This window comes from Coleofasciculus sp., from assembly GCF_046565525.1.
Lineage (GTDB): Bacteria > Cyanobacteriota > Cyanobacteriia > Cyanobacteriales > Coleofasciculaceae > Coleofasciculus.
The window spans coordinates 1-57,671 of record NZ_JBKHUP010000041.1 but is presented as its reverse complement, the minus strand read 5'-3'; the positions used below and the strand labels follow the sequence as shown (position 1 = coordinate 57,671).

General features: G+C 45.2%; 49 protein-coding genes and 1 pseudogene (1 of these 50 running past the window's edge). 21 read left to right on the top strand and 29 right to left on the bottom strand.

The annotated features are described in order from the left end of the window. On the bottom strand, positions 1-423 hold the 5' portion of the coding sequence (locus ACLGGO_RS16245; RefSeq protein WP_446420078.1) for a thioredoxin family protein. It extends 180 nt beyond the left edge of the window; only the first 423 of its 603 coding nucleotides appear in the window; its start codon is at positions 421-423; its stop codon lies off the left edge, out of view. A 71-nt stretch (positions 424-494) separates the two neighbouring features. Between ACLGGO_RS16245 and ACLGGO_RS16240 the strand changes: the two genes are divergently transcribed. Then, positions 495-899, top strand: a complete 405-nt coding sequence (locus ACLGGO_RS16240) for an NIL domain-containing protein (protein ID WP_446338485.1) — start codon at positions 495-497, stop codon at positions 897-899. Positions 900-949: 50 nt separating this feature from the next. Here the strand turns inward: ACLGGO_RS16240 and ACLGGO_RS16235 are convergent, their stop codons facing one another. The 4 genes from ACLGGO_RS16235 to ACLGGO_RS16220 form a co-directional block, all read right to left on the bottom strand. After that, positions 950-1,537: a hypothetical protein gene (locus ACLGGO_RS16235; RefSeq protein WP_446420077.1), complete on the bottom strand. Its 588-nt coding sequence runs from the start codon at positions 1,535-1,537 to the stop codon at positions 950-952. 191 nt (positions 1,538-1,728) lie between these two features. Next, entirely contained in the window at positions 1,729-2,532 is an 804-nt protein-coding gene (gene thiD, locus ACLGGO_RS16230) for a bifunctional hydroxymethylpyrimidine kinase/phosphomethylpyrimidine kinase (protein ID WP_446420076.1), read from the bottom strand. Between the two features lie 115 nt (positions 2,533-2,647). Further along, positions 2,648-3,916, bottom strand: a complete 1,269-nt coding sequence (ftsZ, locus tag ACLGGO_RS16225; RefSeq protein ID WP_446338488.1) for a cell division protein FtsZ — start codon at positions 3,914-3,916, stop codon at positions 2,648-2,650. Positions 3,917-4,106: 190 nt separating this feature from the next. Next, positions 4,107-4,949, bottom strand: a complete 843-nt coding sequence (locus ACLGGO_RS16220; protein WP_446338489.1) for a cell division protein FtsQ/DivIB — start codon at positions 4,947-4,949, stop codon at positions 4,107-4,109. 439 nt (positions 4,950-5,388) lie between these two features. On the opposite strand from ACLGGO_RS16220, the gene ACLGGO_RS16215 reads away from it, so the two are divergent. From ACLGGO_RS16215 to ctpC, 3 genes are all read left to right on the top strand, one after another. Beyond that, the gene (locus ACLGGO_RS16215; protein WP_446338490.1) at positions 5,389-6,723 is read left to right on the top strand and encodes a P-loop NTPase fold protein; all 1,335 of its coding nucleotides are present in this window, start codon (positions 5,389-5,391) and stop codon (positions 6,721-6,723) included. 449 nt (positions 6,724-7,172) lie between these two features. Further along, the gene (locus tag ACLGGO_RS16210) at positions 7,173-12,038 is read left to right on the top strand and encodes a WD40 domain-containing protein (RefSeq protein WP_446420075.1); all 4,866 of its coding nucleotides are present in this window, start codon (positions 7,173-7,175) and stop codon (positions 12,036-12,038) included. A gap of 232 nt (positions 12,039-12,270) precedes the next feature. Further along, complete coding sequence (gene ctpC / locus ACLGGO_RS16205) at positions 12,271-13,560, top strand: carboxyl-terminal processing protease CtpC (RefSeq protein WP_446420074.1); 1,290 nt, start codon at positions 12,271-12,273, stop codon at positions 13,558-13,560. Between the two features lie 3 nt (positions 13,561-13,563). Here the strand turns inward: ctpC and ACLGGO_RS16200 are convergent, their stop codons facing one another. From ACLGGO_RS16200 to ACLGGO_RS16185, 4 genes are all read right to left on the bottom strand, one after another. Then, the gene (locus ACLGGO_RS16200) at positions 13,564-13,743 is read right to left on the bottom strand and encodes a hypothetical protein (RefSeq protein ID WP_446420073.1); all 180 of its coding nucleotides are present in this window, start codon (positions 13,741-13,743) and stop codon (positions 13,564-13,566) included. A gap of 51 nt (positions 13,744-13,794) precedes the next feature. Then, entirely contained in the window at positions 13,795-14,688 is an 894-nt protein-coding gene (locus ACLGGO_RS16195; RefSeq protein ID WP_446420072.1) for a prohibitin family protein, read from the bottom strand. A 295-nt stretch (positions 14,689-14,983) separates the two neighbouring features. Next, positions 14,984-18,379: a GAF domain-containing protein gene (locus ACLGGO_RS16190; RefSeq protein WP_446420071.1), complete on the bottom strand. Its 3,396-nt coding sequence runs from the start codon at positions 18,377-18,379 to the stop codon at positions 14,984-14,986. 272 nt (positions 18,380-18,651) lie between these two features. Then, the gene (locus ACLGGO_RS16185; RefSeq protein ID WP_446420070.1) at positions 18,652-20,712 is read right to left on the bottom strand and encodes an elongation factor G; all 2,061 of its coding nucleotides are present in this window, start codon (positions 20,710-20,712) and stop codon (positions 18,652-18,654) included. Positions 20,713-21,021: 309 nt separating this feature from the next. On the opposite strand from ACLGGO_RS16185, the pseudogene ACLGGO_RS16180 reads away from it, so the two are divergent. The 4 genes and pseudogenes from ACLGGO_RS16180 to ACLGGO_RS16165 all read left to right on the top strand — a co-directional run. Continuing rightward, a pseudogene (locus tag ACLGGO_RS16180) lies at positions 21,022-22,012 on the top strand (zinc ribbon domain-containing protein); the annotation flags it as partial. A 344-nt stretch (positions 22,013-22,356) separates the two neighbouring features. Next, entirely contained in the window at positions 22,357-23,178 is an 822-nt protein-coding gene (locus tag ACLGGO_RS16175) for a tetratricopeptide repeat protein (RefSeq protein ID WP_446338498.1), read from the top strand. A 200-nt stretch (positions 23,179-23,378) separates the two neighbouring features. Beyond that, positions 23,379-25,097 carry a lamin tail domain-containing protein gene (locus ACLGGO_RS16170; protein WP_446420069.1) on the top strand — a complete coding sequence of 573 codons (1,719 nt, stop codon included), beginning with the start codon at positions 23,379-23,381 and terminating at the stop codon, positions 25,095-25,097. 173 nt (positions 25,098-25,270) lie between these two features. Continuing rightward, on the top strand, positions 25,271-26,743 hold the full coding sequence (locus ACLGGO_RS16165; protein ID WP_446420068.1) for an alpha-amylase: 1,473 nt from the start codon (positions 25,271-25,273) through the stop codon (positions 26,741-26,743). 107 nt (positions 26,744-26,850) lie between these two features. Here ACLGGO_RS16165 and ACLGGO_RS16160 read toward each other — a convergent pair whose 3' ends face one another. After that, positions 26,851-27,348 carry a hypothetical protein gene (locus ACLGGO_RS16160; RefSeq protein WP_446420067.1) on the bottom strand — a complete coding sequence of 166 codons (498 nt, stop codon included), beginning with the start codon at positions 27,346-27,348 and terminating at the stop codon, positions 26,851-26,853. Positions 27,349-28,133: 785 nt separating this feature from the next. On the opposite strand from ACLGGO_RS16160, the gene ACLGGO_RS16155 reads away from it, so the two are divergent. From ACLGGO_RS16155 to ACLGGO_RS16140, 4 genes are all read left to right on the top strand, one after another. Continuing rightward, positions 28,134-28,505, top strand: a complete 372-nt coding sequence (locus ACLGGO_RS16155; protein WP_446420066.1) for a hypothetical protein — start codon at positions 28,134-28,136, stop codon at positions 28,503-28,505. An 18-nt stretch (positions 28,506-28,523) separates the two neighbouring features. Next, entirely contained in the window at positions 28,524-28,691 is a 168-nt protein-coding gene (locus tag ACLGGO_RS16150) for a hypothetical protein (RefSeq protein WP_446420065.1), read from the top strand. 54 nt (positions 28,692-28,745) lie between these two features. Further along, complete coding sequence (locus tag ACLGGO_RS16145) at positions 28,746-29,345, top strand: DJ-1/PfpI family protein (RefSeq protein ID WP_446420064.1); 600 nt, start codon at positions 28,746-28,748, stop codon at positions 29,343-29,345. Positions 29,346-29,643: 298 nt separating this feature from the next. Further along, positions 29,644-29,790 (top strand): hypothetical protein, encoded by a 147-nt coding sequence (locus ACLGGO_RS16140; protein WP_446420063.1) that lies wholly within the window; start codon positions 29,644-29,646, stop codon positions 29,788-29,790. Position 29,791: 1 nt separating this feature from the next. Here the strand turns inward: ACLGGO_RS16140 and ACLGGO_RS16135 are convergent, their stop codons facing one another. Next, positions 29,792-30,781 (bottom strand): AEC family transporter, encoded by a 990-nt coding sequence (locus ACLGGO_RS16135; protein WP_446420062.1) that lies wholly within the window; start codon positions 30,779-30,781, stop codon positions 29,792-29,794. A gap of 48 nt (positions 30,782-30,829) precedes the next feature. On the opposite strand from ACLGGO_RS16135, the gene ACLGGO_RS16130 reads away from it, so the two are divergent. From ACLGGO_RS16130 to ACLGGO_RS16120, 3 genes are all read left to right on the top strand, one after another. Beyond that, complete coding sequence (locus tag ACLGGO_RS16130; RefSeq protein WP_446420061.1) at positions 30,830-31,729, top strand: M15 family metallopeptidase; 900 nt, start codon at positions 30,830-30,832, stop codon at positions 31,727-31,729. A 62-nt stretch (positions 31,730-31,791) separates the two neighbouring features. After that, positions 31,792-32,475, top strand: coding sequence for an ATP-dependent Zn protease (locus ACLGGO_RS16125; RefSeq protein WP_446420060.1), 684 nt, complete (start codon positions 31,792-31,794; stop codon positions 32,473-32,475). Continuing rightward, on the top strand, positions 32,427-32,603 hold the full coding sequence (locus ACLGGO_RS16120) for a hypothetical protein (protein WP_446420059.1): 177 nt from the start codon (positions 32,427-32,429) through the stop codon (positions 32,601-32,603). Before ACLGGO_RS16125 ends, ACLGGO_RS16120 begins: the two co-directional genes overlap by 49 nt. A 219-nt stretch (positions 32,604-32,822) precedes the next feature. On the opposite strand, the gene ACLGGO_RS16115 is transcribed toward ACLGGO_RS16120, so the two are convergent. The 3 genes from ACLGGO_RS16115 to ACLGGO_RS16105 form a co-directional block, all read right to left on the bottom strand. Next, positions 32,823-33,812 (bottom strand): GGDEF domain-containing protein, encoded by a 990-nt coding sequence (locus tag ACLGGO_RS16115; RefSeq protein WP_446336658.1) that lies wholly within the window; start codon positions 33,810-33,812, stop codon positions 32,823-32,825. A 526-nt stretch (positions 33,813-34,338) separates the two neighbouring features. After that, a complete protein-coding gene (locus ACLGGO_RS16110) occupies positions 34,339-35,058 on the bottom strand; it encodes a PEP-CTERM sorting domain-containing protein (protein WP_446420058.1) in 720 nt (239 codons plus the stop codon). A 58-nt stretch (positions 35,059-35,116) separates the two neighbouring features. Further along, positions 35,117-35,800: a PEP-CTERM sorting domain-containing protein gene (locus ACLGGO_RS16105; protein ID WP_446420057.1), complete on the bottom strand. Its 684-nt coding sequence runs from the start codon at positions 35,798-35,800 to the stop codon at positions 35,117-35,119. Between the two features lie 639 nt (positions 35,801-36,439). On the opposite strand from ACLGGO_RS16105, the gene ACLGGO_RS16100 reads away from it, so the two are divergent. After that, on the top strand, positions 36,440-37,096 hold the full coding sequence (locus ACLGGO_RS16100; protein WP_446420056.1) for a PEP-CTERM sorting domain-containing protein: 657 nt from the start codon (positions 36,440-36,442) through the stop codon (positions 37,094-37,096). 335 nt (positions 37,097-37,431) lie between these two features. Here the strand turns inward: ACLGGO_RS16100 and ACLGGO_RS16095 are convergent, their stop codons facing one another. After that, positions 37,432-38,787, bottom strand: a complete 1,356-nt coding sequence (locus tag ACLGGO_RS16095; protein WP_446420055.1) for an AAA-like domain-containing protein — start codon at positions 38,785-38,787, stop codon at positions 37,432-37,434. A gap of 702 nt (positions 38,788-39,489) precedes the next feature. Here ACLGGO_RS16095 and ACLGGO_RS16090 point away from each other — a divergent pair. Both ACLGGO_RS16090 and ACLGGO_RS16085 read left to right on the top strand, forming a co-directional pair. Further along, positions 39,490-39,867 (top strand): response regulator transcription factor, encoded by a 378-nt coding sequence (locus ACLGGO_RS16090; RefSeq protein ID WP_446420054.1) that lies wholly within the window; start codon positions 39,490-39,492, stop codon positions 39,865-39,867. A gap of 130 nt (positions 39,868-39,997) precedes the next feature. After that, on the top strand, positions 39,998-40,861 hold the full coding sequence (locus ACLGGO_RS16085) for a DUF4388 domain-containing protein (RefSeq protein ID WP_446420053.1): 864 nt from the start codon (positions 39,998-40,000) through the stop codon (positions 40,859-40,861). A 100-nt stretch (positions 40,862-40,961) separates the two neighbouring features. Here the strand turns inward: ACLGGO_RS16085 and ACLGGO_RS16080 are convergent, their stop codons facing one another. The 4 genes from ACLGGO_RS16080 to ACLGGO_RS16065 all read right to left on the bottom strand — a co-directional run bounded on the left by ACLGGO_RS16080 (position 40,962) and on the right by ACLGGO_RS16065 (position 44,585). Next, on the bottom strand, positions 40,962-41,522 hold the full coding sequence (locus ACLGGO_RS16080) for a DUF2062 domain-containing protein (protein ID WP_446336652.1): 561 nt from the start codon (positions 41,520-41,522) through the stop codon (positions 40,962-40,964). A gap of 277 nt (positions 41,523-41,799) precedes the next feature. Further along, on the bottom strand, positions 41,800-42,912 hold the full coding sequence (locus ACLGGO_RS16075) for a mechanosensitive ion channel family protein (RefSeq protein ID WP_446420052.1): 1,113 nt from the start codon (positions 42,910-42,912) through the stop codon (positions 41,800-41,802). Between the two features lie 187 nt (positions 42,913-43,099). Continuing rightward, complete coding sequence (locus ACLGGO_RS16070; RefSeq protein ID WP_446420051.1) at positions 43,100-44,182, bottom strand: mechanosensitive ion channel family protein; 1,083 nt, start codon at positions 44,180-44,182, stop codon at positions 43,100-43,102. Between the two features lie 262 nt (positions 44,183-44,444). Then, a complete protein-coding gene (locus tag ACLGGO_RS16065) occupies positions 44,445-44,585 on the bottom strand; it encodes a ribbon-helix-helix protein, CopG family (protein ID WP_446420050.1) in 141 nt (46 codons plus the stop codon). 36 nt (positions 44,586-44,621) lie between these two features. On the opposite strand from ACLGGO_RS16065, the gene ACLGGO_RS16060 reads away from it, so the two are divergent. Then, a complete protein-coding gene (locus ACLGGO_RS16060) occupies positions 44,622-45,842 on the top strand; it encodes an RNA-guided endonuclease InsQ/TnpB family protein (protein WP_446420049.1) in 1,221 nt (406 codons plus the stop codon). On the opposite strand, the gene ACLGGO_RS16055 is transcribed toward ACLGGO_RS16060, so the two are convergent. The 6 genes from ACLGGO_RS16055 to ACLGGO_RS16030 form a co-directional block, all read right to left on the bottom strand. Next, a complete protein-coding gene (locus ACLGGO_RS16055) occupies positions 45,822-45,977 on the bottom strand; it encodes a hypothetical protein (protein ID WP_446337441.1) in 156 nt (51 codons plus the stop codon). The genes ACLGGO_RS16060 and ACLGGO_RS16055 overlap by 21 nt on opposite strands. Next, positions 45,974-46,258, bottom strand: coding sequence for a hypothetical protein (locus ACLGGO_RS16050; protein ID WP_446420048.1), 285 nt, complete (start codon positions 46,256-46,258; stop codon positions 45,974-45,976). Before ACLGGO_RS16050 ends, ACLGGO_RS16055 begins: the two co-directional genes overlap by 4 nt. Further along, positions 46,221-46,598: a hypothetical protein gene (locus ACLGGO_RS16045; protein ID WP_446420047.1), complete on the bottom strand. Its 378-nt coding sequence runs from the start codon at positions 46,596-46,598 to the stop codon at positions 46,221-46,223. Before ACLGGO_RS16045 ends, ACLGGO_RS16050 begins: the two co-directional genes overlap by 38 nt. 248 nt (positions 46,599-46,846) lie before the next feature. Beyond that, positions 46,847-47,809: a tetratricopeptide repeat protein gene (locus ACLGGO_RS16040; protein WP_446420046.1), complete on the bottom strand. Its 963-nt coding sequence runs from the start codon at positions 47,807-47,809 to the stop codon at positions 46,847-46,849. A gap of 125 nt (positions 47,810-47,934) precedes the next feature. After that, positions 47,935-48,165, bottom strand: coding sequence for a thioredoxin family protein (locus ACLGGO_RS16035; protein WP_446420045.1), 231 nt, complete (start codon positions 48,163-48,165; stop codon positions 47,935-47,937). 274 nt (positions 48,166-48,439) lie between these two features. Beyond that, on the bottom strand, positions 48,440-50,083 hold the full coding sequence (locus tag ACLGGO_RS16030) for an adenylate/guanylate cyclase domain-containing protein (RefSeq protein ID WP_446420044.1): 1,644 nt from the start codon (positions 50,081-50,083) through the stop codon (positions 48,440-48,442). Between the two features lie 155 nt (positions 50,084-50,238). Between ACLGGO_RS16030 and mnmH the strand changes: the two genes are divergently transcribed. Both mnmH and ACLGGO_RS16020 read left to right on the top strand, forming a co-directional pair. After that, positions 50,239-51,285, top strand: a complete 1,047-nt coding sequence (mnmH, locus tag ACLGGO_RS16025) for a tRNA 2-selenouridine(34) synthase MnmH (protein WP_446420043.1) — start codon at positions 50,239-50,241, stop codon at positions 51,283-51,285. A gap of 76 nt (positions 51,286-51,361) precedes the next feature. Beyond that, the gene (locus ACLGGO_RS16020; RefSeq protein WP_446420042.1) at positions 51,362-52,258 is read left to right on the top strand and encodes an Rpn family recombination-promoting nuclease/putative transposase; all 897 of its coding nucleotides are present in this window, start codon (positions 51,362-51,364) and stop codon (positions 52,256-52,258) included. A 169-nt stretch (positions 52,259-52,427) separates the two neighbouring features. On the opposite strand, the gene ACLGGO_RS16015 is transcribed toward ACLGGO_RS16020, so the two are convergent. From ACLGGO_RS16015 to miaA, 4 genes are all read right to left on the bottom strand, one after another. Continuing rightward, positions 52,428-53,246 (bottom strand): hypothetical protein, encoded by an 819-nt coding sequence (locus tag ACLGGO_RS16015; RefSeq protein ID WP_446420041.1) that lies wholly within the window; start codon positions 53,244-53,246, stop codon positions 52,428-52,430. Between the two features lie 516 nt (positions 53,247-53,762). After that, positions 53,763-55,232 carry a glycolate oxidase subunit GlcD gene (gene glcD / locus ACLGGO_RS16010; RefSeq protein ID WP_446420040.1) on the bottom strand — a complete coding sequence of 490 codons (1,470 nt, stop codon included), beginning with the start codon at positions 55,230-55,232 and terminating at the stop codon, positions 53,763-53,765. A gap of 266 nt (positions 55,233-55,498) precedes the next feature. Continuing rightward, on the bottom strand, positions 55,499-56,182 hold the full coding sequence (locus ACLGGO_RS16005; protein ID WP_446420039.1) for a carbonic anhydrase: 684 nt from the start codon (positions 56,180-56,182) through the stop codon (positions 55,499-55,501). A gap of 420 nt (positions 56,183-56,602) precedes the next feature. Continuing rightward, positions 56,603-57,532, bottom strand: coding sequence for a tRNA (adenosine(37)-N6)-dimethylallyltransferase MiaA (gene miaA, locus ACLGGO_RS16000; protein ID WP_446420038.1), 930 nt, complete (start codon positions 57,530-57,532; stop codon positions 56,603-56,605). Positions 57,533-57,671 lie beyond the last annotated feature (139 nt).

Here is a 57,671-nt window from a genome sequence, read left to right as displayed (position 1 = left end):
GGCAATTGCTTCGCCTTGAGTGTCTAAAAAAACAAAATGGGGGATACCATCGACTCGATAGTTAAGGATTTCGGGTAACCACTTGCTGTTATCCACATTCAGCATCACAAAATTAACCGAGTCGGTGTAGTGTTGTTTCAATTCCCCTAAGTCCTGCGCCATGGCTTGACAAGTGGTACACCAGTTAGCATAGAACTCCATGAAGGTGGGCTTGCCATTGCTCAGTGCGACTTCTAGGGGCGTAGATTCCTCAGCTTGGGCGTCAAGAGAAGCCGAACCCGTCTGTGTTTGTAATCCTAAGAATAGAGCAACGCCGAGAATGATGGCGACTAAGGCAATTATAAAATTTCTCAGTCGAGAGCTGAGATTTGCTTTAGGTGTTTGGGGAGATGGAGATCCGGAGTCGGGGGAATTCGCGGTCATATTTAAGGGCAATTTAACCTACAACTGATCAATTTTTATCAAAACGATCCTTTCCATAGGCTAACAAGACCATGAAAAAACGGCTAACTCTAACCTTTCCCAAACGCACCGTCCAAATGCCAGTAACCTACCGACTGGCAAAGGATTTCAATGTCGCCGCCAATATTATCCGCGCCCAAGTCGCACCCAATCAAATCGGTAAACTGGTGGTGGAACTCTCAGGAGATATTGATCAGCTCGATGCTGCCATTGAGTGGATGCGATCGCACGATATTAATGTATCCCTGGTTGACCGTGAAATTATGATTGATGAAACGAGCTGTGTTGATTGTGGGTTGTGTACAGGTGTGTGTCCCACAGAAGCCTTAACCCTCAATCCTGATACCTTTCGACTTAACTTTACGCGATCGCGTTGTATTGTCTGTGAGCAGTGTATCCCTACTTGTCCGGTTCAGGCAATTTCTACTAATCTGTAGTTATTGATTCATGGTTCATTGGTAATTCAAGGACATAAGACCCATGATAATCAGCGATTGTTCTTTAACAAAGGTCGCACAATCAGAAAACCTGTACCAAATGCGGTGAGTACAATCAGCATGATGGCTACAATTAAAACCCAGCCATTGACCTCTCTATAGCTCTCAGAAGCGGATGTACGACGGGAACGAGACTCTTGCTGTTCAATCACCAACGTTTCTCTGTAAGGCGAGGAAGGGGCTTCCAAGTTATGAGGGGGTGGAACATCAACCCCTAGCCTAGAGGGGGCTGATTTAGGGATTGACGGGGCGGGACGAGGTTCTGAGGGAATCGACTGGCGTCGAGGCATTTGGGCGCCTGTGACGGGTGTCAATGAATCCACAACCTGCTGAAGCTGTTGGCTCGATTGCAGGACTTTTTCCACTTCTTGGCGCAGTTTTTGGTTTTGTTTGACCAACTGCTGATTTTGACCATTGAGGGAATCCAACATGGCTTGGGCGGCTTGTAACTCAGCCGCCAGTTCCCGGTATACAGAGATTGGCACCGAAGGGCAATAATTATTGGCAGAGGTTGAGGGGGTATAACGATCAGTTGGCGGATTTTGCATAGAAGGATTAATTGGGGAATTAGAATTCATGGGTCTTGCCAAGCCTCTGTAGAGTCATCAGAGTTTCGATTTTATCGAGGAATAGTCGTAACCTATTTCTGATAAACTCCTAGCTCCATAACTGTGGCATTAATTATACGACGCCTATCTTACAATATTCGCCTCTTTAGGCAATGAGTAAACGCTATTTAACATTAACCCTACTCCCTTGCCCTTTCCGGTCATAAACGGGGCAATACGGCGAAAAAATGCCCCACAGGTCCATATCCTTGACCAATATCGAGAGCGTATTGGAGTGCTGTGGTCACATACTCCTTTGCTAATTGCACGGCGGTGAGTGGGTTTTTCCCCATCGCCAAATTCGCCGCGATCGCACTACTGAGTGTACAGCCTGTACCGTGATTATTCTTTGTCTCAATCCAGGTTGTTTTCAGGGTGTACAACTCGGCTCCATCGAACCAGACATCGACCCCACATAGATTACCCGTCATCGCACCGCCCTTAACCAAGACAGCTTTTGCTCCCAGTTGATGAATACGTTGGGCAGCCCTTCCCATATCATCCAGGGTATGAATGTCCAAACCGCTGAGCAATTGAGCCTCATAACGGTTTGGTGTGACTATTGTTGCCAGAGGAATCAAACCCTCTCGCAAAGACGTTACCGCCTGATCATCAATCAATTGGTCTCCTGTGCGGGATACCATCACCGGATCAACCACCAACGGGTCAAGATTTAAACCCTGAACCTGGGAAACCACAGCATTAATAATCTCAGCGTTGAGTAACATTCCCGTTTTGGTCGCCTGAGTACCGATATCACGCACCACCGCCTCAATTTGGGCAACGACGGCGGCGACTGGCAAAGCATCCACGCGGTTGACCCCTTGAGTATTCTGGGCGGTGACACAAGTCAAGGCACTCGTTCCATGAACACAGTGAAAGGCAAAGGTTTTCAAATCTGCCTGGATTCCCGCCCCACCTCCGCTATCTGATCCGGCTATTGTCAGCGCTACTGGTACTTGCATGAGTTTTGTCAGTTAACAGTTAACAGTTAACAGTTAACAGTTAGTTAACCGTTAACAGGAAGTGTTTTGAGTTAACTCCTCATCTCTCCCATCTTCCTCTTCCTTCTACCGTCTCCTAACTTCTGGGAAAACGACGCCGTTGCAAAAATTCGGGAATATCTAGCCCCGGTCGGTTTTTCGGTTCGGGTTCAGGGGTTGGCGGATTAGGTTTCGGTGTGATCGGTCGCGTATAACGGGGAATTTCTTTGACAGGTGGGGGCGGTGGCGCTTCACCACTAAAGCCCGTGGCAATCACGGTAATTCTAATCTCACCTTGAAGCCTGTCATCAATCACAGCACCAAAAATAATATTGGCGTTAGGATCAACCACTTCGTAGATTGTTTCTGCCGCTGCATTAACTTCGTGTAACGTCAGATCACTACCACCTGTAATATTAAAGACCACCCCTCTAGCGCCTTCTACTGAAGACTCCAGTAGGGGCGAGGAAATCGCCGCCACAGCCGCTTCTCTAGCGCGGGATTTACCTGAACCCACACCAATTCCCATTAACGCCGAACCTGCGTCTGCCATAACAGCTCGCACGTCAGCAAAATCGACATTCACTAACCCCGGAACGGTGATAATGTCTGAGATTCCCTGCACACCCTGACGCAGGATATCATCAGCCACTCTAAAGGCATCTTGAACCGGTGTTTGTTCAGAAATCACCGACAAGAGCTTATTATTGGGAATCACGATTAGAGTATCGACGCGGCTTTGCAGTGCCGCAATTCCTTCCTCGGCTTGAGAAGTACGGCGGCGTCCCTCAAAGGTGAAGGGACGAGTCACAACGCCCACTGTTAAAGCGCCGAGTTCTTTCGCAATCTCTGCCACAATTGGCGCCGCCCCCGTTCCTGTACCACCGCCCATCCCGGCTGTGATGAAAACTAAATCGGACTCGGCTAAGGCTTGGGCAATTTCATCGCGAGATTCTTCCGCCGCTTTTTGACCAATGGCTGGATTTCCGCCTGCACCGAGTCCCCGGGTTAATTTTTGACCCACCTGCAAGCGTTTGGCGGCGGAGTTTTGGGAGAGGGCTTGAGAATCGGTATTAATCGACCAAAACTCGATCCCAGCCACTTCACTGGCAATCATTCGGTTGACCGCGTTTCCGCCTCCACCACCGACACCAACAACTTTAATTTTGGCAACACTACCTGGCAAAATGTTGTCACTCCTCGTGTCTTCCCTGGGAATCCCCTTGGAATCATAATCATGGGGTTGACCAAACTGCAACCCAGAGTTACTGAAGGGATGGGTATTTTCCACTCCAACTGAAAGATCGGTATTCAGCGTGATAGGAGAGCTTTGATGGACAAGCCCTAGTTTACTATTAAGCGTCATTGCAATAGGTCAGGGTTGATAATCAACTTTATCAGTTATATGTAGCAATCTGAGTCAACTATAGGGTAAGTCGATCGAAAAACCAACGAACACCCCTGTTTGTTGTTAAGACTCTTGAAGGGTACTCTCCTCAAGAGTTGCCAAAATTGGCATAGCTGAATTCTCTTTTATACCACTCTTCCCGCCACGGTTAGTCATGATCAGGTTTAGATGTCTCACTTGGCATCCTCATCTGAATCACCGGACGGTCTGGGTTTTTGAGATCAATATAGGCGATTTGGCTTTGTTGAAGATGAGTGGGTAACTGTCGCATACGATCCAAGACTGCCAGTTGCTCCGCCAACTGGGAACTATCCGATCCTAAGTGAACATTTCCTAACTCGGTTTTCAAGATTAAATTAGCTGGATTTCGCCAATCAATTTCCAGGACTTTGACGGGAGAGTGGTGGATGACCTGATACACTTGCGACCAGTAAGGACGATAGTATTCATTTTGACCCCTTACTTGCAGCGTGGGCAACTCCACATTGGCTTTGAGAGAATGATAGCTACTTTGGGGTATCCAGACACCCCGTTCATCCAAAAAGCCTGGTTCTGAGGTCACCTGAGTTTGCCCCTGTGCAGCTAAAGCTATCCCCTGTGCGATCGCAACGGGCTGGCGCTCTTGCACTTGAATGGTCAATCCTGGGGGTATGAGTTGACGGGTTACTGTCGCTCTGGCAATGGGTGCGGCGCCCTCAAGCACCTCCGCGATCGCTTGGGGTTCCACGCGCAATAGGGACTGAGGATAGGATAAGGGGAGCAGGGAACGAATTGCTTGAGTTGAGAGAAATTGATTGCCCTCAATGTCAATCTGTTCCGGTTGGCGAATCACCCAGTCGGGCAAGGTAATCGCCCAAATCAAACCACTAGCCATACCGCCAACCATGAGCGATCGCCACAGAGCCTGAAAAAATTTAATTCGGCGTGCGCGTCGTAACTGTTGTCGCCGATTGCTGATTTGTGCTTGGGAAACTGATGCAATGTTTGCCATCTACTACCGCTAGAGGTTCCAAATATATCAATGCCACCATCCTACTTTCCCTTGCCAGGAGATTGACATTCTGCCCCACTAACCTTAACGGATGAGGAAATTTTTTCTTCCCTGGTTTCCTTTTCTTGCCGTTGTCATCAAACCGGGCGATGGCTGACTAAGCTGGTTGTGCTGATGCTTGTCATGCCATTGATCTGATTACAATATCATGGTGCAATCGTTATTGCAAGCCAACTTGCTCAGGCGTTACCAAGGTATAAGGGAGACAGGGGGACAAGATTTTAGAGGGTCAGTTATTTTTGTGAGGTTTTCCTCACTACTCTAACTGGGGGATCACATCCGGGCTATTGATACTAAGGGGGGGTATTACCCCTACGCATAAGGGTTCAGTCAATGATTTACTCTCTACTTGAATCAGGTGACTCAAGAGTCTTGCTTTATGAAACTGCATCTACCTACTTTTTTCAAAGCCTGTAACCCAGCTAGAACTCTAGTTATGGGCAATCCAGAGGATCGTCAGTACTATATTAATTTTTCCTCCGTGCGGGGCGGCAAAATTATCGAAGCCTTAGGACGAACGATCGCGCGACTTTCACCGGATGAACCCACCTGCCAACTCTTTACTGGACATATTGGCTGTGGCAAGTCTACCGAATTGTTTCGATTAAAGGCTCAGTTAGAGGAGCAACAATTTCACGTTGTCTATTTCGAGTCGTCTCAAGACTTGGACATGGCAGATGTTGATATTAGCGATATTTTGCTCAGCATCGCTCGGTCGGTGAGTGAAAACCTAGAAGCGATCGGGATTCATCTCCAACCCCGGTACTTTAACAAACTCTTCAACGAGATTAACGACTTCTTACAGACGCCTATCGATGTGGATGTAGCCGCTGAACTTTCCGTGGGCATTGCCAAAATTACGGCTAAAACTAAAGATAGCCCTCAATTGCGCGAACAGCTTAGACAGCACCTAGAGCCTCGCACTCAAGGTATTTTACAGGCGATTAATACCGAAATCATTGAACCGGCGATAAAAAAGCTTAAACAACGCGGGAAACAAGGGTTAGTTGTCATTATAGACAATTTGGATCGGGTTGATCCCAGGCGGGTTCATGGGGATCGATTGCAGCCTGAATACCTGTTTATCGACCGAGGCTCTCAATTGCGACGTTTACGGTGTCATCTGGTTTATACCGTACCCTTAGCGTTGATGTTCTCTAACGAGTACGAAACCCTCAAGAATCGTTTGGGAGGGGGTGTCGCTCCCAAAGTGTTGCCCATGGTGCCGATCGGGTTTCGAGATGGTCGTGAGTTCCCCCAAGGTATGGCATTACTCCGACAACTCGTTTTAGCCCGTGCCTTTCCCACGGTTTCTCCGGAAGACCGCTTAAATTTAATCCCAGAGGTTTTTGACAGTCCCGAAACCCTAGACCGCCTCTGTCGGATTAGTGGGGGTCACATCCGCAACTTATTGGGACTGCTGTATAACTGCCTGCAACAAGAAGATCCACCCTTTTCTCGCGAATGCTTAGAAAGCGTAATTAAGGGATACCGTGACGATCTGGCGTTAGCGGTTGAGGATCCAGAATGGCAGTTACTCTTTCAGGTCGTTCAACAGCAGTTCATTCGAGGTGAAAAAGAATATCAAACCTTGCTACGCAGCATGTTTGTCTATGAATACCGCGATGACTTGGGTCGCTGGTTTGGAGTGAACCCAGCTTTAGCCGAGACTGCCCGGTTTAAATCTGTCGCCGCCGTGAGCCAGAGCGCGTAGTGTCGGGGGAGTAGAGACGTAAGGCGTGAAACGTCTAGGAGCGGGGGGAGCTGGGGGAGTTAACTCACGCACTATGCCCTATGCGCGAAGCGAAGGGTCAAAACTTCCCCAATCCCAAAGCAGTGATCTAAATCACATTTATCATAAAATTTTGTCACGATTTTTATCAGTTGATCTCACTGTTTAATTGAATCAGAACTTGTTAAATTATCTGCGTCTAAGTTTTAATTTTAGAAGTGGCTTGAGTGGCTAAATTAATAGTTTTTATATTATCAAAGATAGGATTTAATAAAAAGTAAATACTGAAAATAGTCAAGCCGACCCAATTAAGCCAATAGAGGTATTATTGGTTTGCTTTCTGTTTTTTTTTGCCGTCCGTAATTAATTTCCCTTGGTAAAACTTTTTTCCTCAACGAGAACCAACTAGGAGTAGTCACATTTTGATAGGAATGAAGGAGCAAGAGAGAGCCGAAGAAATAGTCTTAGCCAATGAGCGTTCATTATCCACCCTCGCTCGGGCAATCACCTTGTCTGAAGGACAATTTGCCCTGATTTTAGTTCGCTGCAACTATCAGTGCTGCAAGCAACCCCTATGGCAGAAACTCCAAGGGCTGACGGGAATTCCCTTGAAACAGTTAGTGCTTCAAGAATCTAGTCAAACCTTATATACCGTTATCCTAGACGCGATCGCGCCAGAGGAGGTATCTGCCTTGCTCGTATTTGGTCTAGAATCCGTAACGGCAATTGATCCGGTCTTAATTTCCACAAATCAGGTACGAGACGAATTTCCTAAAAGTTTTACCTTTCCCATCGTTTTATGGGTCACGGATGAATTACTCCACAAATTAGCTCGATTTGCGCCCGATTTTAAAAGTTGGGCTGCCACCTCGATTAAATTTGAACTAGCAACAGCCGAATTGTTGCACTTATGGGAGCAAACGACAGAGGAACTTTTCACCACCCTTTTAGATAAAAATGTCGGTGAATTTTTGTCCAATGAGGCGCTCAAGTTGGCGCCAGGATGCCAGGGTCGTCAAGAACTCGAATCCGCCTTACGGGATTTGCAGGCGCGTGATGTGAGTCTAGAACCTGCCCAATATGCGACATGGCAATTTATTTTGGCTAGAGATGCCTTTCGCCATGACCTGATTGAAGTTGCCCTTGAGCAGTATCAACGGAGTCTAGACGTTTGGCAACAGATTCAGTGTGCTGTATCCGATGACATCCCTAAACAATCCTTAGAACGGATTGGCATATTGCTATGTCATCTAGGCTGGTGTTATTGTCGTCAAGCTCAATTACACCCCAATCACAAATATAGAAGTTGGGAGAGAGCCAGAGAATTTTGGCAAGGGGGGATTGACATCTTTACGACGGCGGGACGCTTGGATTGGGTTGCCCATTTAACCATTCAACTGGGTGAAGTCTTGCAAAATCTGCAAAATTGGGCAGATTTACAAGCGCTGGCACTTCAGTCTTTGGCGCAGTCTCAAACCCAAGACAACGCCGCTCAATTACCACAAGCTTACGGTTTTTTAGCGGCTGTGGCATTAGAAGAATCCAACTGGGAGGATGCCAAAGTCTTCGCGCAAACGGCGTTAGACATTTTGGAGAATTCTCAATTATTTCAGCCTCAGCATCAGGGATGGTATTTACTCATCCGTGCCAAAGCCCAGCGTCAACTGGGTGAATCGACGGCTGCTATTGCGGATTTAGAGACAGCGTTAACGGTAGAGGGGTTACTCCCCAAAGCTCCCCATCAGTCTCCCCAGCTTTATCTCGACATTCTCCAACAACTGCGATCGCTCTACTTTGATCACCAGAAATACCTACGAGCCTTTGAACTCAAGCAAAAACAGCGCTCTTTAGAACAACAGTATGGCTTTTTTACCTTTCTCGGTGCAGCACCCTTACTCTCTGGACGAGCTGAGCAACAATTATCGCCCCTGGAAATAGCCGCCGCTGGGCGATTACCTGATGTGAATCGACTCTTGGAACGCCTAAGCCGCAACGATCACAAACTAACGGTGATTCATGGCTCCTCTGGGGTTGGTAAGAGTTCTCTCATTCATGCGGGATTAGTCCCCGCCTTAGCCAGTCGCACGATTAGCGCCAGAGAAGTTATCCCCGTAGTGCAAAAAGTCTATCGTGATTGGCGGGGAGAGTTTTCTCGACAACTCACCCAGGGGTTAGGCTGCACCACTTATCCCTCATCAGATACCGCCTTAGAACCCCAATCGCTGACCCAACTGCCAACCAGTCTAGACCAGTTGCAGCAGGCGGCTGATGGCAATGTCCTGATCGTTCTGATTTTTGATCAGTTTGAAGAATTTTTTTTCGTCTGTACTGACTTAGAACAACGACGCCAGTTTTATGGATTTTTGGAACATTGCCTCAATCTTCCCTTTGTCAAAGTTATTTTATCCCTGCGAGAAGATTACCTGCATTACCTGCTCGAATGCGAACGCTACACCAATTTGAGTGCCATCAACAACAATATTTTGGATCGGCAACTTCGTTATCACCTGGGTGATCTGTCCCCACAGGAAGCGAAAAATGTCATTTCTACCCTCGCTTCTGGGTCTCAGTTTAAGTTAGACGACGCCCTAATTGATGCCCTGGTTCAGGATTTAGCCTCACCGACACAAAGCGTGCGACTGATTGAATTACAAGTGGTGGGTATGCAACTACAAGCGGAAAAAATTACCACCCTGGCGCAATACCAAGCCCTAGGCACGAATCCCAAGGCAACCTTAGTCGAACGCTGGCTCATAAGTGCCATTGCCGATTGTGGATCTGAGAACGCAGATACGGTTTGGCATGTCTTATTTTCACTGACGGATGACCGAGGGACTCGTCCCCTGAAAACTCAAACCGAGTTGGAATCGGGGACAAAGGATTTGGATATGGGACAAACACCGTCCCCCTCTATTGCCAACTCGCTACCCCCACTTCCCCTAATTCTGGAGATTTTGGTCGGCGCCGGATTGTTATTTCGCCTGCCCGATGAACCAGAGGATCGATATCAGCTTGTTCATGATTACTTAGTCGCACCCATCCGCCACCATTACAAAAAACGCCGCAAGCTCACTCTTGTGACACGGCTACAGAATAGTCAGATGGAACTCTTACGAATTCGCAAACAGCGACTGGGTGCCATCGCCGTCGGTATGGCGATGGCAGTTCTGGCAGTTACGGCTGGGGGTTTAGGGTGGCGGGCTGAGGTGCAACGCCGACGTGCTGAGACTCTGACGTTTAATGCACAATTGGGTGCGATTAGTGCGTCCTCAGAAGCTCTATTTGCTTCCGGAAAGGAATTTGATGCTCTGCTGGAAGGGCTAAGAGCCGCTAGACAGCTTAAGCACGTTGCCGTAAAGGTTGAACCAGATACCCACCTGCAAGTGATTGCCGCCCTCTCCCAAGCCGTAGACTCGGTGACGGAGCGAAATCGTTTAGAAGGACATAGTGATATCGTCTGGGATGTGAGCTTTTCTCCTGATGGAGAACTGATTGCCTCAGCCAGCCGCGATGGTAGGGTGAAATTATGGCGTCCTGATGGCACTTTGGTCACTACCCTGCAAGGGCATCAAGATAGCGTCACCAGTGTTTCGTTTAGTCCAGATAGCCAGCTCATTGCATCGAGTAGTTGGGATGGTACGGTCAAGCTTTGGCGTCGTGATGGCACCCTCGTCCGCACTCTGAGCGGGCATAACGATTATATTTACAGCGTTACCTTTAGTCCCAACGGTAAACGCTTAGCCTCCACAGGTGCGGATGGTATGGTGCGACTGTGGCAAGTGGATGGTCAGTTAATCCGTACCATTTCGGCTCACAAAAACGGAGCGCAATGGGTTAGTTTTAGTCCCAATGGTGAGATCCTGGCTTCCGCCGGAAGCGATCAAACCATCAAATTGTGGACAGAAGATGGTCAACTGTGGAAAACCCTCACGGGACACAAGGGTAAGGTTAACAGCGTCGCGTTTAGTCCCGATGGTCAATTGATTGCCTCAGCTAGCGATGATCGCACCGTGAAACTGTGGAATACTCAGGGTCAGCTCATCAAAACCCTATCCCAGCCGGAACGCTGGGTGTTGAACGTGACATTTAGCGCCGACAGTCAGTTGATTGCAGCAGCAAGTGCCGATAATACGGTGAGACTGTGGAATCGCGACGGGATGTTACTGAAAACCTTTAAAGGACACAGCGATAGAGTAACTGCTGTAAGTTTTAGTCCCACAAAACAGGCACAAGAAACTCCAAACTCACCAGCAACTCCTGTCATCCTCGCGTCTGCTAGCTATGATAAAACCATCAAACTTTGGCAACTTCGTCAACAGTCTCAGTTAATTTTACGAGGGCATGACGATGATGTGGTAGATGTTACCTTTTCTCCTGATGGAGAAATGATTGCGACGGCGAGTAACGATAAAACTGTCAAAGTTTGGAATCGCCTGGGTCAACTGCTTTCTACTTTAAACGGACATACTGAACGGATTTATAGCGTTAGTTTTAGTCCTGACGGTGAACGCATTGCTTCAGCTAGTCGAGATGGTACGATTCGGCTTTGGAATCGACAGGGACAATTCCTTAAGGTGTTAAATGGTCATCAGGATTGGGTCTTGGATGTTAGTTTTAGTCCTGATTCTCAACAGCTTGCCTCAGCGAGTCGGGATAAAACGGTTAAACTTTGGACAAGGGATGGAGTTTTGATTAAAACATTAAAGGGACATCAATCCCGCGTCAATGGGGTGAGTTTTAGTCCCGATGGTCAGCTATTGGCGTCTGCTAGTGATGACCAAACCGTAAAGTTGTGGACGGTAAATGGAGAATTACTGAAAACCTTGAAGGGTCATAGTAACTGGGTTTTAGATGTCAGCTTCTCCGCAGACTCCGAGTTATTAGCGTCAGCTAGTTATGACAATACGGTAAAAGTCTGGAATCGCCAGGGTAAACTGCAAACCACGCTGAAAGGGTCTACTGATAGTGTGGCGCGGGTTCAGTTCAGTCCTAGGGGAAATATTCTAGCCACCACAAGTTGGGATAATCGGGTACAAATCTGGCGGCTGGATGATACTTTAGTGAAAACCTGGGAAGCTGAGGAGGGGCGCGTCACAAGTGTGAGTTGGAGCCAGGATGGTCAAGCCTTGGCTGTTGGCACTGAAGATAATATGGCAATTGTCTGGAATTTAGATTTAGAGAATCTGTTATCCAAAAGTTGTAATTGGCTGCGAGATTATCTCAATCATAATCCAGATGTGAAACAGAGTAATCGTGAGCTTTGTCAACCCATTGCGGGTGAGAAGGTCACCCCATAATTTACTGAGACGATAAACCTTGATGGGTATACAGTGTAGCGATTTAGTCAAGGCAACTAGGGAGGAATTTCCCAGCACCCATCAGCAGATAAAACTCAACAGCCATTACATCCGGACGGCAAGCAAGCTAGGATGGATAACAAAGATGTGCAACAGGAGCGTGCTGGCATAGCCTGTGTTAGAGTGAGCGTAATTCCTTTGCAGTCGTTTTCCTCCAGCTTGTGAAAGGATTATGGTAATTACAAAACGTAGCCTCGTCGTTGGGGCGACCGCAGTAGTCTTAACAACGGTTGCAGTTACAGGGGCTGGTCTGCATTTATCTCAAAGTCAGGCTTTTTTTCAGGACAGCCCCAAAGAGTTAGTCGATGAAGTCTGGCAAATTATTGATCGCCAGTATGTGGATGCTACCTTCAATCAGGTGGATTGGCGAGCCGTTCGCCTTGAGTACTTAGAGCGCCCCTATGCTGACAAGCAAGAAGCTTACGAAGCCATTCGGGAAATGCTCAAGGAGCTCGATGATCCCTATACCCGATTCATGGACCCCGAAGAGTTCAAAAACATGCAAATTGATACCTCTGGGGAATTAACGGGTGTGGGGATTCAAATCGCCCAGGATGAAGAGACGAAAAAGTTAATGGTCATTTCGCCAATTGAGGATACGCCAGCGTTTAAGGCAGGTATTCTCGCCAGGGATATAATCGTTAAGATTGATGGTCAGAGTACCGAAGGCATGGATGTTAATGACGCCGTGCAACTGATTCGCGGGAAACCGGGTACTGATGTGACGCTAACTATTCAACGGGATGAGGAGGAAATCGACTATCAAATCACACGGGCGCGGATTGAAATTCATCCAGTACGCTATAGCTATCGGAGTACACCCACGGGTGGGATTGGTTATATTCGCCTGAATCAGTTTAGCGCGATCGCAGCACAGGAAATGCGAGAGGCGATTAAGGAGTTAGAAGCCAAGGAGGTTAATGGCTACGTCTTGGATTTACGCTCTAATCCGGGCGGATTACTCTACTCCAGCATTGAGATTGCCCGCATGTGGCTGGATAAAGGGAAGATTGTTTCTACGGTGAATCGTCAGGGTAGCTCGAATGAAGAGGTTGCGAGAAATCGATCCCTGACGGATAAACCTTTAGTTGTCCTAGTTGATGGCGGTTCAGCGAGTGCTAGTGAAATTCTTTCGGGTGCTTTGCAGGATAACGAACGAGCAACCTTGGTCGGAACTCAGACCTTTGGCAAAGGCTTGGTACAATCAGTACGCGGACTCGGAGATGGTTCGGGTTTAGCGGTGACTATTGCTAAGTATCTGACACCCAGTGGTCGTGATATCAATAAGGAAGGGATTCCGCCGGATATTGTCATAGAACTGACTGAGGAACAGCGCAAGGAATTGCAGAAGGATCGGACTAAAATTGGGACGCCAGACGATCCCCAATATGTCAAAGCTCTAGATGTTCTTAACCAGGCAATTGCCGAGCAACCCAATAATGCATCGGTTCAGGCTCGATAGGTACTATCTAGGTTGACATTTTCCCGCCCGAATTAGTCCAACTCGGCGTGCGATCGCGTCTTGTTGAGATTCAAACGGTCCCCAGCGTTCTGAGGTTTCCTCACCTTCTACTTGAGTGCTCTTAACAATTTCGCATTGTCCATTTTTTTGCTTGACAATGTACCATTTTTGTGTTGCAGACATAGGGACTTAGAACAACAGAATGTGGAATAAAAAACAAATAACCAATAACGATCACGGACTTTGAGCCGAATCAAGCTGGAACATCACTGGCGCTTCCCCCGATCCACCGCCCATAATCACGACTTTAGCATTGTCGGAACTCGCCAGTTTTTCCATTGCTTCAATTTCCTTTAACCTGAGAAATTGCGGATTAAGAGCCTGAGAGATAAGCTTTTGAGCATCTGCTGTCCCTCTAGCTTCAATACGTTTGCGTTCTGCCTCTTGACGCTCTTTTTCTAAGGTAAATTTCATTTGCTGGCTTTCTTGCTCTGTAGCCAGCTTCTGCTGTACAGCCGCTTGCAGCGTTTCTGGCAATTTAACTTCTCTCAACAGAGCCTGATCAACCACAAAACCTAGGGGAGTCAACTGTTCACTTAGCCGTTGACGAAGCTGATTGGCAACCTCTTGTCGTTTCGACGAGTAAATGGCTTCGGCTGGATAGCTAGCGGTCGTTTCCCGCACCAGGGAACGAAATCGGGAAATGATAATGTCTGTTTCTTCCGTGCCAATCGTTTTATACACATCGGCTGCTTTGTTAGGCTCAAGTCTGTACTGAAGAGAGACATCGATATTAAACGCTAACCCCTCCTGGGATGTCGCTTCGATGGTTTCCTTGATATCTCGCAGTCGCGTGGAAAAATCTTCCACCTCAGCGAACGGGTTCACTAAATGGACACCTGGATTCAGGGGGCGTTGATCTACTTTTCCGAATAATTCGACTACACCAACATTCCCCGCCGGGATAATAATCAGAGTTCTAAAAACGGAGGCAATCACAGCAACGACGCCAACGAGCAATGCTACGGCTCGCACGGTTAAGCTTGTCCGTTTATCGGGAATTTTGGCACTCGTCAAAAAGACGAGGATTGCCACAAGGGTGGTTAAGAGTGAAGCAATGAATGACATAAGCGTTTTTAAGGAATGGTTTCGTCAGTTTCTCTGTATTGAACAGCCGTCACTGGCGAGTTTATACCGATCACTCTGGCTTCAGGTTTGAATTCTACGCAGAAGACCTATTTTTGTTATAAAACTTAATATATCAAGCCTTTTACGCGAAGTCTCTTGCGCCAACGAAAGTCGGGGCGGGTTTAGCCAGATTTGGGTGCAACCGAAAAGATAATCGTAAAACCCGCCCCTACAAACGTGCCCGGCTTCCAGACGTGCCATGGCACGTCTCTACATGCTTCCCCTGCTTCCCCTGCTACTCCAAGGGATTGGTTCTGATATGGATGTGACAGCGTTCGAGATAACTTTGGGCGGCGCGATCGCTAGAATGATAGTCTAGGCATTCTTGAAATAAACCTGCGGCTTCGGCAAAAGAACAGAAATGATACAACATCACGGCTTTTTCAAATGTATCTTTCGTGACAAGTTTGGCGTCTCGGAGTTCAGGAGGATCGGCGGAAAACACTTCAAATAAACCCACGGCTTTGGCTTTGCCTTTGGCTCTCACTTGTTCGATAAAGCGAAAGTCATAGTCTAAGGGATTATTTAACCGCCCCAAGGTTTGATGGGTGATTAAAAACGAAATCCCGTAGATTTTGGTTAACCCTTCTACCCGCGAGGAAAGGTTCACTGCATCGCCAATCGCCGTTCCATCCATGCGCCCCAATCCGCCAACGGTTCCTAACATTAGCAATCCCGTATGTAACCCGATACCAATCCGCAACGTTTTCAAATTCCTTTTTTGTCGAATTTGATTATAGTTGTTTAACGCTTCCAGCATGGCAATTCCTCCTTGAACCGCATCATCAGCCAAATTAGGAAACAATGCCATAATCGCATCACCAATATATTTATCGATAAATCCGCCATGGTTTTGAATTTGTGGTTCCATATAACTGAGATACTCGTTAATAAACGCAAAATTTTCCGCCGGAGTCATCTGTTCTGATAAGGTGGTAAAATCCCGAATATCGGCGAATAAAACCGTCATTTTCCGTTCAACTTGATCCCCCAGTTCAACATCAACAATGCTCGCTTTGTCTAAAAAGCTGAGAAACTGAGCCGGGATGAACCGTTCATAGGCGGCGTTTAAAGTGGTGATATTGTCATAGAGTTTGGCATTTTCTAAGGAAATAGCCGCTTGGGTGGCGAGGTTTCGCAACAGTGCCATGCGCTGTTCGGTAAAGGCTCCGGTTGTTAGGTTATTTTCCAGATAGATAATCCCTTGGAGTCTGCCTTGATTAATTAACGGCGTGCAGGCGATAGATAAACACTGATACTGTTGAATATAGGGATCGTTGGTGAAGTTATCTTCACGAGTCGCATCATTTAACACCACTGTTTTGCAAGTGCGGGCGACATAATGGACAATTTTTGAGGAGAGCCGTTCAAACTGCTCCAGAGGAATCGATTGCAGTACGGGAATGTCCTGGGAATCAGCGTCTTTTGTCGCTTCCACAAGCAACCCCTTGCTACTGGGTAAAATCAAGATACCCCGTTGCGCTCCAGCGTTTTCAACCAGAATATTCATTAAATTTGCCAGCAATTTATCTAAAACTATCTCGCTGGAAATCGCATTGGTTGATTTGACAGTTGTGGCTAAATCTAACAGTTCACCCTTCGTCGAGTCGCTGGTTGTGTAAGTATTCAATGTTTTTGAGATAGACAGTTGAGCTGTTGGCGATCGCAACAATTTCGGGTATTTGGCTTCTAACACCTCAATTTTCCGTTTCGCCCCCCAAATTGTATATCCATAATGAGCATTTTTGATATAAATTTGAGCAAATTCCGGCTTGTTTTCTCCTAGCCAAAATCGAGCAGCGAGTTCATTGGCTAAAGCTTCATTTTGAATAAACTTGTTGACTCGGGCAGACTCAATGGCACGATCGTACAACCGCATCGCCTCTAACTCATGTCCCGAAATCCGTGACATTTCGGCGGCGATTAACAGATATTTATGCTGAAAATTTTCGGGACAATTATCCGCCCAAATTTTCAGTTGCTGTTGATTTCGCTCTAATTGCTGCCAATACTGTTTCTTTGTGTCCTCAGTTGCCTCTGGATAAAGGGAGGTCAGAATTAAGGAATAGTGAAAATTATATTCAGCCCCTTGGAAATGACCTAACACAAAATCAATAAAATTGCCAGCCTCTAAAATCGCGGCGAAAGCCATTTCAAACTCCTCATAGAGATACAATAGTTGAGCTTTAAAAATACTAAACGTACACAGCCAAGCCCAACTATTGTTAGCGCGACAGGTTTCCAAATAGCCACATTCATTAAACTCGTCGTTGTGAAACTCTAGGTGACTCTGAGTCAGTCCCAACAAATTCAATAAAGCCAGGTGAAATCCCACCATGCCATCAATTGCCCACTGATTTTTGGTCTTTTGCAAAAACTGCAAATAATTGGGCAAAAGTTCCAGAATTTCTTCCAGATTTACCCCTTGATAAAACAAGTAACGCAACTGATGTTCTAAGGCATAGCCAGAGTGGCGTAATTCACCCGATGACAACCCCGATTGATAGGCATCATCAAAAATCTGTTTGGCTAAATTTAGTGGCTTCACCCAATGATTTAAATGACCCGCCAAAACCAAACAAGCGGCACATTTTTGAAAAGGACTGTTGAAGCGCTCACTCAACTTTACCGCCAAACAACCAAACTCATATCCTGATTGATAATCCCCTAAAACCGAACCCAAGATAATGCCATACGTCACATAACCCTTTGCCGATTCGGGAATATTGCCATAGCACAGAGAAATATTGACCATCTTAACCACAATAACAGGGTAGAGTTCCTGATTAGAAAAATAAGCAGGAGGGTCAATATTGATCAATAATTGCAATACCATTTTCTGTTCAGGACTCGTAATTTCCGGTTCTGATAACAATGAAGCAATCTCGCGATCGCCTAAGTTTTGTTTGGCTTGTTCAACTTCCACATCCAGCGCCGCTTTCAGCTTAGTTTTGGGTAAATCCACGCCAAACAACGCCAAGGCTTTTCGTCCGGTTTCAATCGCCTCTAAGTATCGAGCCATCAGCGTGTATTGAATGATCAGCAGTTTATAAATTTCTCCTTTGTCTAATATCGACTTCACCTGTTTCAAGGTAGACTTGAGCAGATCTTCTGATCTATCTAAATCTCCGTTTAAATATTCAACTAAACTTCGTTCTTTATATAACTCCAAAACCAAATCATACTGACTTGACCATGCTTCATCCGTTAACTCTTCCATTGCCACGACTAAATAGTCCCTAGCTGCCCCATAAGCCGTGGCATTTTTGGCTTGTTTCCCGGCTAACAGGTTTAACTTGACTAACTCTAACCGTTCGGCTACATCGGTGATCAGCGACCGACCTGCATTCAAGCGATCGACGATTTCAAAAAGTTTTTCAGTTCGTTCTTGGCTAGAGAGCTTTTCCAACAACAGCCGACCAATTCTCAGATTCAGTTCTTTTTTTTGATGGTCACTAATTAACGAATATGCAGCTTGTTGAATCCGATCATGTCCAAATTTATAAGAATGAATCAGCAAATTTCCATCGGCTTCGGATAAGGAAAAAATAAAGCCATGTTCTAGGGCAACTTTTAATAATTCAAAAATATCTTGAGGCGATTTTTTCTCAACCCAGGTCAGAATTTTCAAGTCAAACTCTGCACCACAACAATTTGCCTGAACTCTTCGTATCCAGCAAGAGAAACCATGCCATGTATGACTAGAGGGGAATTTTTAATATTCTGGTTTTAACATAAAAGTTTCGTCATTTGTCCTAATACCTAATACCTAATACCTAATACCTAATACCTACTCCTACCCAAAAACGTATTCAGCTTTCCCCTACTGATTCGGTTTGTAGTCAACGCTAATGTGGTTATGGCGAAAACAGCGCAACTACAAACCTAACTTCATTTCAGTGTCTATCCGTTGCCATTCCCATTCCCCGTAGTCGCCAGGACATTATCAGCCAACTTACCCGGAACTTCCTGGAGATGGTCATACTCCCAGTTAAAGAAACCAATTCCTAAGGTGAGCGATCGCAACTCTATGATAAAGTCATGCATTTCCGCCTGAGGCAAATACCCAGACACTCGATCCCATCCGTTCCAACCGGAAACGGGTTCATAGTTGAGAATTTGTCCCCGACGTCCGGATATCAGTTGCAGCACTTTCGAGGTAAATTCCGTTGGCGCAGATACCTGAATTGTCATAATCGGTTCCAATAAAACCGGATTACACTTGGGCATTCCTTCCGTCATAGCCACTCGTGCGGCTTGTTTAAACGCCTGTTCCGAACTATCGACGGAATGATAAGACCCATTGGTTAAGGTGACTTCTACATCGACGACAGGGAAGCCCAAAGGACCTTGGGACAAATACTCCCGCACCCCCGTTTCCACACCCGGAATATACTGTTTCGGCACAGCACCACCGACAATCGTTTCCGAGAAGCTAAAGCCTTCACCGCGTTCCATGGGCTTAATATCCAGGTACACATCCCCAAATTGCCCATGACCGCCACTTTGGTGCTTATATCGCCCGTGGGAGGACATGGATTTACGAATCGTTTCTTTGTAAGGAATCCGAGGGAGATGAGTATTCATCGGCAAATTATATTTGCGCCGCAGTCGGTCTAACGCCACTTGCAGATGAATTTCACCTTGTCCCCAGAGGATAATTTCATGGGTATCCTCATGTTGTTCCCAAGCTAATGACGGATCTTCTTCTAAAAGCTTCGTCAGCGCCCCACTGAGCTTAACTTCATCTTTGCGCTGTTCGGCAGTAATCGCTAAGCCATAGACGGGTTTCATTGCTGGGGCTTTCGGTAATTCTTTTGCCCCCTTCTCGTCTGTACTCAGGGTGTCACCGGTGTGAATCCCCTCTAATCGTCCGATCGCGACAATATCACCTGCCTTTGCCTCTGGAGTAGACTGTTGTTGCTGACCAAAGATATGGTATAGTCCACCAGCCCGAATCCCCTTGAGAACCGCACCATCGGTGAGTTGACCTGCCCAAACCCGCGCCAGAGAAAGTTTGCCTCCTTGGGGGGTGTAATAGGTTTTGAGTACCTGTGCTACCGTTGCGCCACCTTTACCCGTCAATCCCCGACGAAGAGCCGTGGCTTCTGGGGCTGGGGCTTCCCTTAATAGGGCATCAATCAGGTGGCGCACCCCATAATCTTGTTCGGCGACACCCATAAATACAGGCACAATTAAATCCGCCCCTAATTCCATTTTCAAATCCTTGACAATTTCCTCTTGGGGCGGTTCAATTTCCTCTAAGAGTTCTTCGAGTAAGTGGTCATCAAAATCTGCCAACGCTTCCAGCATTTCTTCCCGTGCGGCATGTTCGGCGTCTTTGAGGGAGTCGGGCAGGGGTATGGGGTCTGCTGGAGCGCCTGTATGATAATGAAAAGCTTGTTCTGTGACTAAATCAATAAACCCGATTAGCTGTTCTCCTTTGCCAATCGGGTACTGATGGGGAATGATCGGGCGAGAGGATACCCCTTTCAAGGCATCTAAAATTTGGCGATAGGATTGACCGCAGGCTCCCCCGTCACAGGAGAGTTGATCGATTTTGTTGACAAAGACGAGGTGGGGAATTTTCCAGTCATCTAGGAACTTGAACAAGGGGGCGAGCATCAGCACGCGATCGCTAGTTGGTTCGCAGACCACCACAGCGGCATCGACACCCATCAGAGCATTATAGGTTTCTTGAGCAAACTCAATCGAACCTGGACAGTCAATCCAGTTAAAGCGAATGTTCTGGTATTCGGTACTGGCGACATTAATCTCCACCGTCATTGTGCGATCGCGTGCTTCGGCGATCGCATCCCCTACTGTGTTTCCATCTTTGATGCTTCCTTTGCGAGATGTTGCCCCAGTAACGAACAACAAACTTTCTAACAGGCTGGTTTTACCACTCAAATAAGGACCCACAATTGCCACATTACGGATGGCGGTCACAGCGTTTTGGTTCATAATTTTCCCCCGGACTAACGGTAATCAGGTGATCAGTTAAGGGAGTGAAGTCTTGTCTGCTCTCTCAATTCAGCGATTGGTTCACCTCTTAATCTGCCCATCTGTGGCATTTATCGTTTGGCTGAGCAGATGATCAACTCTCTGTTTATCTTAGCAGGGGGTTTGGGGAGGTTGTAAGACCCACGCTGTAATCTATGATGAGCGCGATGGGATACACGACTTCCCCAAGTTAATTTAGGTAACTTAATGTTCACCTAAATTAACATTTAACAGTACACGACTAACCATTAAATGTTATATAATAGTGGTATGCTGACCTTTAACTATCGCTACCGAATCTATCCAGATGCCACTCAAGAGCAACGGTTGATTGAGTGGATGGAAATTTGCCGCCGTGCATACAACTATGCATTGGGGGAGATAAAGGATTGGTGCAATAGTCGTAAATGCTTGATTGATAGATGCTCCCTGAAAAAAGAGTATATCATTCCAGCCAATGCCACATTTCCTGGTGAAGTGCAGCAGCTTAATAATTTACCGAAAGCTAAGAAGGAATTCCCCAATTTAAAGGCAGTTCCTTCCCAAGTTCTCCAGCAATCAATTAAGCAGTTGCATAGAAGCTGGGATTATTTTAGATCTCGTGGGTTTGGTTTTCCCCGACCTAAAAAGTTTGGGCAGTTCAAGTCGTTGCTGTTTCCTCAGTTCAAGGAAAATCCAGTAACAAACCTTCATGTCAAACTACCAAAATTGGGGACGATACCAATTAACCTGCACCGACCTATTCCATCTGGGTTTACGGTTAAGCAGGTGCGAATTATACGCAAAGCTGATAAATGGTATGCATCGGTCAACATTCAGTGTGCTATCAGTGTCCCTGACCCTAATCCTCACGGACACCCAATCGGGGTAGATGTAGGTGTAGGGGCGAAGCATTTGCGTACTATACTTATGCCACTTCCTGTTCACTAATCTCCGCAAATGCTTCGCCCTTACTTGCTGTTGTTGATGCCAGAGGCACTTCTCAGGAGTGTCCTGAATGCAAAAGTGAAGTCAAAAAAGATCTGAGCGTCCGGGTACATGATTGCCCTCGCTGCGGCTATCAAACCGACAGAGATGTCTCCAGTGGTCAGGTGATTAGAAACCGAGGAATAGAACAAATTAGTACCGCAGGACTTGCGGGAATGGAAACTGCCTGTGCAGCCGATCTACCGGGGACGTAGAGACGCGCTTTTGAAGCGTCTGTTCATCTAGGCAAGTGGCGAAACCCCGAAAGGGAAAAACCAGGAAATCCTCAAAGTGATTTGGGGAAGCCTACACCATAATCTCTAATTTGGTGTAGGAGGATGTCACAGCCATATCTGTTGCCATAAGGTATAATTCATAAGGTCAGTAAATTTAACATTTTTTTAACATTTTTTGATAATGGTAGCTGAATGGGGAAACCAGAAAAGCCGGAGGAAAGGTTTCAAATCATTGAGGCTTAACGTGAGCTTACTGTTGCTGAGTATTAGCATTGATCCAGTTGCGGCTCATCCTTCCCTAGCATCAGAGCAGGTGGGCAGAGTTTCCCTGAACCCAGACGCGCCATGGCACGTCTCTACATACAAGCCTGCACCCCTATTCCAGACACAAGCCGCTCATGATCTGGCTCAATCTATCCCTCCCCTAAAACCAACCCAACCTGCTGCACTTGAACAGTTAAACCAGGGACTTGCGTTAATTCAGCAAGGGAATGTAACCCAAGCGATCGCGGCATTTCGTCAAGCCGCACAACTCAACCCCCAGCTTGCCCCAGCGCACTATAATTTAGGATTAGCCTTACGCCAAGCCGGACAATTACAAGCAGCCGCCGATGCGTTTTACCAGGCGACTCAGATCGCTCCCAACTTTGCTCTGGCTTACGCGAATTTAGGCGCGGCGTTGTTAGAAGGGAAGAATTTGCCCCAAGCACGGGATGCTTTGAGACGAGCAATTGAACTTGATCCGGAGTTGGGAGTCGCCCACTATAATTATGGGTTAGTGCTGTCTGAATTGGGAGAATATGAGGTTGCGATCGCGGCGTTCCAGAAAGCGATGCAGTTGAGCCGCAATGCACCAGAACCCACTTATCATTTAGGACTGGTTTATTTGCGACAGGGACAGCTTGATCAGGCTAAAGCCGCATTTGAGCAAGCCATCAAAATCAGCCCCCAATACCCAGAAGCTTACTATAATCTAGGGTCAATTTTATTTGAACAGGGAGATTTAGATGGAGCGCTAGAAGCCTTCCGCCAATCTGCTGAAAGTAACTCTAACTATGCCAATGCTTATTATGGGGCAGGTTTAGTCTTTCTGCGCCAAAATCGATTAAGCGATGCCCAGCAAGTTCTAGAATATGCTAGAGACCTTTATCAGGCTCAAGGTAACGCTCAGTGGTCAGCCTCTGCTGAACAACTGTTGGAGCAAACTCGCGATCTCAACCGTTAGCTAGGGCTTGCTGCACCTTATTCAACAAGCCCTAATTAATTCTCTATATATTCTGCGGCTATTTGTCGTTTTCTGGTGAGTGAAGAATTTGTCACCGAAAATCCGGATCGCATCGGGAAGGTTACGTATGTTTCTGTTTATAACGATCATCTCACATTCCTTCAGGATTCATCATTTGTTCACATTCAGGAAATAGAACCATGAATAGTCAACCCCCACTCTCATCACAGCAACGAGTTGGTATTATTCCCGCTTTAAAAGCCGATCGCCAATCTCAAACTTGGCATACCGTTGAATTTGATCCACCGTTTCCTGGGGATACCCAAGTCGCCGTTATCCCCATGACGCAAACTTATAACGGACAAGAAACTCCAGGGTTAAGGATTCGCAATGTTACCTCTGAAGGATTCGAGATCCGATTTGATGAAATTGTTGCCCAAGGACATTCGGCGGATGGAGCGCATCTAGATGAAACAGTCGCGTGGATCGCATATTCTGTATCGGGAACAGAAGAGACACCGCCCGAAACTCCAGGAACGGGAGAAGAACCCACTTCTCCCACCGAACCCGTTGATATAACTGAAGATAATATTTATCAGCTTATTTGGGAAAGTGATGAGAATCAATTCTCAGTCAGTCCCCGGAACCGTTCAGGGGAGTGGGAAAATCCGGACGCTGATATTTTATTAGATGAACAGGTCAAAGCGGCGGGTAAACGAGAAATTGATTTAGCTACTCATCCTCTTTTTCATAAGGTGAATGAAGCAAAACTCTTTGATGACAATCGCACATATAATAACTTTATTCAACTCTTGGATAACTACGCCGTTCGCTCGGCTGATCCAGAGTTGAGTGTCGAGGAAGAAGTCCAAGAACAGCAAGCATTTTTGGCGGAAATCGTCAAAACTAAACCCATGCAGCTTGCCCGAACCTATATCAATCAAAACTTGGGCGAAGATCTCTCGGAAGAACAATTCCGCATGAAGCTACAGCAGATCTGGTTTGAGTTGTATACCAATCACTACAACGGCAAATCGACTAATTTTGCCTCTGGATTTGAGCATGTTTTTGTCGGTGAGGGTAAATTTGATATCCATTCGGGAAGTAAAAAAGAGAATTTTGGCGAAATTTCGGGATACCACTCTTGGGTCAAGTTCTACCTAGATGAAAAGAATCAACGGGTGAATTATTTAGGATATAAGTATGACTTAAAGGGAGAGGATGGTTCCCAAAACCCTAATGTTGTTACCTTGCAGATGATTAACAATGTGATTAACATGCAAGGGAAGGTCATTGCCCAACTCTTTAAATTCAAAGGTGGATTCTTCGTCGGTCCCAGTCCCGAATGTGAAATGGCGATGGCAACGGTAGCTTATTATGAAAGTGTTCACGGCAAAATTATTGACAAGCGCCGGATTACTATCAATAGTGCTACCTATGATTTAGTCTTGTATCGCAGTACGAATCCCAATGGCAGTCGCGGTGATTTTATTCGTTCCTTTTTCCCAATTTTCTTAGGAATGGATGATGGAGAAATACCAAACACAGATGAACCCGTTGTTGTCCCGATTGATGAAGTGACTAAAAATAATGGTGTAGTCATCATTGTCGCCAGCCAACCCAACCCCGAAGGAAATGACGAAGGGTATGAGTGGGTTGAGTTACAGAATACCACGAATGAGGCGATTGATTTATCCGGTTGGAAACTGCAAGATAAATTAAACCGTCCTGAAGAGATTAATGGCACGCTGCAACCTCAGGAAGTGAAGCGCTTTACCATTTCGCGAGCCAATCCGAATTCGATGCAATTGGGCAACAGTTCTGGTATTATTAGCTTACTCAATTCTGCTGGACAGGAGGTGGCAATGGTTAGTTATAGTCGTGCGAGTTCGGGTGAAGTGATTCGGTTTGGATCATAAAGGATTGTAGGGGAAAGTCGAGCTTTTTTGTCGGGGCTGGTTTCATTCTTATCCTGTCTTGTTTACCCCGATTAGACTAAACCCGCCCCGATTGGTTCCAGACACGCCATGGCAAATCTGGAACATTGTTCCTCCATCTCATACGCTTCAAAGACAAAAAAGAGAGGATTAAAATGTCAATCAACGGCACAATGATGCAATATTTCCACTGGTATATTGATTCCGATCTCATCCTGTGGAATGACGTTAAAAACAAGGCACAAGAATTAGCCGATGCTGGATTTACGGCGTTGTGGCTACCTCCAGCCTATAAGGGAATGGGAGGAACCTATGATGTCGGCTATGCCGTTTACGATATGTATGATCTAGGGGAATTTGATCAACAGGGTACAGTTCGCACCAAATACGGGACTCGTGAGCAATATTTAGCCGCTATAAACGCCTTACACGAATCGGGGATACAAGCCTATGGGGATACAGTTTTGAATCATCGCATGGGAGGTGATGTGACAGAGATTGCTCGCGCTACTCCTTTTAATGAATATGATCGGCTTCATTCTAAAGGATGGACACGGGATATCAGCGCCTATTCCCATTTTAAGTTTCCGGGTCGTCAGGGTAAATATTCTAATTTTGAATGGCATTGGTGGCACTTTGATGCTGTTGATTACGACGATTACACCAAAGAATCCAATACGATTTATCTATTTGAGGGTAAAGTATTTGATGATTATGTGGCATTAGAAAAAGGGAACTTTGCCTATTTAATGGGATGTGATCTTGATTTCCAGAGTCAAGACGTGCGCGATGAAGTAACTCGTTGGGGCAAATGGTATCTCGATACCACAGGCGCTGATGGTTTCCGTCTTGATGCGATTAAACATATTTCATCCTGGTTTTTCCCCCAATGGCTGGATGAGATGAGGTATCATAGGGACCAAGATTTATTTGTTGTGGGTGAATATTGGTACAACAATATCGACACCCTGCACTGGTATATTAATGCCGTTAATGGCAAAATGTCGGTATTTGATGTGCCACTCCACTACAACTTCTATTACGCTAGCCGCTCCGGTGGACATTTCGATATGGGGACTATCCTCAACGGCACTTTGATGCAGCAACGTCCTACCCATGCAGTTACGTTTGTGGAAAACCATGATTCGCAACCGTTACAGGCATTAGAAGCCCCCGTAGAACCCTGGTTTAAACCTTTAGCTTATGCGATAATTTTATTGCGCCGCGAGGGTTATCCTTGTGTGTTCTATGCTGATTATTACGGTGCCGAGTATGAGGATTATGGCAAAGATGGTAATCGTTACAAGATTTTCCTTCCCTCTCACCGTTGGATAATTGACAAACTCCTCTATGCTCGGAAACATTATGCTTACGGGGATCAATACGATTACTTTGATCACTACAATACAATTGGTTGGACTCGCTTAGGGGATCACGCCCATCCCAAAGCCATGGCGGTGATTATGAGTGATAGTGTTCCCGGTTATAAGTGGATGGAAGTGGGTAAACCCAATGCCAAGTTCTATGATTTAACCGAACATGTGAAGGAACCCATTTACACCAATGAATGGGGTTGGGCAGAGTTTCGTTGTAACGGCGGTTCTGTTTCCGTGTGGCTTCAAGAATAGCGACAGCCCTCACGCCTGTGCCCCCCTACCCCCCTCATTCCCCCCTCCAAGGGGGGAGGACAAATGAAATTCAGTCTGTCTATATTTGACTATACTTTTACCAACTATTAATCCCTATCAGGGGTTGAAAGAGTTTCGCCATCTGCGCCGTTGGTGGTATCTCCTGTCCGATTGGGACTGTTCGGGTTATTGGGAGTAGTGGTGGTATCCCCTCTCCGATTGGGACTGTTCGGGTTATTGGGAGTAGTGGTGGTATCTCCTGTCCTATTGGGACTGTTGGGGTTATTGGGAGTAGTGCTATCTGGGGCTGTATCTGTACTTGGCACACCTCTAGCGTCCTGTACTCTTGCGTCCTGTACTCTTGAATCCACACTTGGCAAACCGTTAGGGTTTTGATCTGTTGAATTCGCCCCACAGATGCTTTCGAGATTGAGGGTTACCCCTTGTGGAGTTTCCATATAACACACTAAGGCGTCGGCTAGTGAATTCGGCACAACTGGGTAACCCAACCTTTGTGCTACAGGACGGCTAAAGACAACCTGAGGAGCGGCAAAAATTAAGGCGGCACTAGAGAAGATTAAGGTGAAACTGAGGGACTTGTTCATGGCAGTTTGAGAAGAGTTTCAGAGGATGACTATCTAAGGTTAAAGATTGATGGTGATAAAAATCTACCTCCTTAAGAAATATTTCTTAAGGTATGAAAACGAAAGTGAAAGTCCGGTCTGGTTTCCCTTTGAAAAGGTCAGGGTTTGGATGACTTGCAGTGGGATGTATAGCAACCGCAATAGCAGTTAGGACACATCTTATGGTAGAGACGTTCCGGCGGAACGTCTCTTGTCCTAATCTTTTTTCATTTTTTCTTTCCCTTTCTCCCACTTTTTTAAAGGCAGCGAATTAGGTTGGTGGAAATAAACCACGCTATATTAAGTTCTGTCAATAGTCCTCAAACCCTTACATAAGACATAAGACTATCCCCACCGTAAACTTTAATTGTTCCCACCTATTAATACCTAATAGGGATTGAAACACTGAAAGAATCTCTATCCTCACATCCCACTTAGGATAGAGATTCCATGATTGCCGGAAGGATTTCATGGTTTACTGCTAGAAAGCTGGATTTACAGAAGCCTCTCTTTTTCCATTACCAAGCTACGACTTATGTTAGAGGAATAATTATCTTTCTGCTGTTAGTCTGGGATTTAGGGCAAAAAGAGCTAGTTGGCTTAAAAGTAGGGGGTTTATTTACCCTGTTTTATCACTAACCTATAACTCTATTTATCAAGCTAATCCGGAAGAATCTAAATTTAGTTTCTCTGGCAGTAGCTGAGTTTAGAGTCAGCCAATTATAGCTCGAAACCCTGAATTGAAAATGAACTCATGGAGTCAAGTAATGAAAAATTTGATAGCTAGAGCGATCGCTAACATCAGTTCCCTGCTTAAGGGACTTCAGGTCAAGCGTTGTTTGACTGTTGTCCTAGTCGCTTTTCTACTGCTGACCACAAATGTTAATTCTGGAGGCAATAACAATGCCTTGGGTGAGCAAGTTCGCGATGAGGCACATCAGATTGATTCGGTAAGACCGAAAACAACCAGGGAGTGGTATGAGGAAGCTCGCGAAACGGAAGACTCTCCCGGAGAACGACTTCAGAAGATTGGGGAAGAATCAGCACAAGCCTTGAAAGAATTTGGGTCGATTTACCCAGACACGCTTAAGAGAAGTACTTCTGACTCACAGGACAATATGGCACAGGCAGGCAAATAGGCTGTAGTAGGGTGGGCAATGCCCACCTATCCCGTCAAGGTGTTTTTCTTTCTGGGAGAAAATTCACCTTCACTAACTTTTTGCATTCAGACCCTCTATAGGTTTACTGTAAGTCCGCAGATGAGATGCGATCGCACGCCGCAACAAGCCACCCTCTCGGCGGAGTATCTTCAACGCTACGATTGAGGATAATCATCACTAGAGGTGATCGCGTTGAGGTTTATTGAGGACTAAAAAACCATGAGTGGAAAAAAGATTTTAATGATCGTTGGTGATTTCGTCGAAGACTACGAAGTGATGGTGCCGTTTCAGGCATTGCAAATGGTGGGACATACAGTCCATGCCGTTTGTCCTGATAAAAAGGCTGGGGAAACGGTAAAAACGGCAGTTCACGATTTTGAAGGGGATCAAACCTATAGTGAAAAACCGGGTCACAATTTCGCGTTGAATGCCACATTCAGTGAGGTGGTAGCCGCCGATTATGATGCATTGGTGATTCCTGGTGGACGCGCCCCCGAATATATTCGCTTAAATGAGACGGTTCTAGAAATAACCCGCCACTTTGCCCAAGCTGATAAACCCATCGCGGCTATTTGTCACGGATTGCAGGTTTTAGCCGCCGCCGATGTTCTAGAAGGGAAAAGCTGTACCGCTTATCCAGCTTGTGGACCTGATGTGAAGTTGGCAGGAGGATTCTATACCCACATTCCTCCTAATGAAGCGATGGTGGATGGAAATTTAGTCACCGCACCGGCGTGGCCCGCGCACCCGGCTTGGTTAGCCGAATTTCTGAAATTGTTGGGGACAAAAATCGAACATCAAGAAATGGCGGCGGTGTAATCCCTTCTCCCTTACCTTCTGTTCTGGAGCCTTGGAGCCTTCTTGAGGCTAAGCCCCAAATAAGAGTAACCAAATCGGTAAGGTGAGTAAAAGTCCTGTAGAACCAACCGCCAGTGCTGTCACAGTTAACTCGCGATCGAGTTCATAAACTTCGGCGATGAGTGACGTCCTCCTACACCGACCCTACGGGTACAGTGTAGGCTTCCTTTGTCGTAGTCTTGCGACTACGCTTCCGGCGTTTTATAGTGGGGAATACGCCCAGCCCCACTTCTTGCTTATCGCAAGAGAAACTTTAGTTATGGACTTGAGTTTTTGCTGTCAAGTTGCCAGCTTTTACAGCTTTGCAGATGAAACACAAAAACAATTTATCCGTCCGTTAATATTAGCTGGCGAAAAGCAAGTTGTCAATAATAGACTGGCGATTCATCCCAGCGCTGAATCATAGATTACAGCGTGGGGCTTCTCGCCCGGTCAGCTAAAGCTAAAGTGGCAAAAGCTGGCGGCATTGCCATTTGCAGGACGATCGCTAACTGCGGCTTACCAATTACGCCAACCTGCGATAACGCCATCCCTAGTACCAAGGGAATCAGCAGCATTTTAATGCCCAGACTCACCCCAGCTTGTCTAACTTTGCGCCAAGACGCCAACTGACTCAAACGCATACCAATCAGAATTAGTGAAAGCGCGATCGCACTCCAAGCAAATCCGGTCATTCCCTCCTCCAGCCATCCCGCTAACGGCACCTGACGCAACGCCAATCCGATGCCCATACTCCACAGCGCCGGATTAATCACCAGCGATCGCACTAACTGCCCCTGACTCTTCTTACCCCGACCAAAACGTGCTGCCAATACTACACCTAAACCATACGCCCCGAGTAAGGTTCCCAGCATGTCATAAAATAGCGCCCAGCCAAAATAGTTTTCTCCCAATAAGGTTAGATTAACGGGAAACCCCAAATACCCCGTATTCCCCACCATCGACGCCAGCAAGAAACTCCCTTGAGTGGGTTTATTCCATTCATGGGGATTATCATTTGTCAAGCCTTTTTCGGCGGCAAACTGACCCCCACCCCCCTTCATCCAAAACCAAGCCAAGAGAGCGCCCAATAAAATCGCCACCCAAGCTGCGATCGGGGCAATCCAAATCTTTCCCGATAGATCCGCACCCCGCAGAAACGTAATAATACTGATAGGAACCCCAATCCAGAACAGAAATTGACCAATAAACCTTGGTATCCACTGGGGCATCAAACGTCCCAACACCCATCCGAGTACCACACCACCCCCTAGCTGGAGGTAAAGTTGGAACAGGGGTTGTAGACGATCTGGATCTAGACTGAGCATTAGAGGATGATTAAACAGACAACGGTTTTGATGATAAGCCAGTCTCTCAGAAAACAAATTGGCACAGACTACAGTAAGTGAAGTTGCCAACCTACAGAGAATGAAATTGGCTTGATTAGTACGCTCAGGAGTGGAGTTTTGAATACCCCCGATTTTCCCGGAAAACCCGCCAACCTATCTGAATCAACAGACGAGGATATTCCCGTAGCGGTGCGGGATACACCCGACACCCGACGGCGATCGCACCTGTCACCGTTTCTGATTATCATGGCAGTATTAGGAGGCGGCGCGATCGTTTTGGGGCTAATCCTATCCTCGTCCACCTCTCAATCCCCCGAAAGGGTTACCTCTTCCCCACAACCCACCACAACGGATACCTCCACCCCAGCTAATCCAGAAGAGAGTGACAACGACGTCGATAATCTTTTGGGACACCTCCCCTACGAAGAAGCCCCCCTATCCGAACTCGAACCCATTACCTCAGATGGTCGCATTAAACTACGGGAAGCGGCGGCAAAGAAATTTAAAGCGATGAGGGCAGCCGCTCAAGCCGATGGTGTGATATTAGTACCAATATCCGGCTATCGTACATCCGAACAACAGGAGCATTTGTTTTTTGACATCAAGGCGCAAAGGGGACAAGTCGCAACAAAACGGGCTGAAGTGAGTGCGCCTCCTGGTTACAGCGAACATCACACGGGTTATGCTGTCGATATTGGCGATGGCAGAACACCCGCCACAAATCTGAACACCAATTTTGAGAATACGGCGGCTTTTAAGTGGCTGGAAAAGAATGCCGCTTACTATAGCTTCGAGTTATCCTTTCCCAAAGGTAATCCCCAAGGTGTGAGTTATGAACCGTGGCACTGGCGCTTTGTCGGTGATCCTGATAGTTTAGAAACCTTCTACAAAGCTCAAAATTTGGATCGTCCTGATTCGGAACCGTCTGCTTCTCCCTCAGAACCAGAGGATGACTCGAGTACAAAGGAACAGGAAACAAGGAATAGGGAACAGGGAACAGGGAACGGGGATCTGTAGTGATTAGAAATTAATTGCAAAATTCATAATCAACCATCAACAATGCACTTTTATATCAAATTATGCAGCAGACCACTCTCAATGTAATTGCCATTGGCATTTTCGGAATGACCCTTTCCGCTCTCCTGAGTCCAATTTTTAATATTCCACCAGCTATTCCAGCTTTGGCAACATTTGGAATTTTAGGATTGGCTACGGTAGACACTCTCAGCTTTCAAGGTAAAGGTACAACGGTACTATTAGATTGGCTGGCAAGGAGGCGCAGTGAGTATCGCGATCGCATTGTGCACCATGAGGCGGGTCATTTCCTTGTGGCTTACCTTTTGGGGATTCCGATCACGGGTTATACGCTGACAGCTTGGGAAGCCCTAAAGCAGGGACAACCGGGTTTAGGTGGTGTGCAATTTGATACTCAGCAACTCTCGCCGAATCCACTTGCCATTGGCGAAATGCGATTGACTCTGGATCGATTCTGTACCGTCTGGATGGCAGGAATTGCAGCAGAAACTCTAGTTTACGGTGAAGCGGAGGGAGGAATTGACGATTGCCAAAAATTAAAAGAGGCATTGACATTATTTAAACGTCCTGCTGGGGAATTGACCACCAAACAGCGCTGGGCGATGCTCCAAGCTCAAACGATGTTACAGGACAATTGGAAGGCTTACGAAGCCCTCGTCAAAGCTATGGCAGAACGGACATGCGTAGGCGACTGCTACCGTTTGATTCAAGAGCATTACCACAGTTAAACAGGAAGGGAGCTGGGGGAGCTGGGGAAGCTGGGGGAGCTGGGGGAGCTGGGGAAGCTGGGGAAGCTGGGGGAGCTGGGGAAGCTGGGGAAGAAAAATTAGGAAGCTGTTCGGCATTTAAACCTTAATATCAATCATGGCGCAATCCTTGTAGTGCGAGCATCTTGCTCGCTACTCATACGCAATTTAAATGCATTACAGCTTAGGGGCGGGTTTAGTCACATTTAGGTGTGGTATAGAAAGGATATTAGTGAAACCCGCCCCTACACACAACTGTACCTTTGAGCAAAGCGAAGGGTCAAAACTCAACAGTCAAAATTCAGACGTAGCATGCTACGTCTGGTACATTAATAAAGTGTGTCATCACTGTAAAGCACTTGGTTGAGTCCTTTGGCTTTGGCACGCAAAAGGTTATGGTCAGCGCGTTTGACGAGGCTTTCGCCTTTGTGGTCATCTGAAGCCTTGAGACAAGCAATGCCAACGCTAATCGTAATCTCGATCGCGATCGTACCATCTACATTAAACGGTTGCTCGTTGATCAGGTATCGCAGGCGCTTGGCAACGATTTGAGCTTCCTCGCCGTTGGTTTGATTGAGAACCACTAAAAACTCTTCGCCGCCATACCGAAACAAAGTATCCTGTAGGCGCAGATTATGCTGGAGTCGGGTTGAGAGCAACTGCAAAAGGCGATCGCCAACTTGATGTCCATAAGTATCATTCACGGATTTGAAATGATCCACATCCATCATAATCACACTTAAGTCGGTGATGTAGGTGCGGGCATTTTGAATTTGCCGGGGTAACTCCCATTCCATTGCCCGACGATTATTAAGTTCGGTTAAGGGATCGGCAAGAGCCAGGGTTGAGAGCACATCATTGGTTTGCAGCAGTTTTTGATAGAACTTCACACTGCGCCATCCGGCTAGGATATGGGCTTTCAGGAGCCGATATTCTGCCAACGTACTTCCTGGATCTCCTGTTGGGGCGCAGGTCAAGGGTAGGTAAGCATCTGCACCGCCTTCTAGGGCTTCAGCACAAATAATTTGCTCCCGACGCGGATCGGGTTTACCTTCACTCAAAGGATAAGACGGGTCATTAATTAAAATGCAATAGGTCCAGCTTAACTGCAGCTGTTCTTTAACCTGCTTACAGAGATCCAAACTACCGTTCTGAGTTGCCTGTACGATTAAAATGGCGTATTGTCTAGCTTGAACCTTACTCAGAGCCTCCTCCGGATTGGCAGACGCTTCCACCTTGCCAGACGTGATCGTGCGAATCTGGTCAAGGAACGTCTTAAGGAATTGTGAATTTCCCACGATTAATACAGAAGCGTCCATTTTGGGATGTAGCTCGACAAGAGCTGAGACATTGACCCTGTGCACCTGATGTTAAAACGTTTTATACCAGAATTTGAAGCTTTGGCAGGGATTCCCCTTCTCTATCCAGAGTAGACTCTTTTTTGGGCTAAGACCAGTGGTGGATGTGCTGTAGGCAGAAACTTACGCCGATCCTCTTGAGGGTTGTCACATTGCATTGAATGCGATCAAGAGTTCGAGTATAACTCATTTGCCCTGACTTCTACACTAGCTTATCGGTGGGTCGTGGGAGCATCTTGCTCCGTGGAACTACAGAATTTAGTAGAGAGGTTCCATAGAAGTCTCTATAGCAACCTTTTGTAGAGACGTTGCATGCAACGTCTCTACCACAGTCGTTTGTCTTAAGCTATGTGTCTACTGCGATAACTAAAAATCAACGAATAACCCCACCCAAATCAAAGATTCAGATGGGGATAAATATGGCAAAACCTCAGTCAGGGAAGCACCTTCTGAGGAACCTTTTGTGGTAACACGGTAAGTTAATGGATTACTTCTTTTGTTTGAGTTGCTTCAAGATTGAACCGACACCCAGGGAACCAATAGCTAGCAAGCCACCGATTGTACCGGGTTCAGGAACCTCTGTTTGCTCGTACCGATTTTCCACCACCGAAATGAACCCTCTAGCACCATTTTTGGCTTCGATGTTAATTTGGTTCTCTACCCTAGCTTTAGTAAGCTTTTGGTCTAGAGATACTTGATCGGTTTTATTGTTGGCTGGCGGAGCAAAAACTTCGGCTATACCAACCGTTGTGTTATCCATCGCCTTAATGGTTTGAGTAACCTTCGCTAGCACATCATCGTTAGCCAATGCGCTCGGCGGGGAACCTGAACCATCAAATTTGAGCAGCGCACTGTCCAACCGCTTGTTTGGGTCGAGAACAGTGATATCGTAGGCGAGAAAGACATCTAGGCTTGATGATGGGTTTGTGGATGTTGAACGAGCCGAAAAGCCAGTCTGAAACAGTAACCCAAACGGATCATCATCTTTCGTTTGGACGTTAATACTGTTACAGCTATTCGGGGTTGTCGTTCCTGTCTGGCTGATAATACACGCGAAATTGCTGAATTCTTTGTCACCAACAGTAATGCTTTGACCATTGCTGATTAAGTCTCCCAGCTTGAACACTAGTGCCTGGGCTGGGGCAGCAAAAGTGGTTACAACAGTTGCTGCGGTAAATGCGAGTGCTAAAGTACCTTTGTGAATCATTAATGCTCCTAAATTACTACGTGCATGAATAAAGTTTAGATGTAACTAACATCGCTAACTATGAATTTTCTCGCCGTTGCCGTTTCAGGATAGAGCCGATACCCAAGGAGCCTAATGCTACTAGACCTGCTATTGTACCGGGTTCAGGAACTTGGTAGGTCTGAGTAATCATAGAAATTCTTGCTCCGTCAGTGAGAAAGATATCTTTAGTGACGATCGCTTTTGTCACTGATTCACTCAGAGGAACATCTTGATCCAATTCAAAGCCAGGATCAGACAAATCATCTGGCGCTGTCACGGTGAGAGAGCCAAGAAGTTTAGTTAGATTATTAGCATCGACCACAGTTTCTGTAATGGATGTAAATCCATCAGGATTGGTGATTTCACCATCGAATGCTAATCCAATACTGTTAAAGGGTGACGTTCCTGGCTTAGCCATTACTGTGTACTGGATCAAGACATCGATAAATGAGTTTGCGCCTTCTGCTGCGAAAAAGTCACTTTCAAATTTCAGTCCATTGGGAAGTAAAGAGACTTCAACCTGATCACAACTGGTTGGGGTATTTGTTTCTGGATCAGAACTAATCAAGCAACTGAAGTCACTGAATATCTTGTTTTTTGTCTCTAGTGTTCCACCAGAACTCTCTAGAGCCGCTAGACTTATGGCACTGGCTGGAGCTGCTAGCGCTCCCATAACCGTTACTGCTGTTACTGCTGTGGCTACTGCCCATTTCTGAATCATGCTTGAACTCCTTGATTAGACGGTCTACCTTAGATTCCCTGTTTTTCCTGGAAATTCAGGAACTTTACCTTTTTCCTCTCTTTAAAGGTACTGTACTCTCAATGGCGTGTCATCCCCTTTTCGGTGAAGTGTCGGTGAAGTAACCACCCAGTTATGTGAATTTTTGATAAACTGACATCTAACCCAGACGGTGACTAACGATAAAGTAGGGGTTTAACCAAACCCCTACTGAGTGGCGAGGAATCACCAACCCTTTTCGGGCGGTGAGGATGTCAAAAATATACATGACCCACTCAGATCCTCCCTGTTCTCCTGTATGAGCTAGAGGTGATCACAAACTTCCACCAGGATGCACTAGGAAAGACGTATATTAGCTATAGTGTAGGAGTGTAAAGGTATCTTATGATACTTTATAGAAGTGAGTGTGATGGCGGTCACTCTTGAGCTAGACTTTATGGAATCTTTAACAAAAGACGGGTTTTTGTCGTAAGCCTATGAAGATTGTATGAAGTTGCCCTAAGAAGGATGCAAAATTTGTAAACCTAGATTAAAGTAGTTTTAAGTTCACAAGAGTATTAACTCATATCTGCGTGAACTTTAGATCACATATCTTCAACTGTTCTAGGAGGACACATAATAATGCAAACGAAGATTTTAGGTTTAGGTGCTGCGGTTCCGTTGGCTGCAGTGAGCCTCATGGCAATCTCCGCTCCGGCTGAGGCGATAGTCTTCAAATCTGGGGATATCCTTAATATTACCGGATCTTATACAAGAGATATTGCGAATGATTTCAAATTTACATTCAACGACGCTCCAGGTGACATGGACGCGGGGTTCGGTAATTTCGGGGTGACCTTATCTACGGGCGACTTTGAAAATTTTGATACCAATGGTCTGATCGTACCACAGTATGACATTCTGAACGTTGATTTCTCGAATCCCAACACTTACCGCTTTGACTTAAATGGCGGTTTACCATTCCTGAGGCTTAGTGCTAATCCAGTTCCAGGTTCCTTCTCATTTATCATTACCAGCGATGCTCAGATAGATGCATTTAACCCACCTGGTCCGTTAGAAGGAGTATCTGCTTCATTTGCAGGTAAGTTTGTAAGTTCAGAAGGTGAGGCTCTAGGTGACGGTATCCTCACAGGTAATTTTCGTCCTAATGGCTCACTTGGTAGCTTCTCTGGGACTTTTATCGTAGCAGAGAGTGTTCCTGAACCCAGCACGGTCATGGCTTTAGGTGCAGTTCTAGGATTTGCCTCCTTAGCTGGACGCCGCAAAAAGAAAGCTTAACCTACTGGTTGGAGTACTGGAGGGCTGCAATTCAGGGTGTTGCTTTCTAAAGCTCCTCAGGTTTACTTAACCAGAGGAGGTGATACTAAACCCTAAAAAATAACTCTCTCTAGTCCGTCTCGGCGGACTCTATTTTTTTAGAAACACATTTAAGACACTTCTATAGATTCTCCTAACTCCCAATATCCCCCCCTTTCAAAGGGGGGCTAGGGGGGATGCAGAGGGGCTGGGGGTGAGGGCTGTAGCTTAAGTTGACACGGATGAAGGCTTTGCGCCCCTACGGTTTCCGGGCGTAAGGTAATCTATCTTGCTTGCTTAAGTGTGCTAAGCCACTACTAGCAGTTAACCACACGATCGCGAAAGTACTCTTCATACAACTGGCAGCTTACCACGACGCGATCGCGAACCCAACGCACTAACCCGAAACTGTGCAGCTTCAACATCTCGATTGGATCAAGTTCTACAGCATCATTTGCCTTAAGCACCTGTTGATAAGCCACCGCTAAATCTGGATACTGGCGCAGCCTCCATAAATGGCGATGGAGGTGATTCCCATAAATTCCTGTATCTGTCGCTACAGTTTCTAATAATGATTTTAAACTCACCTGATGCTTGACCATTTCATAGAACATCAAACGCACCAAATAGGGAAACCCCCCCAAAAGTCGCATCAGCCGATCCAGTTCCTGGGATGATAAATAGAGTTGATGACGCTTTGCCAACTCAAAGACTTGTTCACGAGTAAACGGGGGTAACTGAATCCCTAACCCCACCGTCAACAGGGATTGATGCGGATGAAACGAAAGATAACCCTCTGTAGAATGAACTAGCACCAAACGCAGTTTTGAAAAGACGGGGATATCTTTGGTATCGTCTTGCCAGGAGTGTAATAATGCGAGAAAGTCCCCCGCGATCGCAGGATACTGCAAAACTTGATTCACTTCATCAACAGCAATAACTAAGGGGCGATCGCTGTGGCTGAGTAAGTACTCCTGGAAGTAAAGCGTGCAGCTAATCAAACAGCCCATTTCTTCATCCCAATACTCATCCAGCTTCGGTTCTAATCCAAGTTGTCGTGTCACATTGACACAAAACCAGCGCAAAAATTTCGCGATCGCACAAAACACTGGACTCTCCGCCTGATGTAAGCTTAATCGTACCGTCCGATAGTTCTGCTTTTGTGCATCAGCCAGAATTCTTGCCATTAACGAGGTTTTTCCCATCTGCTGGGAACCTTGCAAACGCAGGATGGTGGCGGGTTGGCGGATTTGCTGATAGCAGTCTGATTCTATAGGCGATCGCTCAATATAATAGATAGAGTTCAACGCAACTTGTCCCTCTGGTACTTCTAAGGGGACAACCTGCCTAGGTTCCAGCGACTTAGCTGTTGCCAAACCCTTACCATTAAACAGTTTTCGTTCGAGTACCGAGCGAAAATTCGTCTTATTAACTTTTTCCCCACAGGCTTTTGAGAGTAAACGCCATAACTTCGGCGCGACGCCTTGCTTAATATAATTGGCAGAATAACCATTTTCCAGAGAAATCTGATCATACGTCTTAGGTTCATCCTGCCATGATGCCCACAAAATAGCTTTTTGAATATAATTCAGCGAATGACCGGTCTTGGCAACCAGGAATGTATCGATACATTCCAATACCTGATCAATAGGGCGATGTCCCTGTGTAATCATCCTACACCCCAGTATCTATCCTTCTCAGTTCAGGGTATGTCACGCCTTGTCAATTCATAAAAGTTCACTAAATTAGACGAAGTTGACTCCCTAAAGTTATCACTTTAATCTATTGACAATTACAAGTTTATGTGCATCAACCTAAAAACACCGAGGCTTGGCAGTTGATATTCACTAACTAAGTTATCAATTTTATATATTGACAAATCTATAAAATTGAACATATTTGTCAGAATCCAACATTCCGTTTAGTTTGTCAACCCTCTTATTTAAAGAGTCTGTAAATTTTTGGGGATAGCAATTAAAGATTAGATAAAGCTTCCCCTTTCATCAACACAAAGCTGATGTCAAATTTATATATTGTTGGTAGAGGTTAAATCTGGCATCATAATAAGTATAGATGGGTAGGTTATTAAACGCCATAAAATTTATTCCTCAGTTTAATGAGGATGAGCTGGAAGAGAGGTCGCTGGTATTGATCCGCATTCTTGGCTAAAGCTATTAACCAAAAATCGCTGCTTATTTGAGTGATTGTAATGCGTCGTAGCTGAATCGATCACAGTGCTGAACAGGCGTATAAGAATTCAAGGATTTAACCGGAACGTTAGGAATTTCTCTTGTAAAACTAACAGATATAAGTTGGTCTCATAAAGAGTAACTTGTATGGTAGAGTTTCCGGAATCATTAACCCTGATTTAGAAAATGGATTTAGATATTATGAAAATCCTTGTCGTCGAAGATAACCTAGATTTTGCCGAAGCCTTATTTGAATGTCTCACGTTTGAAGGCTATGTCGTTGATGTGGTTACAAATGGCAAAGTGGCTTGGGAAAGGGCAATAGGAACCGACTACGACTTGATACTTTCTGATATCGAACTTCCCCAACTTGATGGGATAAGTCTGTGTAAAAAATTGCGTTGGTACGGCTATCGTCTGCCTATATTCCTAATGACAGGTTTAGAACCAGATTTACCGACCATCTCGACTAATGAAGCCAAGGCTAATGCTTATTTTTTCAAACCGTTCAATTTCCAAGAATTGTTAGATCAGATTCGCTCAACTGTAGCTGTTCCTAGGTAAAAAATATTAGGGGGTGGATGTTTGCCAAGCTACCAATAAACGCTCAACGAAATCGAAAGTTATGTACAGACAAGAAAATTCGCTCTTTTAAAGAGTTTAAACTCAATCCTTAAAATACCTTTAAATTATCATGTGCATCACAGGTTCTCTTGCTGATTTTTCTCTACCGCAAGTTTTTTGGTTACTTGAAACCGGACATCAAAGCGGTTTGCTAACTTTGCATCCTGACGATACGGAGCAAACGTCCTCAAATAAAGCGTATTATATTTGGGTGTATCGGGGAAACCTTGTCGGGATGGCAAATTTGTTAGATGATCAAGGTTTAGTCTCTTTGATTGCCCAACGGCGCTGGCTAAAGGATACCTGTCCATCCAGTCTCTTTGCTAAACTGAGTCGGTTATGTCCCCAGCATCAACCTTTGGGTTCTTATCTTAAAAAACAGGGGATTTTAACCAACCAGCAACTCAAGTGGCTATTCCAAGCTCAAGTTCTCCAGCCGATTTATGATGCATTTAAACTCAAATCAGGTCATTTTAGGTTTGACCATAATGTGCCGCTACCGACAATAGAAATGACAGGCTTGAGTATATCGGCGACACTAGCCACATTAATCGGACTCAGAAATTTGCCGAGTTGGGATGCTTTGGCTGATCAGTTACCTGATCCGGATACGGCTTTAGCCAGTGTGGTGAATGTTAAACCTGATTATCCGTTAAATGACCTAGAGTGGCAAGTTTGGACTTATACTGATTGCATGGTGTCTCTCCAATCGATCGCCCAATACCTACAACTTCCCCTGAAAACGGTACAGCAGATTGCTTTTCGCTTAATTGCGATTGGTTTAGCCGAAGAGATTTTTCTAGAGGTAGAGGATAACTTTACCCCAACTGTTGAGTCTCCATCATCAGGGTTACGTCAAGACTCCTATCGGGAAACCGTCAGTTATTCATTTCTGCAAAATTTACTGGGATTTTTAGTCCCTAAAGCATCGTAATATCCTCCTACACCGTAATCTTTGATTCGGTGTAGGCTTCCGTACCTCACGATTTGGCATTCCTAGTTTTTCTCTTACAAGGTTTCGCCTCTGACGGTTTTTAGCGATGACGTTGGCGATTTGATCGATAAGAGGCGCGAACCCGCCGCACCAGTATCAATCCTAGGAAATAACTACAAATCGCACCAACCATTCCCACTGTAAAGCAGCCGACAAATAACGGTCCGATAATCTCAGATCCTAATTCTTTGAACTCCTGCCAAGATCCTAGGCTAATATCGGTTAAGCCATTTTGCTGGAGTAGCCATTGACCGACATGGAAGTTAAATGCATAAATCGGCACATACGTCAATGGATTACTCACCCAAGTACCAGCCGCCGCGATAATTTTATTTCCGCGAAAGATAAGGGCTAGACATATACCTAAAATGGTTTGTAGCCCAAATAAGGGAAACAGTCCCGCAAACACACCACAGGCTAAGCCGCGTGCGATCACTTCTGGGGGTCCAGAGAGACGAATTAAGCGCCAGTAATAGTATTGTAAGCGGCGCCGGAAACTGGGTCTGATATAGCGGTTGCGATTGGGGGGAGGACAAATGGGTTCAGATTTTACCTCTAATGATGAATGTTGGGGGCGAGTTTGCAAGGAATTTCCAGACATACAGGCTAGAGAATCTACAGTTACAGCAAGGGGAGTAGGGAGTCTATACTCATCCTAACTGACACTCGCGATCGCGATCGAGTTCCATCGTCCTCATTGATTGGTCTTATGTCATTAGTCTTATGTTAAGCTGTTCGGCATTTAAACCTTAATATCAATAATGGCGCAATCCTTGTAGTGCGAGCATCTTGCTCGCTACTCATACCCAATTTAAATGCATTACAGCTTAAAGAAGGGGTAATTTAAGTTTTTCATACATAATTCATCATAATTCAGATCAGATAGTAATTGGCGAATCTACATAAATCGTCGGTTCATTCATCTTAAAGTTAATTCCATAAGCCAATAATTTTTTGGAAATTTTTTCATTAGCTAGTTCCAATAGGCGTTTACGTAATTGAATTGAATTTTCACTAGATCCGAGAATAAAAAACGTTACTCGAGCCCGGGTAGTTTCTTCTTCCAAGGAGGGAATTAAAGTAATATTTGTACTTCCTGGATCGATACCAAATAAAGCGTTCGTACTTTCGGTAATAATTTGCTGAACTAAAGCTTTTTCTCGTTCTTCCAAAAGTTGAGCAAAATCCAAATAGAGTAACACCATAACTTTCTTCCCTCGGGTGACATTTTCGATTTCCCAATTTGCCATCGTTGAGTTAGGAACAATCAAAAGTGTGCTTTTAGCCGCTGTGCGAATTTTTGTAGACCGCAAGCCAATCGATTCAACGCGACCAAACACCTCATTAGGTAAACGAATATATTCTCCCGGAATAAACGGACGGTCTAAATAAAGGACAATCGTACCCAAAAGCTGTTCCAATGTCTTTTGTGCCGCAAACGCGATCGCAATACCGCCAATCCCAAAACTGGCGAGTAAGCCGACTAAATTGACTTCCTGGCTTTGAGCAAATGCGACCACAGCAATAAACCCAATAATTACATTAGCTAGAGTCTCAAACACAAGAAGCAATTCATCAACTTCCCGTCCGAGTTTCCGCACTAATCCTATCCCATACACTCGCACAAATTGGCGAAATAAGCGAGAGGCTAACCAAGCCACACTCACGGTTACGGCTAAATCCATAAATGGAAGCATGAAGTTATACAACCCTGGATACTCCCTCAGCCAAGCCAGTGAGAATGAGAGTAGGATTAAGGTTCCAGCAAACTTGAAAGCTTTTTGGAGTGGGTCAATCAAATTATCATAAATTTCCTTTCCCTGCTTAATTGAAAATCTGTGGATAATCCAGCTAACCAGAATCGGAGTATATCGACCCGCCAAAATAGAAAGGAGAGCAAATATTAAGAAAAGAACATAGTTAGGCAAATTTAAGGAGTAAATAAATTGATAAACATCACGAATTCTGTTGGCTATATCAGTTAAATTCATCGGCTAGTACTGCTATTTGGGAAGTCGGAATTCCTATACAGACACGACAGGTCACGTCTGTATTTTACTACGGGAGCTAAATGCTCACTTACAAGTTCCCCTGAGTAGCCCGCACCCGCCCCTACAGTATAACTTTTGACCCGGCACGACCTTTGAGGGCAAGCTTTTGACTTCCCAGGTAACGGTACTAGATTGTAATCGGTGAATCCACATTAATGGTTTGTTCTTCAATGTCAAAGGCAATCCCATATTCTTTAAGTTGCTTAGCGATATTTTGTTTAGCAATATCAAGGAGTTGACGCCGCAATTCCATAGAAAACTCACCGGAACCCAAGATAAAAAAGTTAATTTGGGCTTGAGTCATTGCCGGAGATCCATCTTGGATGATATCTTTAAATGTGACGTCTGTACTGCGAGAGTCAATCCCAAAGATATCAATTGTGCTTTCTAATATAACTTGGCGGATCAGCGATTTTTCTTGGTCGGGTACCGGACGATAGAAAATTAATGAGATAATCGAAATCACCTTCTTAGCGCCCGTGAAGTTTTCGATACTGACCTGAGTCAGGGAACTATTGGGAATCACCATTAATGTTCCTTTACCAGAGGTACGAATTTTGGTAGACCGCAGTCCAATGGATTCGACTCTGCCAAAAGTGCCATCGGGTAGACCAATATAATCATCGACGACAAAGGGACGGTCGATATAAATCACAATACCACCGAGTAACTGTTCCAGGGTTTTTTGTGCCGCAAAAGCCACAGCAAATCCGCCAATTCCCAAACTTGCGAACAAGCCCAAAATATTGATTTGATGGGTTTGAGCAAATATAATGATAATGATGACAATAACCACTAAATTGACAATCAGTTTGGAAAGGAGTAAGAGTTCACTATTCACCTTTCGTCCACTTTGCAGGGTGGCATTTAAAAGATAGGCATCAAAAAATCGCTTGAATAACCGAGAGCCTAACAAAGTCGCGGTAATCGCTAAGGCGAGACTGATGGGGAGTTCAATCAACTTGATAAACTCCCGTTTGGCATAGGCGAGAAAAATAATATCGGTTAAGGTTAGACTCAGGGCTAGACCGAGTAATTCTTTTTCCGGTTGAATCACCTTGGGATAGAGATCCTTGAACCCCTCAAAGGCTGAACCCAGCCAGCGAAAGGCAAACGAACCGCCCGCGATCGCGAAAATCCCGGCAAGTCCGAGTAAAATTAATGTTTTCAGGGTATCGAAATCCAGGAGTCCTGGTAAGGCATCCAGCATTCTAGTCTCCAATTTCAGCAATTAGCCGTGTTAGACTATTATGGCGCGGAGTAGGGGTTTGGTTACCAAACCCCTACGGCGATAACTGAATCGTTCCCGCACTCCCCGGAGAATAGATTACCCCATATTTCGCGAGTAACCCTTCTTCCCGCACGCGATCGCGACGTGTATTCTGTGGCAATACTGTCTCGATGTTTACTCCCAGAGGTGCCAAAGTAGGTATGAATTGTTACCGGAAAATAGGGTCTAAAGCCTCGCCCTTTTAGGGCGACTTTTTATCGGTAGTTTCCAAGTTCCGAATAAACTCTCTTAGCACATCATTTTGCGTTCTTTCTGTCTGGGCGCAATACCGCCTCAGTCGTTCAAATTCCGCGTCAGAACATCTAATCGATAAATGCTTCATGGCTTAATATTGGCTGCAATATGCTATCATATTAGCATGAAAAGCCGATACCAGTTCCGAATCTATCCCACTCCTGGTCAGTGTCAGTCATTGGCGCGACTGTTTGGGTGTGTACGGGTAGTCTGGAATGATGCCCTAGCGTTGTGTAAGCAGTCGGATAAGCTACCCAAAAATAGTGAACTCCAGAAGCTATGCATCACCCAGGCTAAGAAAACTGAAGACAGGGCGTGGCTGGGACAGGTGTCGGCTATTCCCCTGCAACAATCGGTTGCTGATTTGGGGGTAGCCTTCAAAAACTTCTTTCAATCCCGTTCCGGTAAGCGCAAAGGAAAAAAGGTAAACCCACCACGGTTTAAGCGGCGAGTTAATCGTCAGACAGCGCGGTTTACTAGGGGTGGGTTTAAGGTCAAAGCTGCTAAGGTCTATTTAGCCAAAATCGGGGAAGTTAAAACCAAGTGGTCACGCCCTCTGCCGTCTGAACCAAGCTCGGTTACGGTGATTAAGGATTGCGCGGGTCGGTACTTCCTCAGCTTTGTAGTTGAAGTGGAACCGGAAATTAAACCCGCCAAGTACCCATCCATCGGGATAGACCTTGGGTTAAAAGCATTTGCATCGTGCAGCAACGGAGAGAAACACCATAGCCCAGACTATTCCCGCCTTTACCGTAAGCTGAAGCGTTGCCAACGGCGACTAGCCAAACGCGAACGGGGGAGCCAACGGCGTGAACGGATGCGGCAACGGGTTGCCAAACTCAACGCCCAGATACGCGACAAACGTAAGGATTTTCTGCATAAGCTGTCAACCAAGGTAGTCAACGAGAACCAAGTGATTGCCTTGGAAGACTTGAACATTAGCGGCATGATCAAAAACCGTAGGCTGGCACGGGCAATCAGCCAAGCTGGATGGTATGAGTTCCGGTCATTGTGTGAGGGTAAAGCTACCAAGCTCAACCGGGACTTTCGGGTTATCAACCGATGGGAACCCACCAGTCAGATTTGTTCTGAGTGTGGGTATCGCTGGGGCAAACTCGACCTATCGGTTAGAACGATTGTCTGTGTCAACTGCGGCGTAGAACATGACCGGGATGATAATGCCTCAGTCAATATCGAGCAAGCAGGACTTAAATTAAAAGTCGGGGTAGGGCATACCCACGACTATAAACGGATGGGGAGCGCGTGTAAGACCTCAGTTGAGGCAGTGTGTGGTGAGCCGTCAACCCACCGAGAGTACGTGCAGTTAACGCTGTTCGACTGGTAGGGAATCACCTTCCTTGTAGGGCGGTGAGGATGTCAAATCGGCAGCATTAGCTTGTGAGATGGCGCTGTTCGTAGCCGGCGCTTTAGCGCCATCGGCTAAAGAGAAATAGTACAACCACAGTGGCAAATTTTTCAATCTGTTGGATCACCCATAAAGTTGGTAACCGTTGTATTTTCTTCAACTTCAAGGGCAATAAAGTCTTTATAACCATTCAGAGACAGCCAGCTTTCTTCGACCTGAACACCTGTGAGTTCAGTCACAAATTTTCCACCTTTGACCTGAATAATTGCCCAGGGTTCTAATTTAAACTTTTGTTCCCCCGACCAATATTTGGCATTTCCTTCGCGAATTTTAATTTGATAGGTTCCCGGTTCTAGGTCAATATAGTTTTTCTGCCATTGCTTGAGATTGCTCAAGTAGTCCGTATCCAATAGTATTTATTTCACCTGTATCGAGATCACAGGTAGCAAGTAATTTCTGGCGGTTATAGGCTAACCGTGTAACCGCAAAGCCAACATCGCCAATCACGGTGGCTTCCCCAGTGGTTGGGTTAATATTGAGCAATAATGTGGTTTGACCGTCATCAGTTTGATCGAGTCCATAGAGTTGGGAATCGATAAAGGCAAGATCGGCGACTGAGGTTGCGATCGCACCGATTAGTCTGGCGTTACCTGTAACTAAGTCTAAGGTATAGAGACTGCTGAGTTGATGTGATTGATAATCCTGAACATAAACGGTTCCTGGTGTCAAGTTCACGCCTAAAGTTTTGAAGGTGCGACTATTGCAGATAACCGCTTCTAAGATTGGCGCAAATCCCGCGATCGCGTCTTGAGACGATGACTAAATCAATCGCTGGAATTTTTGAACTCATTTTTTAATCCTAATTGTGTGAATACCGTCTTGAAACATTCAAACTTTAAACTTAGTCGGGGCGGGTTTAGTCACATCTGGGGGCTGTTAATAGTTAAACCCGCCCTCTAGCACGTCTTTAGACTCAACACTGTTTAGCTTTGACTGGGTAAAACATTGGGAATCTCTTGATTCATTTGGAGTTTTCCAATCGCGTCTTTAATCACCTCTAGCAAATGCTGATTTCCTTGCTGCTGCGCTAATTGAACCGCTTTTTGCAAATCCGCGATCGCTTCTTGTTTTTGTCTCAGTTTAGTCTGAGCCAGCCCCCGATTATAATACGCTTCAATATGGTTAGGGCAAATCGTCAACACTTGGTCATAATTCTTGATCGCCTCTTTATACTTTTGCAGCCCATAGTAGGCATTGCCTCTATTATTATAGGCTTCATGATTCTGATTATCCACAGCAATGGCTTTAGCATAACTGCCAATCGCTTTAACAAAATCATTTAAATAGTAATATCCATTACCTCGATTATTATAGGCTTGAGCATAGCTAGGATTTATCTCAATTGCCTTATCGTAGCTTTCAAGGGCTTTCTTATATTGACTTAAGGCGATATAGGTATTTCCTAGATTATTATAACTTTCGGCATAGTCAGGATTAATTTCAATTGCCCGCTTAAAATCCGCCAGAGCCTGTTGATACTGGTTTAACTTATAGTGGGCATTGCCTCGATTATAGTAAGCCCGCTCATAGTTAGTATCCAGTTGAATCGCTTGAGTATAATCGGCAATCGCTTCCTCATAACTCTCTAAGAGATAGTAAGTATTACCTCGATTATTATAAACTTGCGTGTAGCCCGGATTAACTTTCAGTGCATCATCATAATTTTGCAGGACTTCTTGATAATTTTTTAGAGCAAAAAAGCAATTTCCGCGATTGTAATAAGACAGCGCTAAATTGGGATAAACTTTAATGGCTTTACTGTAAATTTCAATTGCTTTATCGTACTGTCTTTTTTGATAAAAACTTTCCCCTTCTTGATTATAATTAAAGGCAAGATTTCTCTTATATTCTAGAACAGCAGGTAAAATCAATCCTAAAATAATCATTAGCCCAAAACCGCTTACTATGAAAACTATAATTATCCCGCCGATTTTAAGGATTTTGACAATAATTCTCAACTTATTATTTAGCTCCATTTATTCTGAAAGACAACTTTAATCAATTTCAGAGGTTAGAGAAACTTTCTTAAATATTCAATCAGTTTAGGAGTTTGCATAACTCCCTTGATCCGACTCGCTTGTTCACCCTCTATAAATAAAATTGAAGTAGGCAAAGATTTAATATCATATTGAGACGCCAATTGGGGATATTTTTCCGTATTCATTTTGACCACTTTGATTTGATCACCCATTGCCGTCTTGACCACAATATAGCCTGAACCATTGGAATTCTGTGCATTCATAGTCTAAAACCTTATTTTTCAAAGTTTGAACATTCGCTACGTTCATACTATAGCAACTCAACTTTGAAAGATCTAGTCCCTAAGATACAGATGTTGAGGCAATAGGTTGGGGTTAAAATGTAAAGCCATTTAACATTTTTATTTTGTCAAGACCTATAAGTCATATTTTTTTAGAAGAATATGATCCCCTGTTTCATCGCTTACTTTTTGAAATAGACAGAACTCTGATACACTCTCCTGGCTATCCCTAGAGGGAGTCGGATATAGCGCAACATCAAGGAGAATTGGGATGAATTCCCATTCCATCTTCTCTAGGGATCTTATACCACAGCACCCGATACAGGTCTAAGGGTTGAGATTTTCCTTTTACCCGCATTGGGGGCATTTTCTCCACAGGAATTGTTCGATCATTGAGTTGATCTAAAGTACTTTGAGCGATTAAAATTTCATTAGGTTTGGCTAAATTACAAATACGACTTGTCACATTAGTGGTATCACCAATCGTAGCATACTGAATCAGTTTAGCTGAACCGATATTTCCCGCCGCAACTTTCCCTGTATTTAACCCGATGTGAATTTGAATGGGTCGTCTTTTGCGTTGAACCCACACTTGATTTAAACGGCGAACTGCCCATTGCATATCAATAGCGGCTCTTACAGCTAAATCTACATCATTGGGTTTGCGATAGGGAGCGCCCCAAACGGCTAGCAATGCATCACCAATATATTTTTCTAATGTTCCTTCATAAGGGAAAACAATCTCCTCAACCATCACCTGAAAATACTCATTGAGCATTTCAATAATTTGCCGGGGTTCCATTTGGGACGACATTTTGGTAAAGTTACTAATATCAGCAAACAAAGCCGTAACTTCCGTATCAACGATTTCTAAATTGCCTTCCTCCCGCAGCTTACGACTCACCGTTCGCGGAAAGAACCGTTCCAGTTTATCCCGCATCACCGCCTCCGCCTGCATCTGGGTATAGAGGCGGGAATTTTCGATCGCGATCGCGGCTTGATTTGCCAGACAGGTTAAGAACTCCAAATCTTCATCGGAATAGATATCCGTCAGGGATAAATTATCCACATACAAGACGCCAATAACGCTATCTCGCGGTTTGAGAGGAACACACATCGCCGCGTGAATTCCTTGTTTGAGAATCGAAACCGAATCATTAAACAAGGTATCAATTCGGGCATCATCTGTTAAAATAGCATTGCCTTGAGTGCGAACAAAATTAGTAATATATTTACTGTAAAACTGAGTATTTTCTGGACTCTCGAATTGCAATTTAACCGCTTTCTGTTCAAGTTGACCAGTTTTTTCATCAACCATCAAAATAGTTGCCCGATCAACCTGCATGATCTCAAATAACAGATCCAGAATTTTTTGCATCAGTCGGTCGGGTTTTTCGGGAGAGGAAAGTTGTTTGCTCACCTCTAGCAAAATTTGCAATTTACTAACCGATCGCTGCTGGACATCTTGGTTTCGTAGTTTTAGAACCGAGTGTTTAGCTTGATCCGGTTGCAGTAAATCTCGCATCGTGATCCGAGTTTGCTCAGGTGCGACTTGTCTGAGAATCGAGAGATTCGAGGTATCGTCATTGAAGGATTTTTGTCGAGGGGAGGGAATGGTTTTCACAAATTTGAAAAACACACTACCAAAGCGAATTAAATCTCCATCCTTCAGTTGGCATTCCTCAATTTTACACTCGTTAACAAACGTGCCATTGAGACTTTGTAGATCCTTGAGTGTAGCACTGTCGGGGGTAAGGATAATTTCGGCGTGGTGACGGGAGAGATACCCATGGAGTATAACGATAGTATTATCGTCCTCACGCCCGATGGTATTGACACCAAGCTTCAATTGATAAACTTTTTTATTAGGAGTATCGGGATCGTAAATTAAGTAGGACACGCCCCACCCTCACCCTTATGATCATTTTCATTCACGATAGCGAATGCTGTGGAGCAAGCTCCCAGTCCCTGGCTGTCAATCTCCCGCCTGAGGCTTCAGATACACTAGAAAAGATTGGCAATCGGGACTTTATCCACAACTCTAGATAAATCAGCATGGCGCGATCGCTCACATACACTCAAGCACCCTGGAGAGAAACCTATACTGAAATTATTGATGTTCGCAGTCCCAGTGAGTTTGCTGAGGATCATCTGCCAAACGCCATCAACCTACCCATCCTCAATGATGAACAACGGGCGAAAGTCGGAACCCTTTACAAACAAGTCTCCCCTTTCCCAGCCCGAAAACTGGGCGCCGCCCTCGTTGCTCGCAACATAGCTCAACATCTTGAGTCTCACTTTGCCTCTAAAGAAAAAAACTATCATCCTCTGGTGTACTGCTGGCGTGGCGGTCAACGTTCTCATAGTCTGGCTGGCGTCTTAAATCAAATTGGCTGGCGAGTGACTGTTATCGAGGGCGGCTATAAAACCTACCGCGCTTATGTGCGCCAACAACTCGAAACGTTACCGCCCCAGTTGACGTTTCAGGTGTTATCCGGTTTGACCGGTAGCGGAAAAACCTATATCTTACACCAGTTAGCTCAACGCGGCGTCCAAGTCCTTGATTTAGAAGGCTTGGCAAATCATCGGGGTTCCCTATTGGGTCAACAGTGGCAAAATCAACCGACACCTCAACCGGCGCAAAAACAGTTTGAATCCTTACTGCTGTTGGAATTACAACGCTTTGACCCCAGTCAGCCGATTTGGGTTGAAGCCGAAAGCAATAAAATTGGACAGCGTTATTTGCCCCCCTCCCTTTGGCAACAAATGAAGCAGGCGAACTGTATTGAAATTCAACTCCCTCAAACGCTTAGAATCGAACGGCTGCTGCAAGAATATCCCCACTTCATCACCCATCCTGACGTATTGAAACGCAAGCTAGGGTTCTTGAAATTTCGCTACGGTGGGCAAAAAATTCAGCACTGGTATCGTTTAATTAATACCGAACAATGGCATACATTAGTTGGAGAATTGCTCAGTCACCACTATGACCCAGCCTACCGTCGTTCCATTGGGCATCTGTACCAAGAAGCCTCACGCATTTTAGAGATTGATCAGGTATCGGATACTACGGTAGCAGCGTTGATTGAGCCGTTTGAGTAATGAGGGCAGGTATGAAACTATGTCAGGTACAGCATAAAATATATTAAATAAATATTGATAAATAAAGGAGTAAAGTATGAGATTTATCAGCCCAAAAATAGATTATGCTTTTAAGAAAATATTTGGTTCCGAACAAAGCAAAGAGATATTAATCAGCTTTCTGAATGCTATTGTTTATGATGGAGATCAAGTCATTAAAGACTTAACCATCGTCAACCCCTATAATCCCGGTCAGACACTCAGCTTAAAAGACACCTATTTAGATGTTAAAGCCGTTTTAGTTGATGGCTCTATTGTGGTAATAGAAATGCAAATCGCATCAATGGCTGCTTTCAACAAAAGGGTGGCTTATAACTTGGCAAAAGCTTATGCCAATCAGCTAGTCAAAGGAGAAGATTATCCCCGGCTTAATCCAGCTATGGCAGTTACTATTACAGATTTTATCCTCTTTCAACAAACAGAGGATGTCATTAATAAATTTGTGTTTCAGGAGAGAGAGAAAAAGTTTGAGATTCTCAATCAGGAATTACAGCTAATCTTTCTCGAATTACCTAAATTTAAGAAAACTCTCTCAGAGTTAAACAGTTTGACAGATAAGTGGATTTATTTTCTGCGAGAAGCTGCGATGTTGGAGGATATCCCTGAGAGTTTAGGTGAAGTATCGGAAATAAAATTTGCCTTAAACCTGGCTAACCAAGCCAATATGACAGTGGAAGAATTAGATATAGTAGATAGGCGGGGGATGATGTTACAAGATGAGAAAGGGCGGATAATTTATGCAGAACAAAAAGGTGAACAAAAAGGAGAATCGCGATTAATCCTGCGACTACTTAAAAAGCGTTTTGGAGAAATCTCTGTGGAAACAAGCATTCAAATTCAAGATTTATCTATTGAAGATTTGGAAAGTTTAGGAGAAGATTTTTTAGAGTTTGATAGTCTAAAAGATTTGGAAAATTGGTTGATGGAGAGATAGTCAGTTTAAAGTTATAAGCAAGAGGAGGCGATTGAAATCGCTGCTACACAAACAAAGTCCGCCTGCGCGGACTGGTTTATAACAGGGGTAGCTAACCCGGTTTTGGTATCATTTGGTAGAGAGGTTGCATGCAACGTCTCTACAACATGGTTATATTAACGCTGGAAAATCAAGGCATCCACTCCAGAACAATCCCGACTCGACTATCTTTTTCTTCTGTCGAGTTTTGCTTCTGAATATCGGTGGATAAGCGTAAGTCTGGGGTAACCGCATACCCAACCGACAAGGTGGTTAAACCGACTTCATCATCACTCCCTGGGGAGACAAAACTTTGGGTTAAAGATATATCAGCCGCACCTGTGCGAGATAAAACTAACTGCAATTTTACACCAATATTTACGCCATCTGTGGTGTAATTATTCGACTCCAGATAGCGATAACCTACCAGGGGAGCCACATTCAGATAACTTCCCAAAGGACGCAAATAGTACCGCAAGTCTACACCATAAGCTTCGCGATCGCCATTAAATGAGGTGTGATAATCCCCACTGACAGTGAAACCGCTACGATTGATAAATATATCTTCCACACCGATATTTAATCCCCCAGCTTGTCCGGTTGAGGGAAACTGGGAATAGCCTAACCGGAAGCGGGTGCGAAAACTGGGGTCATGGCGTATTTCCTCTAAAACATTGGGTACGTCTTTTAACCAGCGTTGTAATACGGGACTATTCTCAATAATCTCTGGATTTAACTCCAATTCCTGGGCGGCTGAGTTTGATGGGGTTTCAGATTGAGCAGTTAGGTTTATTTCTGGAATTGGGGTTGGAATTGTGTCTAAAGTTTGGCAATAGGAGTCACCCCAACTGGGTACAAAAACCCATAGAAAACCTAAGCAAAATTGCCAACACCATCTCTGAAAAGAGTTAACCGGAAATAGGGAATAGGAACTCGGAAAGATACTGTTGGCGAATTCTGGTTGGCTCATATCAAAGGAGTGGGGGCGGAGTTATTGGGGTGTAGGGGCGGGTTTTACTGATCACGTTTTGAAGACAACCCTTAGCGTAACTAAACCCGCCCTTCTTAACCTTACGGGAGCATGTCATCTTTGTCAGTTAGATTCTTGGAACGTAGGCTCCCGCTTTCTCGTTCAGCTTTGGCGTTCCCGAAGGGTAGAGTAACCCAACTCTAAGATTAACCAGTTGGGTTTCGCGATCGCAACAGCCCAACCTACTTCTACTTTAAACTCAATGGCACTGAAAAACGTGCATTTTGGGCTTGCCGAAACCCCTGATATACTGTAGGGTGGGCACTGCCCACCAGAATACGAGGAGCGTACCCTTCTACTTAAACTCACTCCCCTCTCCCACCCCATCCCGTGCAAAAAAAGCTCCCGCAACATCTGGTTTCCCCATGGAACAAACAAAATGTACCTCTTAGAGGTTTGTGGTAAGATGCGAGCGTTTATAGCGCTAAAGCGCTTACTACAAACTTACTACAAACCTTAAAACCGTTCCACATCCTTAAACTGAGCTGACTTTTGAGCATTGGCGGCTTCCCCACAGGTGCGAGGGGTAGGAAATACCTTTCCCGGATTTGCCAAGCCTTTGGGATTAAACACCTGATTAATCCATTTCATAGTCTCCAAATCCGCCTCACTAAACATATCGGGCATAAAGCAGTTCTTATCTGCACCAATCCCATGTTCCCCAGAAATACTCCCACCAGCATTTACACAAAGTCGCAGGATTTCTCCCCCTAATTCTTCTACCTGCTCAAATGCACCGGGAATCGATTCATCGTAAAGAATCAGAGGATGCAAATTGCCATCCCCAGCATGAAAAACATTGGCAATCCGATAGCCATACTTTTCACTTAATGCTTCAACTTCTTTAAGTACCTGCGCTAACTGCGTCCGAGGAATCACTCCATCTTGGACAAAATAATTGGGACTCAGATGTCCCGCCGCTGCAAAGGCGGCTTTGCGTCCTTTCCATAGTTTCAACCGCGTTTCTGGGTCACTGGCTGTGGTAATGGTTCGCGCCCCATTCTGTTGACAGAGTTGAGTCACCCGCTTTTTGTTGGTGCTTACTTCTACCTCTAACCCATCCAGTTCCACCAATAAAATTGCTCCCGCATCTCTGGGATAACACCCTGTCGCGACTACATCTTCTACCGCATTAATGCTGAGATTATCCATCATTTCCATTCCCCCTGGAATAATCCCCGCACCAATAATATCGGCAACGGCGGCACCTGCGGCTTCTATACTGGTAAAATCTGCTAGAACTACACAGATGGATTCTGGGGTTTTGAGAATTCGCAGTGTAATTTCTGTAGCAATTCCCAGGGTGCCTTCGGAACCAACAAATACGCCGGTTAAATCATATCCTGGCATTTCCGGAATGGTGCCACCAACATCCACAATTGACCCATCAGGAATCACCAGTTTTAACCCCAAAACATGGTTTGTGGTCACACCATATTTGAGACAATGAACCCCGCCAGAGTTTTCGGCAACATTACCGCCAATCGAGCAAATAATTTGACTGGAGGGGTCTGGGGCATAATAGAATCCGGCACCACTTACGGCTTGGGTAACCCAGTTGTTGATGACTCCAGGTTGAACCACAATTCGTTGATTATCTAGGTCAATATCCAGGATACGCTTCATTAAGGCGGTGACGATTAAGACGCAATCTTCCACCGGTAAAGCACCACCTGATAAACCTGTGCCTGCACCTCGCGCCACCCAAGGGATATTATAGCGATCGCACAGTTTAACAGCAGCAGCAACTTGTTCAGTGGTGCGGGGAAGTACCACCAGCGCCGGACGTTGGCGATAACTGGGTAATCCATCACATTCGTAGGTGAGTAATTCCTCCTTGCGGCGAACCACACCGTTTTTACCAATAACTGCCTCAAATTCCTTGATAATGGGTTTCCAGTTCCGTTTGGGCTTAGCTTGGGTCATATATGTAGATTTCACGAGTACCGCTAGGAGAAAGTTAAACGTCAAAGGTTATACGGTAGGGGCGAGTTTTGCTGTTTAGTTTACCCGCAACCGATAACCTATCCACAAAACCCGCTCTTGTCCTGAGTCAAACGTTAAAAAGGGATTGATAAAATACTATTTTCAGGGAATCAAGGCTTTTTTTCAACTATTCATATCTTGCTTCATTAGTCAAGCCTTGTTTTGACCAACTCTCTGAACCGTAACAATTCTCGCCCTGCGCCGTTTTAGAAGCGGTTAGTTTGAAGCAAAGGCGATAGATAGGAGTTTTCGGATTCTTGACTCTCCTCCTCCTCATGTTCAGCTTGGATATTGCATCGTTCCGCGCTATAAACATAAACGCCACCCGTTTCAATTTTATAGACCCAGGCATGAATATTAATCAGACCCTGGTACAGTTTGGCATGAATCGAGGGATAGGTTTTCAGATTTTCAATCTGCGTTAAAACGTTCTCTTCAATCGTCGCATTCAATATGTCTTCCCCTTCAGAATCTTGATAGTTTTCCTGAATAATCCGGCGTGTCGATTCCGCGTATTTTAACCAATCATGTACCAAAGGCATTTTCTCGGTTAGATTTCCCAGTTGTAGGAGTCCCTTCATCGCACCACAGTGAGAGTGACCGCAAACAATGATATGCTTAACTCCTAACGCTTCAACCGCATATTCAATCGCCGCTCCTTCTCCACCCGCCGTGGCACCATAAGGTGGAATAATGTTACCCACATTGCGAATAATAAACAGTTCTCCCGGTTCAGTTTGAGTAATCAGATTTGGATCAATTCGGGAGTCTGAACAGGTAATGAACAGAATTCTGGGGTGTTGTCCCTCACAAAGGCGTTCAAAGAGTTCTCGGTGGCTCGTGAAGTAGTGGGTTTGGAAGTTATGGACGCCTTTTAATAACTTTCTCATCAGACAATCATTCCTTATCGGGCGATAACACTATCACAGTTTAGGGGAAAGTTAGAGGTATGGGTAGGCTGTTTTTCCGTAATGATCATCAAAGGATTCGATTTTTGCATCTCTTGCCGATTTTGACTCAAGTTTGTATCAATTGATACTAAATAATTTTAGCGATCGCGTCGGCTTGTAGTAAGGGCTTTAGCCCTAGATTCCGCTCTAGTAACATGGGTCAATTCAACCTACAACCTATTCCACAATTTTAGCTGTGCCACACCACTAGTAATAAGTGATGCAAACGCTGATGGCGAAGACAGCGCAACTACAAACCTAGCTTGAATGGCGCTGACTGGTATGCTGGTGGGCAATGCCCACCCTACGGTATATCAAGATTTTCTTGATCCAAAAATGCTTATTTTAGTGCCATTGAACCTAGCTTAAGTTAATTGATACATTGTAGAGAAACTCCTGCACAAGCCGCCAAACCTTCTCAACTAAATCTGGACTATCCGCATCAAACCCTTCAATGTCTGGATACGCTCGAAACCAAGTTCCCTGACGCTTGGCAAATTGTCGCGTATGCACAACAGTTAACGCTTTTGCCTCGGATAAAGACATCTCACCCATCAAATATTGTTTCATTTCCCGATATCCTAATGTATCCAAAAGTGGCAAATCCCAGCCGTATTTCTGCGCCAATGTTTTCACCTCTTCTACTAATCCGGCTGTCACCATCATTTCAGTGCGCTTGGCAATACGGCGGGTGAGAGCGTCAGCGTCTTGACATTGCAAACCGATTTGAAGAATGGGATAGGGCGGCGGATTTTCGCCTTGCTGCTCGGATATGGGGCATCCAGTGATGTAAAATACCTCTAATGCCCGTAATGTTCTCACTTGATCATGGGGATGAATTTTCTCAGCCGCCCTGGGATCGACTTGTTGCAAGAACTCATAGCATTGAGTTTGACCCAGAGAACAAAGCTGCGATCGCAAGTCTTCATTGGGTGCAACTCGGGGAATCTTTAATCCCCGGACTATCGCTTTAATATACAAACCCGTACCCCCCACCAGTAATAGGGGCGAAGGGAGAGAAGCAATCAACTCCTGGGCTTGTTCCTGATAGTCGGCTACTGTTAATGTTTCAGTAGGAGCGCAGATATCAATCAAGTAATGGGGGACTATCTGTCGTTCGGCTACTGAAGGCTTAGCCGTGCCAATATCAAACTCCCGGTAAACTTGACGGGAATCCGCGCTTAATATTACGGTATTTAATCGCTGCGCTAATTCTAACGCCAGCCCCGACTTTCCTGTCGCCGTCGCCCCACCAATCACAATGAGTTGGGGATCTTTGTTATAGTTCATTGTTGATTGTTGATTGTTGATTGTTCATTGAAAAAATTCTTCTCTCCCCCATCTCCCCCTGATCCTGATAACTGATAACTGATAACTGATAACTGATAACTGATAACTGATAACTGATAACTGATAACTGATAACTGAT

Bases quoted from the DNA above. Each gene is read 5' to 3' on its own strand.
- ACLGGO_RS16240 (WP_446338485.1), top strand. From the start codon at position 495: ATGAAAAAACGGCTAACTCTAACCTTTCCCAAACGCACCGTCCAAATG.
- ACLGGO_RS16235 (WP_446420077.1), bottom strand. From the start codon at position 1,537: ATGAATTCTAATTCCCCAATTAATCCTTCTATGCAAAATCCGCCAACT.
- thiD (WP_446420076.1), bottom strand. From the start codon at position 2,532: ATGCAAGTACCAGTAGCGCTGACAATAGCCGGATCAGATAGCGGAGGT.
- ftsZ (WP_446338488.1), bottom strand. From the start codon at position 3,916: ATGACGCTTAATAGTAAACTAGGGCTTGTCCATCAAAGCTCTCCTATC.
- ACLGGO_RS16220 (WP_446338489.1), bottom strand. From the start codon at position 4,949: ATGGCAAACATTGCATCAGTTTCCCAAGCACAAATCAGCAATCGGCGA.
- ACLGGO_RS16215 (WP_446338490.1), top strand. From the start codon at position 5,389: ATGAAACTGCATCTACCTACTTTTTTCAAAGCCTGTAACCCAGCTAGA.
- ACLGGO_RS16210 (WP_446420075.1), top strand. From the start codon at position 7,173: ATGAAGGAGCAAGAGAGAGCCGAAGAAATAGTCTTAGCCAATGAGCGT.
- ctpC (WP_446420074.1), top strand. From the start codon at position 12,271: ATGGTAATTACAAAACGTAGCCTCGTCGTTGGGGCGACCGCAGTAGTC.
- ACLGGO_RS16200 (WP_446420073.1), bottom strand. From the start codon at position 13,743: ATGTCTGCAACACAAAAATGGTACATTGTCAAGCAAAAAAATGGACAA.
- ACLGGO_RS16195 (WP_446420072.1), bottom strand. From the start codon at position 14,688: ATGTCATTCATTGCTTCACTCTTAACCACCCTTGTGGCAATCCTCGTC.
- ACLGGO_RS16185 (WP_446420070.1), bottom strand. From the start codon at position 20,712: ATGAACCAAAACGCTGTGACCGCCATCCGTAATGTGGCAATTGTGGGT.
- ACLGGO_RS16170 (WP_446420069.1), top strand. From the start codon at position 23,379: ATGAATAGTCAACCCCCACTCTCATCACAGCAACGAGTTGGTATTATT.
- ACLGGO_RS16165 (WP_446420068.1), top strand. From the start codon at position 25,271: ATGTCAATCAACGGCACAATGATGCAATATTTCCACTGGTATATTGAT.
- ACLGGO_RS16160 (WP_446420067.1), bottom strand. From the start codon at position 27,348: ATGAACAAGTCCCTCAGTTTCACCTTAATCTTCTCTAGTGCCGCCTTA.
- ACLGGO_RS16155 (WP_446420066.1), top strand. From the start codon at position 28,134: ATGAAAAATTTGATAGCTAGAGCGATCGCTAACATCAGTTCCCTGCTT.
- ACLGGO_RS16150 (WP_446420065.1), top strand. From the start codon at position 28,524: ATGCCCACCTATCCCGTCAAGGTGTTTTTCTTTCTGGGAGAAAATTCA.
- ACLGGO_RS16145 (WP_446420064.1), top strand. From the start codon at position 28,746: ATGAGTGGAAAAAAGATTTTAATGATCGTTGGTGATTTCGTCGAAGAC.
- ACLGGO_RS16140 (WP_446420063.1), top strand. From the start codon at position 29,644: ATGGACTTGAGTTTTTGCTGTCAAGTTGCCAGCTTTTACAGCTTTGCA.
- ACLGGO_RS16125 (WP_446420060.1), top strand. From the start codon at position 31,792: ATGCAGCAGACCACTCTCAATGTAATTGCCATTGGCATTTTCGGAATG.
- ACLGGO_RS16120 (WP_446420059.1), top strand. From the start codon at position 32,427: ATGCGTAGGCGACTGCTACCGTTTGATTCAAGAGCATTACCACAGTTA.
- ACLGGO_RS16115 (WP_446336658.1), bottom strand. From the start codon at position 33,812: ATGGACGCTTCTGTATTAATCGTGGGAAATTCACAATTCCTTAAGACG.
- ACLGGO_RS16110 (WP_446420058.1), bottom strand. From the start codon at position 35,058: ATGATTCACAAAGGTACTTTAGCACTCGCATTTACCGCAGCAACTGTT.
- ACLGGO_RS16105 (WP_446420057.1), bottom strand. From the start codon at position 35,800: ATGATTCAGAAATGGGCAGTAGCCACAGCAGTAACAGCAGTAACGGTT.
- ACLGGO_RS16100 (WP_446420056.1), top strand. From the start codon at position 36,440: ATGCAAACGAAGATTTTAGGTTTAGGTGCTGCGGTTCCGTTGGCTGCA.
- ACLGGO_RS16095 (WP_446420055.1), bottom strand. From the start codon at position 38,787: ATGATTACACAGGGACATCGCCCTATTGATCAGGTATTGGAATGTATC.
- ACLGGO_RS16090 (WP_446420054.1), top strand. From the start codon at position 39,490: ATGGATTTAGATATTATGAAAATCCTTGTCGTCGAAGATAACCTAGAT.
- ACLGGO_RS16085 (WP_446420053.1), top strand. From the start codon at position 39,998: ATGTGCATCACAGGTTCTCTTGCTGATTTTTCTCTACCGCAAGTTTTT.
- ACLGGO_RS16080 (WP_446336652.1), bottom strand. From the start codon at position 41,522: ATGTCTGGAAATTCCTTGCAAACTCGCCCCCAACATTCATCATTAGAG.
- ACLGGO_RS16075 (WP_446420052.1), bottom strand. From the start codon at position 42,912: ATGAATTTAACTGATATAGCCAACAGAATTCGTGATGTTTATCAATTT.
- ACLGGO_RS16070 (WP_446420051.1), bottom strand. From the start codon at position 44,182: ATGCTGGATGCCTTACCAGGACTCCTGGATTTCGATACCCTGAAAACA.
- ACLGGO_RS16065 (WP_446420050.1), bottom strand. From the start codon at position 44,585: ATGAAGCATTTATCGATTAGATGTTCTGACGCGGAATTTGAACGACTG.
- ACLGGO_RS16060 (WP_446420049.1), top strand. From the start codon at position 44,622: ATGAAAAGCCGATACCAGTTCCGAATCTATCCCACTCCTGGTCAGTGT.
- ACLGGO_RS16040 (WP_446420046.1), bottom strand. From the start codon at position 47,809: ATGATTATTTTAGGATTGATTTTACCTGCTGTTCTAGAATATAAGAGA.
- ACLGGO_RS16035 (WP_446420045.1), bottom strand. From the start codon at position 48,165: ATGAATGCACAGAATTCCAATGGTTCAGGCTATATTGTGGTCAAGACG.
- mnmH (WP_446420043.1), top strand. From the start codon at position 50,239: ATGGCGCGATCGCTCACATACACTCAAGCACCCTGGAGAGAAACCTAT.
- ACLGGO_RS16020 (WP_446420042.1), top strand. From the start codon at position 51,362: ATGAGATTTATCAGCCCAAAAATAGATTATGCTTTTAAGAAAATATTT.
- ACLGGO_RS16015 (WP_446420041.1), bottom strand. From the start codon at position 53,246: ATGAGCCAACCAGAATTCGCCAACAGTATCTTTCCGAGTTCCTATTCC.
- glcD (WP_446420040.1), bottom strand. From the start codon at position 55,232: ATGACCCAAGCTAAGCCCAAACGGAACTGGAAACCCATTATCAAGGAA.
- ACLGGO_RS16005 (WP_446420039.1), bottom strand. From the start codon at position 56,182: ATGAGAAAGTTATTAAAAGGCGTCCATAACTTCCAAACCCACTACTTC.
- miaA (WP_446420038.1), bottom strand. From the start codon at position 57,532: ATGAACTATAACAAAGATCCCCAACTCATTGTGATTGGTGGGGCGACG.